67 protein-coding genes, 1 tRNA gene, 1 other RNA gene, 2 pseudogenes and 1 other annotated feature (2 of these 72 running past the window's edge) are annotated in these 57671 nt (G+C 30.3%); of the genes and pseudogenes, 12 read left to right on the top strand and 59 right to left on the bottom strand.

Annotated elements, in window-relative coordinates:
* The 3 genes from QPK35_RS00920 to groES all read right to left on the bottom strand — a co-directional run.
* On the bottom strand, positions 1 to 960 hold the 5' portion of the coding sequence (locus QPK35_RS00920) for a glycosyltransferase family 4 protein (protein ID WP_290033601.1). 135 nt of this gene lie to the left of the window's left edge; the window shows 960 of its 1095 coding nt (coding positions 1–960); it begins with the start codon at positions 958 to 960; the stop codon falls past the left edge of the window.
* Between the two features lie 229 nt (positions 961 to 1189).
* The gene (groL, locus tag QPK35_RS00915) at positions 1190 to 2806 is read right to left on the bottom strand and encodes a chaperonin GroEL (protein ID WP_290033600.1); all 1617 of its coding nucleotides are present in this window, start codon (positions 2804 to 2806) and stop codon (positions 1190 to 1192) included.
* 26 nt (positions 2807 to 2832) lie between these two features.
* Positions 2833 to 3117 carry a co-chaperone GroES gene (gene groES / locus QPK35_RS00910; RefSeq protein ID WP_290033599.1) on the bottom strand — a complete coding sequence of 95 codons (285 nt, stop codon included), beginning with the start codon at positions 3115 to 3117 and terminating at the stop codon, positions 2833 to 2835.
* A gap of 192 nt (positions 3118 to 3309) precedes the next feature.
* Here groES and QPK35_RS00905 point away from each other — a divergent pair, with 192 nt between their 5' ends.
* The gene (locus tag QPK35_RS00905; RefSeq protein WP_290033598.1) at positions 3310 to 3954 is read left to right on the top strand and encodes a CPBP family intramembrane glutamic endopeptidase; all 645 of its coding nucleotides are present in this window, start codon (positions 3310 to 3312) and stop codon (positions 3952 to 3954) included.
* A 19-nt stretch (positions 3955 to 3973) separates the two neighbouring features.
* The gene (locus QPK35_RS00900; RefSeq protein WP_290033597.1) at positions 3974 to 5923 is read left to right on the top strand and encodes an ABC-F family ATP-binding cassette domain-containing protein; all 1950 of its coding nucleotides are present in this window, start codon (positions 3974 to 3976) and stop codon (positions 5921 to 5923) included.
* Positions 5924 to 5954: 31 nt separating this feature from the next.
* Here the strand turns inward: QPK35_RS00900 and tsaD are convergent, their stop codons facing one another.
* The 15 genes from tsaD to QPK35_RS00825 form a co-directional block, all read right to left on the bottom strand.
* A complete protein-coding gene (tsaD, locus tag QPK35_RS00895) occupies positions 5955 to 6983 on the bottom strand; it encodes a tRNA (adenosine(37)-N6)-threonylcarbamoyltransferase complex transferase subunit TsaD (RefSeq protein ID WP_290033596.1) in 1029 nt (342 codons plus the stop codon).
* 5 nt (positions 6984 to 6988) lie between these two features.
* Positions 6989 to 7543: a ribosomal protein S18-alanine N-acetyltransferase gene (rimI, locus tag QPK35_RS00890; RefSeq protein ID WP_290033595.1), complete on the bottom strand. Its 555-nt coding sequence runs from the start codon at positions 7541 to 7543 to the stop codon at positions 6989 to 6991.
* On the bottom strand, positions 7530 to 8261 hold the full coding sequence (tsaB, locus tag QPK35_RS00885; protein WP_290033594.1) for a tRNA (adenosine(37)-N6)-threonylcarbamoyltransferase complex dimerization subunit type 1 TsaB: 732 nt from the start codon (positions 8259 to 8261) through the stop codon (positions 7530 to 7532). Before tsaB ends, rimI begins: the two co-directional genes overlap by 14 nt.
* Before the next feature lie 30 nt (positions 8262 to 8291).
* On the bottom strand, positions 8292 to 9029 hold the full coding sequence (locus QPK35_RS00880) for an acyl-[acyl-carrier-protein] thioesterase (protein ID WP_290033593.1): 738 nt from the start codon (positions 9027 to 9029) through the stop codon (positions 8292 to 8294).
* Positions 9030 to 9041: 12 nt separating this feature from the next.
* A complete protein-coding gene (gene rsmI, locus QPK35_RS00875; RefSeq protein WP_290033592.1) occupies positions 9042 to 9926 on the bottom strand; it encodes a 16S rRNA (cytidine(1402)-2'-O)-methyltransferase in 885 nt (294 codons plus the stop codon).
* Positions 9907 to 10257, bottom strand: a complete 351-nt coding sequence (locus QPK35_RS00870; RefSeq protein ID WP_290033591.1) for an initiation-control protein YabA — start codon at positions 10255 to 10257, stop codon at positions 9907 to 9909. The genes rsmI and QPK35_RS00870 overlap by 20 nt, the downstream gene beginning before the upstream one ends.
* A gap of 7 nt (positions 10258 to 10264) precedes the next feature.
* Entirely contained in the window at positions 10265 to 11263 is a 999-nt protein-coding gene (holB, locus tag QPK35_RS00865) for a DNA polymerase III subunit delta' (RefSeq protein ID WP_290033590.1), read from the bottom strand.
* Between the two features lie 10 nt (positions 11264 to 11273).
* The gene (gene darA, locus QPK35_RS00860; protein WP_290033589.1) at positions 11274 to 11606 is read right to left on the bottom strand and encodes a cyclic di-AMP receptor DarA; all 333 of its coding nucleotides are present in this window, start codon (positions 11604 to 11606) and stop codon (positions 11274 to 11276) included.
* 10 nt (positions 11607 to 11616) lie between these two features.
* Positions 11617 to 12249, bottom strand: coding sequence for a dTMP kinase (tmk, locus tag QPK35_RS00855; RefSeq protein WP_290033588.1), 633 nt, complete (start codon positions 12247 to 12249; stop codon positions 11617 to 11619).
* A 115-nt stretch (positions 12250 to 12364) separates the two neighbouring features.
* Positions 12365 to 12619: a YaaL family protein gene (locus QPK35_RS00850; RefSeq protein ID WP_290033587.1), complete on the bottom strand. Its 255-nt coding sequence runs from the start codon at positions 12617 to 12619 to the stop codon at positions 12365 to 12367.
* Positions 12619 to 13218 carry a recombination mediator RecR gene (gene recR, locus QPK35_RS00845; RefSeq protein ID WP_290033586.1) on the bottom strand — a complete coding sequence of 200 codons (600 nt, stop codon included), beginning with the start codon at positions 13216 to 13218 and terminating at the stop codon, positions 12619 to 12621. Before recR ends, QPK35_RS00850 begins: the two co-directional genes overlap by 1 nt.
* Before the next feature lie 14 nt (positions 13219 to 13232).
* Positions 13233 to 14945, bottom strand: a complete 1713-nt coding sequence (dnaX, locus tag QPK35_RS00840; RefSeq protein ID WP_290033585.1) for a DNA polymerase III subunit gamma/tau — start codon at positions 14943 to 14945, stop codon at positions 13233 to 13235.
* Positions 14946 to 15010: 65 nt separating this feature from the next.
* Positions 15011 to 15110: signal recognition particle sRNA small type (ffs, locus tag QPK35_RS00835), an RNA gene on the bottom strand.
* Between the two features lie 48 nt (positions 15111 to 15158).
* A complete protein-coding gene (gene tadA / locus QPK35_RS00830) occupies positions 15159 to 15626 on the bottom strand; it encodes a tRNA adenosine(34) deaminase TadA (RefSeq protein WP_290033584.1) in 468 nt (155 codons plus the stop codon).
* Complete coding sequence (locus tag QPK35_RS00825) at positions 15616 to 16236, bottom strand: class I SAM-dependent methyltransferase (protein ID WP_290033583.1); 621 nt, start codon at positions 16234 to 16236, stop codon at positions 15616 to 15618. The genes tadA and QPK35_RS00825 overlap by 11 nt, the downstream gene beginning before the upstream one ends.
* 193 nt (positions 16237 to 16429) lie before the next feature.
* Between QPK35_RS00825 and nrdH the strand changes: the two genes are divergently transcribed.
* Genes nrdH through QPK35_RS00800 form a run of 5 tightly spaced genes read left to right on the top strand, consistent with a single transcriptional unit; the run spans position 16430 to position 20734 of the window.
* The gene (gene nrdH / locus QPK35_RS00820; protein WP_290033582.1) at positions 16430 to 16663 is read left to right on the top strand and encodes a glutaredoxin-like protein NrdH; all 234 of its coding nucleotides are present in this window, start codon (positions 16430 to 16432) and stop codon (positions 16661 to 16663) included.
* Positions 16664 to 16688: 25 nt separating this feature from the next.
* Positions 16689 to 18863 carry a class 1b ribonucleoside-diphosphate reductase subunit alpha gene (gene nrdE / locus QPK35_RS00815; RefSeq protein WP_290033581.1) on the top strand — a complete coding sequence of 725 codons (2175 nt, stop codon included), beginning with the start codon at positions 16689 to 16691 and terminating at the stop codon, positions 18861 to 18863.
* Positions 18864 to 18880: 17 nt separating this feature from the next.
* Positions 18881 to 19330 carry a class Ib ribonucleoside-diphosphate reductase assembly flavoprotein NrdI gene (nrdI, locus tag QPK35_RS00810; protein ID WP_290033580.1) on the top strand — a complete coding sequence of 150 codons (450 nt, stop codon included), beginning with the start codon at positions 18881 to 18883 and terminating at the stop codon, positions 19328 to 19330.
* A gap of 19 nt (positions 19331 to 19349) precedes the next feature.
* Positions 19350 to 20333, top strand: a complete 984-nt coding sequence (gene nrdF, locus QPK35_RS00805; RefSeq protein WP_290033579.1) for a class 1b ribonucleoside-diphosphate reductase subunit beta — start codon at positions 19350 to 19352, stop codon at positions 20331 to 20333.
* A 14-nt stretch (positions 20334 to 20347) separates the two neighbouring features.
* Positions 20348 to 20734 (top strand): hypothetical protein, encoded by a 387-nt coding sequence (locus QPK35_RS00800; RefSeq protein WP_290033578.1) that lies wholly within the window; start codon positions 20348 to 20350, stop codon positions 20732 to 20734.
* 30 nt (positions 20735 to 20764) lie between these two features.
* Here the strand turns inward: QPK35_RS00800 and mprF are convergent, their stop codons facing one another.
* The 18 genes and pseudogenes from mprF to QPK35_RS00710 form a co-directional block, all read right to left on the bottom strand.
* A complete protein-coding gene (mprF, locus tag QPK35_RS00795; RefSeq protein ID WP_290033577.1) occupies positions 20765 to 23350 on the bottom strand; it encodes a bifunctional lysylphosphatidylglycerol flippase/synthetase MprF in 2586 nt (861 codons plus the stop codon).
* A gap of 164 nt (positions 23351 to 23514) precedes the next feature.
* Complete coding sequence (rplL, locus tag QPK35_RS00790; protein WP_290033576.1) at positions 23515 to 23883, bottom strand: 50S ribosomal protein L7/L12; 369 nt, start codon at positions 23881 to 23883, stop codon at positions 23515 to 23517.
* A 50-nt stretch (positions 23884 to 23933) separates the two neighbouring features.
* The gene (rplJ, locus tag QPK35_RS00785) at positions 23934 to 24437 is read right to left on the bottom strand and encodes a 50S ribosomal protein L10 (protein WP_290033575.1); all 504 of its coding nucleotides are present in this window, start codon (positions 24435 to 24437) and stop codon (positions 23934 to 23936) included.
* 21 nt (positions 24438 to 24458) lie between these two features.
* Positions 24459 to 24575, bottom strand: a sequence feature (ribosomal protein L10 leader region).
* Positions 24576 to 24611: 36 nt separating this feature from the next.
* Positions 24612 to 25304, bottom strand: coding sequence for a 50S ribosomal protein L1 (rplA, locus tag QPK35_RS00780; protein ID WP_290033574.1), 693 nt, complete (start codon positions 25302 to 25304; stop codon positions 24612 to 24614).
* A 97-nt stretch (positions 25305 to 25401) separates the two neighbouring features.
* Entirely contained in the window at positions 25402 to 25827 is a 426-nt protein-coding gene (rplK, locus tag QPK35_RS00775) for a 50S ribosomal protein L11 (RefSeq protein ID WP_290033573.1), read from the bottom strand.
* Between the two features lie 144 nt (positions 25828 to 25971).
* Positions 25972 to 26859, bottom strand: a pseudogene (rbsU, locus tag QPK35_RS00770) (ribose/proton symporter RbsU).
* Between the two features lie 71 nt (positions 26860 to 26930).
* Positions 26931 to 27743: an alpha/beta hydrolase gene (locus tag QPK35_RS00765; RefSeq protein ID WP_290033572.1), complete on the bottom strand. Its 813-nt coding sequence runs from the start codon at positions 27741 to 27743 to the stop codon at positions 26931 to 26933.
* A 1-nt stretch (position 27744) separates the two neighbouring features.
* The gene (gene nusG / locus QPK35_RS00760) at positions 27745 to 28296 is read right to left on the bottom strand and encodes a transcription termination/antitermination protein NusG (RefSeq protein ID WP_290033571.1); all 552 of its coding nucleotides are present in this window, start codon (positions 28294 to 28296) and stop codon (positions 27745 to 27747) included.
* Between the two features lie 90 nt (positions 28297 to 28386).
* On the bottom strand, positions 28387 to 28551 hold the full coding sequence (gene secE, locus QPK35_RS00755) for a preprotein translocase subunit SecE (RefSeq protein ID WP_290033570.1): 165 nt from the start codon (positions 28549 to 28551) through the stop codon (positions 28387 to 28389).
* 15 nt (positions 28552 to 28566) lie between these two features.
* A complete protein-coding gene (gene rpmG, locus QPK35_RS00750) occupies positions 28567 to 28719 on the bottom strand; it encodes a 50S ribosomal protein L33 (RefSeq protein WP_290033569.1) in 153 nt (50 codons plus the stop codon).
* A 55-nt stretch (positions 28720 to 28774) separates the two neighbouring features.
* Positions 28775 to 29305, bottom strand: a pseudogene (locus QPK35_RS00745) (NYN domain-containing protein).
* Between the two features lie 6 nt (positions 29306 to 29311).
* Complete coding sequence (gene rlmB / locus QPK35_RS00740) at positions 29312 to 30058, bottom strand: 23S rRNA (guanosine(2251)-2'-O)-methyltransferase RlmB (protein ID WP_290033568.1); 747 nt, start codon at positions 30056 to 30058, stop codon at positions 29312 to 29314.
* Positions 30039 to 30455: a Mini-ribonuclease 3 gene (locus tag QPK35_RS00735; protein WP_290033567.1), complete on the bottom strand. Its 417-nt coding sequence runs from the start codon at positions 30453 to 30455 to the stop codon at positions 30039 to 30041. The genes rlmB and QPK35_RS00735 overlap by 20 nt, the downstream gene beginning before the upstream one ends.
* On the bottom strand, positions 30455 to 31858 hold the full coding sequence (cysS, locus tag QPK35_RS00730; protein ID WP_290033566.1) for a cysteine--tRNA ligase: 1404 nt from the start codon (positions 31856 to 31858) through the stop codon (positions 30455 to 30457). Before cysS ends, QPK35_RS00735 begins: the two co-directional genes overlap by 1 nt.
* A gap of 93 nt (positions 31859 to 31951) precedes the next feature.
* Positions 31952 to 33442 (bottom strand): glutamate--tRNA ligase, encoded by a 1491-nt coding sequence (gene gltX / locus QPK35_RS00725; protein WP_290033565.1) that lies wholly within the window; start codon positions 33440 to 33442, stop codon positions 31952 to 31954.
* A 102-nt stretch (positions 33443 to 33544) separates the two neighbouring features.
* On the bottom strand, positions 33545 to 34645 hold the full coding sequence (locus tag QPK35_RS00720; protein WP_290033564.1) for a PIN/TRAM domain-containing protein: 1101 nt from the start codon (positions 34643 to 34645) through the stop codon (positions 33545 to 33547).
* A 15-nt stretch (positions 34646 to 34660) separates the two neighbouring features.
* Complete coding sequence (radA, locus tag QPK35_RS00715) at positions 34661 to 36031, bottom strand: DNA repair protein RadA (RefSeq protein WP_290033563.1); 1371 nt, start codon at positions 36029 to 36031, stop codon at positions 34661 to 34663.
* 9 nt (positions 36032 to 36040) lie between these two features.
* The gene (locus QPK35_RS00710; protein ID WP_290033562.1) at positions 36041 to 36577 is read right to left on the bottom strand and encodes a dCTP deaminase/dUTPase family protein; all 537 of its coding nucleotides are present in this window, start codon (positions 36575 to 36577) and stop codon (positions 36041 to 36043) included.
* Positions 36578 to 36739: 162 nt separating this feature from the next.
* On the opposite strand from QPK35_RS00710, the gene rpiA reads away from it, so the two are divergent.
* Positions 36740 to 37429 carry a ribose-5-phosphate isomerase RpiA gene (gene rpiA, locus QPK35_RS00705; protein WP_290033561.1) on the top strand — a complete coding sequence of 230 codons (690 nt, stop codon included), beginning with the start codon at positions 36740 to 36742 and terminating at the stop codon, positions 37427 to 37429.
* A 16-nt stretch (positions 37430 to 37445) separates the two neighbouring features.
* Positions 37446 to 38780, top strand: a complete 1335-nt coding sequence (locus tag QPK35_RS00700; protein WP_290033560.1) for a C1 family peptidase — start codon at positions 37446 to 37448, stop codon at positions 38778 to 38780.
* Between the two features lie 234 nt (positions 38781 to 39014).
* Here the strand turns inward: QPK35_RS00700 and QPK35_RS00695 are convergent, their stop codons facing one another.
* The 18 genes from QPK35_RS00695 to QPK35_RS00610 all read right to left on the bottom strand — a co-directional run bounded on the left by QPK35_RS00695 (position 39015) and on the right by QPK35_RS00610 (position 50900).
* The gene (locus QPK35_RS00695) at positions 39015 to 39422 is read right to left on the bottom strand and encodes a hypothetical protein (protein WP_290033559.1); all 408 of its coding nucleotides are present in this window, start codon (positions 39420 to 39422) and stop codon (positions 39015 to 39017) included.
* Positions 39415 to 40068, bottom strand: a complete 654-nt coding sequence (locus tag QPK35_RS00690; RefSeq protein WP_290033558.1) for a hypothetical protein — start codon at positions 40066 to 40068, stop codon at positions 39415 to 39417. Before QPK35_RS00690 ends, QPK35_RS00695 begins: the two co-directional genes overlap by 8 nt.
* Before the next feature lie 55 nt (positions 40069 to 40123).
* A complete protein-coding gene (locus QPK35_RS00685; protein ID WP_290033557.1) occupies positions 40124 to 40513 on the bottom strand; it encodes an ArpU family phage packaging/lysis transcriptional regulator in 390 nt (129 codons plus the stop codon).
* 5 nt (positions 40514 to 40518) lie between these two features.
* Positions 40519 to 40881 carry a hypothetical protein gene (locus QPK35_RS00680; protein WP_290033556.1) on the bottom strand — a complete coding sequence of 121 codons (363 nt, stop codon included), beginning with the start codon at positions 40879 to 40881 and terminating at the stop codon, positions 40519 to 40521.
* A 155-nt stretch (positions 40882 to 41036) separates the two neighbouring features.
* Entirely contained in the window at positions 41037 to 41312 is a 276-nt protein-coding gene (locus tag QPK35_RS00675; RefSeq protein ID WP_290033555.1) for a head-tail connector protein, read from the bottom strand.
* 55 nt (positions 41313 to 41367) lie between these two features.
* Positions 41368 to 42876 carry a phage major capsid protein gene (locus tag QPK35_RS00670; RefSeq protein ID WP_290033554.1) on the bottom strand — a complete coding sequence of 503 codons (1509 nt, stop codon included), beginning with the start codon at positions 42874 to 42876 and terminating at the stop codon, positions 41368 to 41370.
* On the bottom strand, positions 42827 to 43954 hold the full coding sequence (locus QPK35_RS00665) for a phage portal protein (RefSeq protein ID WP_290033553.1): 1128 nt from the start codon (positions 43952 to 43954) through the stop codon (positions 42827 to 42829). Before QPK35_RS00665 ends, QPK35_RS00670 begins: the two co-directional genes overlap by 50 nt.
* 158 nt (positions 43955 to 44112) lie before the next feature.
* Entirely contained in the window at positions 44113 to 45834 is a 1722-nt protein-coding gene (locus QPK35_RS00660; protein ID WP_290033552.1) for a terminase large subunit, read from the bottom strand.
* Positions 45809 to 46261: a phage terminase small subunit P27 family gene (locus QPK35_RS00655; RefSeq protein WP_290033551.1), complete on the bottom strand. Its 453-nt coding sequence runs from the start codon at positions 46259 to 46261 to the stop codon at positions 45809 to 45811. Before QPK35_RS00655 ends, QPK35_RS00660 begins: the two co-directional genes overlap by 26 nt.
* A 225-nt stretch (positions 46262 to 46486) precedes the next feature.
* A complete protein-coding gene (locus tag QPK35_RS00650) occupies positions 46487 to 46840 on the bottom strand; it encodes an HNH endonuclease signature motif containing protein (protein WP_290033550.1) in 354 nt (117 codons plus the stop codon).
* A complete protein-coding gene (locus QPK35_RS00645) occupies positions 46837 to 47172 on the bottom strand; it encodes a head-tail adaptor protein (protein ID WP_290033549.1) in 336 nt (111 codons plus the stop codon). Before QPK35_RS00645 ends, QPK35_RS00650 begins: the two co-directional genes overlap by 4 nt.
* A gap of 168 nt (positions 47173 to 47340) precedes the next feature.
* Entirely contained in the window at positions 47341 to 47586 is a 246-nt protein-coding gene (locus tag QPK35_RS00640) for a hypothetical protein (RefSeq protein ID WP_290033548.1), read from the bottom strand.
* Positions 47573 to 47761 carry a sporulation protein Cse60 gene (locus QPK35_RS00635; protein ID WP_290033547.1) on the bottom strand — a complete coding sequence of 63 codons (189 nt, stop codon included), beginning with the start codon at positions 47759 to 47761 and terminating at the stop codon, positions 47573 to 47575. Before QPK35_RS00635 ends, QPK35_RS00640 begins: the two co-directional genes overlap by 14 nt.
* A 289-nt stretch (positions 47762 to 48050) precedes the next feature.
* On the bottom strand, positions 48051 to 49340 hold the full coding sequence (locus QPK35_RS00630) for a VapE domain-containing protein (RefSeq protein WP_290033546.1): 1290 nt from the start codon (positions 49338 to 49340) through the stop codon (positions 48051 to 48053).
* A complete protein-coding gene (locus tag QPK35_RS00625; RefSeq protein ID WP_290033545.1) occupies positions 49337 to 50134 on the bottom strand; it encodes a bifunctional DNA primase/polymerase in 798 nt (265 codons plus the stop codon). The genes QPK35_RS00630 and QPK35_RS00625 overlap by 4 nt, the downstream gene beginning before the upstream one ends.
* A 101-nt stretch (positions 50135 to 50235) precedes the next feature.
* On the bottom strand, positions 50236 to 50442 hold the full coding sequence (locus QPK35_RS00620) for a hypothetical protein (protein ID WP_290033544.1): 207 nt from the start codon (positions 50440 to 50442) through the stop codon (positions 50236 to 50238).
* Positions 50443 to 50462: 20 nt separating this feature from the next.
* On the bottom strand, positions 50463 to 50669 hold the full coding sequence (locus tag QPK35_RS00615) for a hypothetical protein (protein ID WP_290033543.1): 207 nt from the start codon (positions 50667 to 50669) through the stop codon (positions 50463 to 50465).
* 54 nt (positions 50670 to 50723) lie between these two features.
* A complete protein-coding gene (locus QPK35_RS00610) occupies positions 50724 to 50900 on the bottom strand; it encodes a helix-turn-helix domain-containing protein (protein WP_290033542.1) in 177 nt (58 codons plus the stop codon).
* 147 nt (positions 50901 to 51047) lie between these two features.
* On the opposite strand from QPK35_RS00610, the gene QPK35_RS00605 reads away from it, so the two are divergent.
* A complete protein-coding gene (locus QPK35_RS00605; protein ID WP_290033541.1) occupies positions 51048 to 51704 on the top strand; it encodes a helix-turn-helix domain-containing protein in 657 nt (218 codons plus the stop codon).
* Between the two features lie 122 nt (positions 51705 to 51826).
* Complete coding sequence (locus QPK35_RS00600) at positions 51827 to 52987, top strand: site-specific integrase (protein WP_290033540.1); 1161 nt, start codon at positions 51827 to 51829, stop codon at positions 52985 to 52987.
* Positions 52988 to 53131: 144 nt separating this feature from the next.
* On the opposite strand, the gene QPK35_RS00595 is transcribed toward QPK35_RS00600, so the two are convergent.
* Both QPK35_RS00595 and QPK35_RS00590 read right to left on the bottom strand, forming a co-directional pair.
* Positions 53132 to 53818: a 2,3-bisphosphoglycerate-dependent phosphoglycerate mutase gene (locus tag QPK35_RS00595; protein WP_290033539.1), complete on the bottom strand. Its 687-nt coding sequence runs from the start codon at positions 53816 to 53818 to the stop codon at positions 53132 to 53134.
* 175 nt (positions 53819 to 53993) lie between these two features.
* Complete coding sequence (locus QPK35_RS00590) at positions 53994 to 54536, bottom strand: C40 family peptidase (protein ID WP_290033538.1); 543 nt, start codon at positions 54534 to 54536, stop codon at positions 53994 to 53996.
* 152 nt (positions 54537 to 54688) lie between these two features.
* Here QPK35_RS00590 and QPK35_RS00585 point away from each other — a divergent pair, with 152 nt between their 5' ends.
* On the top strand, positions 54689 to 55918 hold the full coding sequence (locus QPK35_RS00585; RefSeq protein ID WP_290033537.1) for an LCP family glycopolymer transferase: 1230 nt from the start codon (positions 54689 to 54691) through the stop codon (positions 55916 to 55918).
* 43 nt (positions 55919 to 55961) lie between these two features.
* Here QPK35_RS00585 and QPK35_RS00580 read toward each other — a convergent pair whose 3' ends face one another.
* The 3 genes from QPK35_RS00580 to QPK35_RS00570 all read right to left on the bottom strand — a co-directional run.
* Positions 55962 to 56936, bottom strand: coding sequence for a beta-ketoacyl-ACP synthase III (locus QPK35_RS00580; protein WP_290033536.1), 975 nt, complete (start codon positions 56934 to 56936; stop codon positions 55962 to 55964).
* A gap of 200 nt (positions 56937 to 57136) precedes the next feature.
* A tRNA-Leu gene (locus QPK35_RS00575) sits at positions 57137 to 57221 on the bottom strand.
* Positions 57222 to 57265: 44 nt separating this feature from the next.
* On the bottom strand, positions 57266 to 57671 hold the 3' portion of the coding sequence (locus QPK35_RS00570; protein ID WP_290034223.1) for a SprT family protein. 47 nt of this gene lie beyond the right edge of the window; 406 of the gene's 453 nt are visible here — the last part of the coding sequence; its start codon lies off the right edge, out of view; it ends in the stop codon at positions 57266 to 57268.

Below are 57671 nucleotides of genomic sequence, written 5' to 3'. Positions count from 1 at the left end.
CAATATTGATCCTAAAATGTTTGATAATGGATAAAGCAATGAGATAAAAGAAAAAATCAATGCAATTCCATAAATCACTAAAACAGTTTGTCTATGAGATAATCCCATTTGCATTAACCTGTGATGTAAATGGTGTTTATCTGGCTTCATAATTGGTTTTTTATTTAACGCTCTTCGAATAATTGCATAGACAGTATCAGTAATTGGCACTCCTAGAATAATCAATGGGATAATAATTGAAATGAAAGTTGCATTTTTCAATCCAAATAATGCAAATACCGAAATCATAAATCCAATAAATAACGATCCTGTATCACCTAGATAAATAGATGCAGGATGAAAATTATATGGCAAAAAGCCAATCAATGCTGCTACTAATGTAAACATCATAATTGAAATAAATGTATTTGTAACATTCAAGAAAAAATATCCTGTTAGAGCACTCGTAGTTAAAGCTATAATGGCTATTCCTGTTGCTAAACCATCTAACCCATCAATTAAGTTTACTGCATTAGTAATTGCCAAAATCCAAATTAATGTAATAGGTAAACTAAAAATTCCTAACTCAATCGAACCTATAAATGGCAATGTTATTGTAGTCATTCTAATACGAGCTGCATAATATACAATTAATGATGCAGCAACAATTCCAATTATTTTTTGATATGGTTTCAGTTCATAAATATCATCAATAATTCCAGTAATTATTATCACACATTGAGCAATAAACAAAGCAACAGTTTGTTTAAAAGGATAGTTTCTACCTAATAAAACAAAATTAGTAAAATTAAATGCAATAAAAATTGCAAGGCCTCCCATTGTAGGCATGATTTTCTTATTCACTCTTCGTGCATTTGGTTTATCAACTGCTCCCACTTTAAACGCTAGATGACGTACAAATGGAACAAGTAATGCAGAAATTAAAATTGTTGCGAACAATGACGCAAAAATTTTATACATAAAATGTCCTCTTTCTGTATTTCATGAGAGATTATATGCATATAATCTCTTTTAGATCCGCTATGTAAGAGAATGGTTATTCCTCTCATTGCGTTATCATACTAATTGATATCATACCATATTTAACAATTAAATAAACCAAATGAAATTAAAATCGCATTGAATTTTCAAAAAAAGTTCATCTTAATAAAAAAAAAGGCTGTGTAAACACACAGCCCTTTTTTATAAATTACATCATGCCACCCATATCTTGTTGTGGAGCAGCATCTTTCTTTTCTTCTGGTTTATCTGCAACTACAGCTTCTGTTGTTAATAATAAAGCTGAAACTGAAGCAGCATTTTGTAATGCAGAACGAGTAACTTTAGTTGGATCAACAATTCCTGCATCAACCATGTCTTCCCATTTATCTGCAGCAGCATTGTATCCAATACCATCTTTTTGTTCTTTAAGTTTTTCTACAATAACTGAGCCTTCTAATCCTGCATTTTCAGCAATTTGACGTACAGGTTCTTCCAAAGCACGTTTTACAATGTTTACACCTGTTTGAATATCGCCTGCTTCGTCTAATTCTTCAACATCTTTAATAGCATTTACCAATGCTGTACCACCACCTGGAACAAATCCTTCTTCCACAGCAGCACGTGTAGCATTTAATGCATCTTCAATACGATATTTTTGTTCTTTTAATTCTGTTTCTGTAGCTGCACCAACTTTAATAACTGCAACACCGCCAGCTAACTTAGCTAAACGTTCTTGTAATTTTTCTTTATCAAAGTCTGATGTTGTTTCAGCAATTTGACCTTTAATTTGAGCAACACGTTCTTCAATCTTGCTCTTATCTCCAGCACCTTCCACAATTGTTGTGTTTTCCTTTGTTACTGTAACTTTAGCTGCTGAACCTAATTGATCAACTGTTGTATCTTTCAATTGTAAGCCAAGGTCATCAGTAATAACTGTAGCACCAGTTAAAATTGCAATATCTTGTAACATTTCTTTACGACGATCACCAAATCCTGGTGCTTTAACTGCAACTACATTGAATGTTCCACGAATCTTGTTTAATACTAATGTTGGTAATGCTTCACCATCAACATCATCTGCAATGATTAACAATGGACGACCTTGTTGAACAATTGATTGTAACAATGGTAATAATTCTTGAATGTTTGAAACCTTTTTATCTGTAACTAAAATGTATGGATTATCTAGATCTGCTTCCATTTTATCTTCATCAGTTACCATGTATTGTGATAAGTATCCACGATCAAATTGCATACCTTCAACAACATCTAATGAAGTGTCAATTCCCTTTGATTCTTCAACTGTAATAACACCATCGTTACCAACTTTTTCCATCGCATCAGCAATAAATTTACCTACTTCTTCATTTGCTGCTGAAATAGAAGCAATTTGTTGAATATCACTCTTTGATTCAACTTTATGTGACATTTCATGTAATGATTTAACAGCTGCTTTTGTTGCTTTTTCAATTCCTTTACGGATTCCAACTGGGTTTGCACCTGCAGTAACGTTCTTCATACCTTCATTAACAATTGCTTGAGTAAGTACGGTAGCAGTTGTTGTACCATCACCAGCAATATCATTTGTTTTAGAAGCAACTTCTGCAACTAATTTTGCTCCCATATTTTCAAAATGATCTTCCAATTCAATAGCTTTAGCAATTGTAACACCATCATTTGTGATTGTTGGTGCACCATATGATTGTTCTAATACAACATTACGTCCTTTAGGACCAATTGTTGATTTTACAGTATTTGCTAATTTATCAACACCTGCAAGCATCTTTGCACGTGCATCTTCTGAAAATTTAATTTCTTTTGCCATAAATAATCACCTCAAAAAAATAAATTCTAGTCTACAATTGCCATGATGTCACTATCACGAACAATTAAATAATCTTCTCCATCATATTTAACTTCAGTACCAGCATATTTATCAAATAAGACTTTATCGCCATCTTTAACGCTAGGAACTGCTTTTTGTCCATTTTCTAATAACTTACCGTCACCTACTGCAACGACTTTTCCTGTTTGAGGCTTTTCCTTTGCATTACTTGCTAATACAATTCCTCCAACAGTTTCTTCTTTTTCTTTTTCAACTTTTAAGACTACGCGGTCTCCTAATGGTTTAAGCACAATAAATCCCTCCATTTTTTAGCACTCGTTAGTATTAAGTGCTAACTGATTACAATTATTACTATAATCTCTTTGCCATTAAAAAGCAAGCATTTTTTATCACTTAACATCTTAGAGTGCTAATTCGATTTCGAAATTAATCATAAACATGCTACAATATTAATAAATTACATATAAAGGAAGTTTATCATTGTGGCAATTGAAAAGAATTCTCTTTCCATTTTGTTGGGATATCTATTTATATTGATTTCTCAACTTATTATTCAAAAAATTTTTTGGTCTTCTTCAATTCTATATATTTTGTTAACTATTATTGGAATTATAGGTGCACTATTACTTTTATTTTTGAATCATAAATTTAGTTATCAAAATTTAGTAGAATATCAAAAAAAGCCAAAAAAATCTCATTTTATTATCTGGGGATTTATTGGAATTGGAATAGTTTTAATCAGTCAATTAATAATCGGAGCAATTTGGCATTTTACAACACACTCTACTGCAATTTCTCAAAATACTAATCAACTATTAACTATTTTTCAAAGCTTTCCAATATATGGATTAGATATTATTATTGCATCCCCAATAATTGAAGAATTAATTTTTCGCAAAGTATTTTTTGGCAATTTAACTTATTACTTTAATCCTATTATTAGTGGAATTATTTCTAGTACTTTATTTGCGATAGCACATCATGATGGCCACTTTATTGCCTATTTTGTAATGGGATGCATTTTTGAATTAATATACTACAAAGCAAAAGACTTAAGAGCTTCTATGATAAGTCATATGGGACTAAACTTATTTATCCTACTCTTTTTTGAATTGAAATTTATATAATGTAGAAAGAAGGAATTATATGTTACTACTTCAAGCTCAACATGTTGCACAACATTTTGGCGCTGATATTTTATTTGAAGATATAAATATGGATATCCAAGATCATTCGCGCATTGGACTAGTTGGACGTAATGGTGCCGGTAAATCTACTCTAATCAAAATGATAATGGGACTTAAAGAACCAAGCGAAGGTAAAATTACAAAAAAGAAAAATTTATCAATTGGGTATCTTGCCCAAAGTAACGGTCTTGAATCTAACCAATCAATTTATCTTGAAATGAAATCAGTTTTCAAATCTTTGATTGAAATGGAAGAAAAAATTCATAAACTAGAAACGCAAATTGCTTCTCCAAATGTAGATTCAGATTCTCCACAATATCAACAATTACTGAATCAATATGATCAATTGAGTCATGATTTCAAAGAACTTAATGGATATGGATATGAGAACGAAATTAAGGGAGTTTTAAAAGGATTAGGTTTTAATGATTCAGATTTTGATCGTCCTGTTAATTCATTATCTGGTGGTCAAAAGACAAGACTTGCACTAGCAAAATTATTGCTTGAAAAACGTGATTTATTAATTTTAGACGAACCTACTAACCATCTAGATATTCAGACATTAACATGGCTTGAAAACTATATTCAAAATTATTCAGGTGCCCTATTAATTGTGTCACATGATCGTTATTTTTTAGATAAAGTCGTTAACGAAATTTATGAAATTACACATAAACATTCAAACCACTACACTGGAAACTATTCTGACTATATTAAAGAAAAGCAAGCACGTCTTAAAGCACAATGGAAAGCATATGAAAAACAGCAAAACGAAATTAACCATTTAGAAGAATTTGTAAATAAAAATATTGTTAGAGCCTCAACGACAAAGAGAGCACAAAGCAAACGCAAACAACTAGAAAAAATAGACCGATTAGATCGCCCAGAAGGTTATGAAAAAGGCCCTCATTTTGAATTTACTAGTGATAAAGATAGTGGAAATGTAGTACTTCAAGTTAATGACGCAGCAATAGGATATGATCAAAAAATATTATCTGAACCAATTAATCTTGAAATTAAAAAACATCAAATTATTGCTATTGTTGGTCCAAATGGGATTGGTAAATCAACTTTACTAAAAAGTATTTTAAATAAAATTCCTTTAATTAAAGGAAAAATCCGTTTAGGTTCAAATGTACAACCTGGTTATTATGATCAAGAACAACAAACTCTACATAGTAATAAAACGGTACTAAATGAAATTTGGGATGACCATCCAACGACTCCTGAAAAAGATATTCGATCAATTTTAGGAAGTTTTTTATTTCAAGGAGATGAAGTTAAAAAAATTGTCCATAATCTATCTGGTGGCGAAAAAGCCCGTTTAATGTTAACTAAATTGGCAATGCAACATGATAATTTTTTGATTTTGGATGAACCTACTAACCACTTAGATATTGAAAGTAAAGAAGTATTAGAACAAGCTATTCAAAATTTTAATGGTACAGTATTGTTTGTCTCACATGATCGTTACTTTATTAATAAAGTTGCAAGTGAGGTATTAGAAATTACTCCTGATGGAAGTACTCTCTATCTTGGAAATTATGACTATTATGTTACAAAAAAAGAAGAACAAGAATTTTTAAAATCATCAAAAAATGAAAATAAAATTCAAGAAAGTCAAATTTCAAATGCAAAATTAAATTATCAGCAAAGTAAAGAACAACAAAAAAAATTACGCAAACTAAATCGCGAATTACAAAAAATTGAAGAAATGATTTCAAATTCTGAAATTCAAAAAGAAAAAGTTGAACATGAAATGACTCAACCTGATGCATTCAATGACATAAATAAAATGAATGATTTACAAATGAAACTTGATAAGATTTCAAAGGAATTAGATAATTTAGAACAAGAATGGGAAGAAAAATCAATAGAATTAGAAGAATTCCAAGATAACTTAGGATGAATAAAAAAAGACACTTTTTAAGTGTCTTTTTTTATTCATCAATCCATTCAAATTCTAAACTTGGATTAGCATTTAAATCTAAATTAGCACGTTCTCCATGTTTATAGGCCACAAAACCAGCAGCCCCAATCATCGCTGCATTATCTCCACATAATTTTAATGGTGCTTTAATAAATTCAACATTTTCAAATTTGCTTAACTCGCAATCTAAACGATCCCGTAAAGCCTTATTTGCTGCAACTCCACCAGCTAAAATAAATTGTTTTACAGGATATTTTTCCAAAGCTTTAAGTGTTTTTTCAGCTAAAACATCTACAACACTAGCTTCAAAACTTGCTGCTAAGTCCTTTTTATCTAATACTTCTCCAACTTGATCAGCATGGTGAACTACATTAATAAATGCACTTTTTAATCCACTAAAACTAAAATCAAAGTTATCCTCATTTTCCATTGCACGTGGAAAATGGAAAGTATCTTGTCCTTGGTGAGCTAATTCATCAATTTCTTTCCCTGCTGGATATTTAATTCCTAAAACACGGCCAACTTTATCAAAAGCTTCACCAGCTGCATCATCTCGTGTCTCACCAATAATTTTAAATTCATTTTCTTTTGGCATATAAACTAATTCAGTATGTCCACCTGAAACCAATAAGGCTAATGCTGGAAATTTTATTTCACTTACGTAACGTGCTGCATAAATATGTCCTGCCATGTGATTAACTGGAACCAAAGGTAAATTATGTGCAAATGCCACCGCTTTTGCTGCAGTAACTCCAATTAGCAATGAACCAACTAAACCCGGTCCATATGTCACAGCAACAGCATCTAAATCATCGTACGTTACATTTGCTTCAGCTAAAGCATCTTTAATGCATACTGTAATTACCTCAATATGGTGCCGACTAGCTACTTCTGGTACTACTCCACCAAATCGTTGATGACTTTTAATTTGAGTAGCAACGATATTAGATAAAATTTTACATCCATTTTCAATGACTGCTACGCTAGTTTCATCACAACTAGATTCAAATGATAAAATTAAATTTCTTTTCTCTTCCATGTTTGCTACTCACCTTTTATCTGATATTCGTATTCATAAGCATTCTCATCATTATCTGCAAAATAATGGTGTTTGATTCGAGTTTCTTTAAAACCTAAATCATGATAAAACTTTTGTCCTTGCAAATTACTTTGCCGTACATCAAGTAATACTTTCTCACTTCCATATTTTTTAGCCTCATTAATAATGATTTGAATCATTTTAGTTGCAATGCCCTTGCCTTGAAAACGTGGAACAATGGCAATATCTTTTATTTTAGCTTCGTTAAATGAATAACTACAAATAACATAAGCCACTACTTGATCTTCAAATCTAACAAGTAACACCAAATTTTGAGTTTGATTTTGTACTTGTTTTTCAAAAAATCCATAATCTATCGGTGTTTTACCATTATAAACAGCTCGTTCAACTGATAGCATTTCTGGAATTGCCGATACAACTCCTCGACAAAAAAGATATTCTTTATTATCCAAAATAATATTTTGGTTTTCAAAATCAATATCTTGTAAATCCGTTTGCTTTCCTAGAATATGTTGGATTTTATTTTTAAACTTTTTCAACATAACTCCCATGACTATTTTTCTCCTCCGGATGCTTTTCCATCCATTGTAATTCTGCTTGTGTTAATCGTTTATATTGTGGTACAAAAGAATCAATATCAGAAGTATTTTCCTTTGCTCCTAGTCTACCTAAAATTGCAGCTTGTGGAATTTGATAATCAGCAGAAGCAAATGTAAATGCCAATTTTAAATTTTTTTGAGCCATTTTTACAAATTCATCATTTTCTTTTCCCACAAAAATAACTCTTTGATCTAATTCAGATAATTTATTAAGCAAATTATCAAAACTTATATGCATATCTGCTATTTTAGTTTCTAAAATTCCATTTTTCCACTGATATGCAGCCGCAAATACATTTTGGTTGCGTGCATCAAAATATGGGATAATTAAGCAATCTTCTTGTGGAAAAATGTTTGCAGCAACCACCTTTAAACTAGAAACTCCTACTAATTCTTTATTTAATGTAGAAGCTAATACTTTGGCAGCTGTTACACCTATTCTTAATCCTGTATAAGAGCCTGGTCCTTGTGCAACTACAAATCGGTCTATATCTTGAACTGTTATTTTACAACCTTTCAAAATTTCTTGAATAGTTGGCATTAGTGTAACACTATGGTTTCTTGAAACATTCGTTGTTTTAGTAGCTAATAAATTTTCATCATCTAAAACAGCAACAGATAATGGTTGATTCGATGTATCAATTGCTAATATTTTCATTTTTATTCCTCATTACTAAAATCATAAATATTATAAATTGCGCCAATGAACTTCGGCAATACAACTTATTTTGTTTTTTACTTTTATTTCATGTAAAGAAATATTTTGACTAGTAATATATTCTGTATTACTTTCAACTACTTCTCCATATCTTACTTCATTTTTATAAACAATATTAATTTTTTTCACTTCATGTGTACGTAAAAATTCTTCAGGTAATGTATCTAACATCCAATCAAAGTAATGAACATTATTTACATGTTGATTACTATCTATATCCATAAATCTTACTCGATATTCTTTTTGATAGTCTATATGATTAATTTTTTCAGGATTAGGCAAACGTTCTAACTTAGTAGTATAGTCCCCTTCATATGGATCAATAACCTCATTTTTTATACATACTATCTTTCGCTTAGTTTTATCCATTAAAGCAAAAATTGTATGCATATGAACAATTTCTTGATCATTTTCATCATACATATAAAAGTCTCGATAACAAAAATATCGGTTGTATGCTTGGGCTATTGTTGTAATTTTCACTGTTTCATGTTCTTGTGGTAGTCGTTTTACATCAATGATATTTTGCGTAACAACCCAACCTAAGCCCATTTCATCTAATTTTTCATTTGAAACCCCCAACTTTTCACTTTGATTCGTTGATACAAGCATACATAAATCGACTAAATTTCCAATATTTAATTTTCCTGTTACATTTGTTTCATAATAAATAACTTTATGATTTTCTGTATATTGTTTGCCTGACATTATGCCACATCCTTATCTTAATCCATGAAATTCATTATACACTTCTTGTTTTTTTAAATTATTATTTTTAGCAACTATCTTAATTGCAGCATTTGGTTTAATACCTTGTTGATCAATTAATCTTTGAACCTGTTCTTTAATTGTCAACTTGCACTGCACATCTTGTATCTCATTTTCACATTTTTCATTTCCCTGAACAACTATTACAAATTCTCCTCGAACATCTTCATTAGTACTCCATTCGAGTGCCTCTTGTAAATTTCCCCGTATGTATTCCTCATAACGTTTTGTTAATTCACGACATAAAACCACTTTTCTTTTTTCTCCAAAAACTGTCACCATATTTTCTAATGTCTTCTTCAAACGATGAGGAGCTTCATAATATACTTGAGTATATTCCTGACCATTTAATTTTTCTAATTCATTTATTTGTTCAGATTTTTTCCGTGGCAAAAAACCATAAAAAATAAATGGTTGTGGTAGAATACCTGATGCTATTAAAGCAGTAATAGATGCACTTGGTCCTGGAATAGCAATTACTCTAATTTCATTTTTTATGCAACTTTCAACTAGTTCATGTCCAGGATCACTTATTGATGGTGTTCCTGCATCGCTAACTTGAGCAATGTCTTGTCCATTATTAAGTTTTTGTATTAATTCTGGAATACGTTCTTTTGTATTAAATTTATGAAAACTAATTTGTTTTGTTTTAATATCAAAATAATTTAATAACTTTTGAGTATTACGTGTGTCTTCAGCAGCGATAAGATTAACTTGCTTTAAAGTCTCAACTGCTCGAGGACTCATATCTTTTAAATTACCAATTGGAGTAGGTACTAAATATAATGCACCTTTTGAGTCTAAATTACGAAAACTACTATTCTTTTGAATTGCCATCAATTTCTCTCCATTTATCCCCATAAATTATTTGTTGACAAAAGATGCACTCGTCATCCTCTCTGCGTGAACCAAAAAACTGTGTACAAACATGAAAACCTTCATGATATAATTTCTCTAAGTTTGACAGTCCATGACTAGTCTTTTTAGACTTCTTATTACTTTCTAATTCACTTAAACGTTCACGTAAGTGACTATTTTCAACTTCCAATTGTGCATTCTTCTCAATTATCTGTGTCATTTCCTTTCGCATTGATGATAATAATTGAGACATTGTTAATGCTTGTTGTTCCATCGTTTCAAAACTGTCGTATAATTCTCCCTTATCCATTTTAATCCTACCCTTTATGATAAATTTGACATAATTTCAATGTTAATGATTCTAATATATTCTGAAATGATACATTTAATGCTTTTTGATTCCATGTATCTAATATACATTCTATTCCAGTCGTTAAACTTGAAGATGAAATTCTTTCAGTAAAAACAACCAGTTCTTTTTTATATTTTTGAAAGGCTATTTCATCAGGCTGATTATATTTGATTAACAATAAATCTCGATTAACTAATAACATTAATTCCAATAAATACTGTTGCATTTCCTGATCTTCTGTCAATGACATTAACCTTGTTTGAATAAAAACAAAACTTCGTAAATCATTTTCCAAAACCAACTTAATCCAATTAAAAACTTCTGTTACTAATTTTTGAAAATGTTCATTTGTACCTAACTCAGTTAATTTTTCTATATTTCCATTCAAATGAACTAATAACCGTGCCATAGACGGGTCTATCTGATTATTTATTAATTTTTCAATTTGAACCTCTTGATTTAAATTATCAAGTTCTACTACCTGACAACGCGATACAATTGTTGGTAACATTTGATTTAAATGACTTGTCAACAAAAATGCAGTAATATCCCCTGAAGGTTCCTCTATAAATTTTAATAAACTATTTGCTGCACTTATTGTCATTTTCTCTGCATCTTTAATAATAAAAACTTTTCGGTTACCTTCCAAACCACTTTTTGAAAATTCGTCTTTTAAATATCTTATTGTATCTACTTTAATAGATTGACCATCAGGAATAATTTGAATTACATCAGGATGCTCATTATTTTTAATTCTTATACATTCATTACATTTTAAGCATGGAAAAGCATTTACTGTCGGATTATTACAAAAAATTGCCTGTGCAATCCAAATAGCTAGTTCTAATTTTCCTAATCCAGTTGCACCACTTAATAAATACGCATGGACAAGTTTTTTATTTTGAATTAAATGTGCAAAATGTTTTGTTAATTTACTTTGAAGTACAGTAATTTCTTGTTCCATGCCTATCCTCCTAAAATTGTTCAAAATCTTCAATATCTAATACAAATATCGTTCCTCCGCCAACTCTTACTTTTCTTGGATAATTATTATAAATTCCTTCTACATGGGTGTCTAATGCTACAGGCGGAGTAATATATTTGTTTCGTTGTTTAGACGTATGCTTAATCAAATCAATTACTTCTGCAACTCTTTCATCATCAATTCCAATTAAAAATGTAGAATTCCCAGATCTTAAAAAACTTCCACTTGAAGCTAATTTTGTAGCACGAATATTATGTTCAATAAATCGATTACTAAGTTTATCGCTGTCTTTATCTTGAATAATTGCAATTATCAGTTTCATAATTAGTCCTTTAGTCTATAAATGGAAGCAAAACATTTAATACATCTTCAGTTACTTTATCAATACTCTGAGTTGCATCAATCGTTTTAATTCGTTGTGGATTTTCTTTTGCTAGTTTTAAGTATCCTTGATGAACTCGTTTATAAAAGTCTAATTTTTCTTGGTCTAATCTGTTTACTTCATTCTGACGATTTTTTTGAATGCGCTCTAGTCCAATTTGTGGTTCAATATCAAAATATATTGTCAAATCAGGTTCAAGACCATTTGTTGCAAATTGGTTAATTTCATCAATTTTATCCATCCCAATTTCACGTCCTGCACCTTGATAAACTAATGAACTATCCACATAGCGATCGCTCATTACATATTTACCACTTTCCAATGCAGGAAAAACTGTTTCAATTAAATGTTGACGTCGAGCAGCTGCATATAATAATGCTTCTGTTCTTTTATCCATTTCAGTGAATTCCTGATTTAAAATAATTTCGCGAATTGCTTCTGAAATTCTATTTCCACCTGGTTCTCGCGTTATAACAAAGTTATCAAATTTGTTTTTTTCCTTTAAATATTCAATTACGTTATTTATAACTGTTGTTTTTCCAGACCCATCTAAGCCTTCAAAAGTAATAAATTTTCCGTCCACAAGGTACAACTCCTATTACTATTTAATCAGTATTATTGTACTTTAAAAATTAAAAAATCTCCAGATTAATATAATATAAGGAGACTATGGAAATTACATAGCCTCCCTCTTATTTTTAACGTACAATAACCGATTCTTGTATTTTTGCCTTTACTTTTCTTGCCTTTGCTTCTCTAAATAAAAATTCAAATTTTGCACGTGCAAGTTCTTCACTTACTAAATAATCTTCAGTTGACATCGTTGCCAATAAATCATCATTAGTTCTAATGCCATCCCATTCATTTTTAGCAGTCTCTATATCAGCAAGTAATTTGCGATCATATTGTTTTTTTAAAGGTTCTTTATTTTTTCTTTTTTTAAATCCAAACATTATAATTCTGTCCGTCCTTCAATTGCTTTAAATAAGGTCATTTCATCAGCATATTCAATATCACTACCAACTGCTAATCCATGTGCTAAGCGAGTAACTTTTACACCTGCTGGTTTAATTAACCGTGCAATATATGATGCAGTTGCTTCCCCTTCGGGAGTTGCATTAGTTGCAAGAATAACTTCTTTGATTTTTTCATTTTTTTGTAATCGTTGTATTAAACTTCTTACATTTATGTCTTCTGGCCCCTTGCCTTCTATTGGTGATAAAACCCCATGTAAAACATGATATAACCCATGATATTCTCTCATTTTCTCTAATGACATTACATCTTTAGGTTGTTCTACAACAATTACTTGACTTTGGTCACGAGTCTTATCTGCACAAATGATACAAGGATCATTTTCAGTTATATTGCCACAAATACTACAATAATGTAAATCTTTTTTTGCAGATTTTAACGCTTTTGCAAAATCAGAAACATCTTTTTCATCCATGTCTAAAGTATAAAAAGCAAGTCTCGTAGCAGTCTTGCTTCCTATACCTGGCAACTTCATATAACTATCAATTAATTTTGCAATTGGTTCTGGATATTGCATTTATAGTCACCTTCTTAGTCTTTTGAAACTTCAATATTCTCTTTTCCAAAAATCTCCTGTGCTTTTTTTACAACTTCAGGAACATCGTCTACTGATGAATCATTATCTGTAGAATTATTTTCTGAAGTTTTTCTATTATTTAAATAATCTTCTCTAATTTTTAACCATTGTTCCTTTGGTAAAAAAATCAAACTTAATTTGCCACTTACAAGTCTACTTAATCCATTTTCTAATGCATCTTGTAACGCTTGGTCTTCAATTGCTTTTTGGCATAAATATGGATATTGAAATCCAATAACAACACCATTTTCACTAGCAGCCACAGGTTGGCTAACATTCATAATTGCTCGTTGTGGCACAGTTAGCATACTAATCAAATCGTTCCAAATTTGCTGAAATTTATTTAAATCTTTGCGAGTTGCATGATTTAGAACTTCATTTACTTTATCAAAGTTAACCTTAACTTCTTTTACCTTTATATTTTTACTTGTTGGAACTTTCTTATGCACTGTCTTATTTTGTGGTGTTTGATGCATACTATTTAATTGATTTTGTAACTGCTCAATTCTTTTGTTTAATTGATCAATCTTAGCTTCAGTTACTGACTTACTTGGGACATCATCAAATGTTGGTTTCTGTCCTGAACTTTTTAACGTAGATAATTTCACAGTTAATACTTCTAAATAAATAGTTGGATGAGCTGTAAAACGCATATTTTGTTGCTGTTCATTCAATATATTAATCATTTCATATAATGTTTCTGCTTTCAAAGTAGAAGCAAATTCTTTAAAATCATCATCTAATAATCCTAATTCATTTTCTTCTACCATAGCAGGTGATTGTTGATATAATAGCAAATCACGACAATAATCTATTAAGTCTTCAACTATTCGGCTTGCATCTTTTCCATCTTGTAAAAGTTTGTGCATTGTTTCTAAGCCAATAGACGTTTCATTATTGCATACAGCTCTTAAATAATTAAGTAAATCCGATTTTGTAACACTCCCAGTAACCATTAGTGCATTTTCTAGAGTAACTTCATTTTCACCAAATGAAATTACTTGATCTAAAATACTTAACGCATCACGCATTCCACCTTCAGCAGCTTTTGCAATTACTTTTAATGCTTCATCATCATATGAGATATTTTTTTCATCTAAAATATAACGCATCCGTTCTAAAATCACTTTGCTAGTAATTCTTTTAAAGTCGAATCGTTGAGTCCGCGAAATAATTGTTGCTGGGATTTTATGTGGTTCTGTTGTAGCTAATATAAATACGACATTTGCAGGAGGTTCTTCTAATGTTTTTAACAATGCATTAAATGCTCCGGTTGATAACATGTGCACTTCATCAATTATATATACCTTATAATCTGCTTGAGTCGGTGCATATTTTACCTTATCACGGATATCACGAATTTCTTCAACACCATTATTTGAAGCAGCATCAATTTCCAAAACATCATTTAAACTTCCATTTGTAATAGCTTTACAAATTTCACATTGGTTGCATGGTTCACCATCAACTTGATGATGACAATTTATTGCTTTTGCAAAAATTTTTGCTGTTGAAGTTTTTCCTGTTCCACGAGGTCCAGTAAACAAATAAGCATGCGATATTTGTTTCGTAGCAACCGCATTACGTAAAGTTTTTGTAATCATTTCCTGACCTACAACATCTTCAAAACGTTGTGGTCGCCATATTCGATACAATGCTTGATACATGCAAAGAATCTCCTCTTCTATAATAATTCAAAAAAAATCTCTCGATCCAAAAGACCGAGAGTTTAACATTCATATCAACTTAAGACACATACCAAACAAAACTTAGTGCTGCTTCCTTCCGGACCTGACACGATTCGTTAAGATGATATTGTCTTAAGGCCTTACGGCAATATTATAATACCGTAAATCAAATAAAAAATCCAGTCTTTTTTACTATTTTTTTCTATTAAGTTCAAAAAAATCTTGTAAAAGTTTCAAACATTGCTTTTCTAAAATTCCCTTTTGAACATTTACAGAATGATTTAACCGTGGATCATTTAGCAAGTCATATAAAGTCCCAGCTACTCCAGACTTAGAATCAGGAGCACCATAATAAACCTCATCAAAACGACCATTTAATATAGCACCACTGCACATAATACATGGTTCTAAGGTCACAAATAATGAACATCCATTTAAGCGCCAACTTTTCAAAAAATCATTAGCTTGATTTATTGCAATTACTTCTGCATGACCTAAAGTTTTATGTGAATGTTCTCTCAAATTATGTCCCTTCGCAATTACTTTATCATCCTTAACTATTACACAACCAATTGGAATTTCTCCTAATTTAAATGCTTTTTTTGCTTCTACTAGTGCAAGTTGCATAAAATTTTCCGCTTGTCTTTTATTATATTTCATTTTTCTTTTTACTCTGTAAAATTTGATATCCCTTATCTCTAGCAATTAACTGACAATTTCCATAAACAGTTTCCATCTTCTTTTTAGCAGATGCTGCTCCTTGTTTCTTTTGAATAACAATTGTTAATAACCCATCTTCTGCAAGATGATCAAACGCATCATTTAAAATTGCATGTACTACCTTTTTCCCTGCACGAATTGGTGGATTAGAAATAATCATTTGATAGTCATTTGAAGTAATATTATCAAAAACATCAGAACTGTATATTGAAACATTATTAATTTCATTTATATTTGCATTTTTTTTAGCAAGTTCCAATGCAAGCTCATTTACATCTACCATATCCACATGTGCTTGTGGATATTTTTTTGCAATTGCTAGACCAATTGGACCATATCCACAACCTACATCTAAAATTTTGCTTTTATTAATTAGTTCATTATTTTTTTCTAGTGCATTTAATAACACTCTTGTACCAAAATCAACTGTATTTTTAGAAAAGACACCATTATCAGTAATAAATTTCAGTTGATTTCCTAATAACTCAAAATTCCAATCTCGTTCTTGATGTTTAACGTCTGGGTTCTTTGAATAATAATAATTTGCCACAATTTCTCCTACTTTCTATCACATTCATAATACGAATTTTTTTAAACAAAATCAAACTTCTTTTAATCTTTTTTTATGTAAAAATACAATATATACACTTGACAAAAAAATTTATTACTATATATTGTATCGGACGCCAAAAATGTGTATACTTTGATGATGTACAATAAATTAATTGGAAAGAAGTATTAATATGAATTTAGTCTTATATACAAAAAATAACTGCATTCAATGTAAAATGACAAAACGCTTTTTAGAACAAAACAACATTGAATTTGAAGAACGTAATATAACTGATGAACCAGAATATATTGAATATTTAAAAAATAAGGGATTTCAAAGTGTGCCCGTTTTAGAAAATAATTCTGAACCTATTATTAATGGATTTCGTCCAGACCAATTAAAAGAACTTATTGCAACACTTTAATTTCAAATAAACATGGGGGTTCACTATGGGTATCAAAGATATCGATATTAGCAATGTAAGTTATTTTGATCTTAACAATCAAATCAACATACCAGTAGATAATAAAATTCCATTAAATAAAGATAAAGAAGCATTAGAAGCTTTTCTAAATGAAAATGTAATTCCAAATACAAAACATTTTTCTTCTTTAGAAGAACGTTTCTCATATTTATTAGAAAACAATTACTTAGAAGAAGATTTTATTAAAAAATATAGTTTTGAATTCATAAAAAAATTATATCATTATTTAAATGAACAACATTTTGAATTTCAATCTTTTATGGCAGCATATAAGTTTTATAATCAATATGCGTTAAAAACAAATGACGGTCAATTTTATCTTGAAAACTATGAAGATAAAATTGCAATTAATGCATTATATATGGCTGATGGAGATGAAGAATTAGCGATGAATTTAGCTGATGAACTTATTCATCAAAGATATCAACCAGCTACCCCAACCTTTTTAAATGTTGGTCGTAAACGTCGTGGAGAGTTTGTTTCTTGCTTTTTACTTCAACCAACTGATGATATGAATTCAATTGGTCGATGCATAAATTCTGCACTCCAACTTTCTAAAATTGGTGGTGGGGTTGGAATTACACTTAATAATTTACGTAGTGCTGGTGCACCAATCAAAGGAATTGAAAATGCTGCTAGTGGTGTTGTACCAGTAATGAAATTGTTAGAAGACAGTTTCTCATACTCAAACCAATTAGGCCAAAGACAAGGTGCAGGAGTTGTCTATTTAAGTGTCTTCCATCCAGATATCATTGATTTCTTAGCTACTAAAAAAGAAAATGCCGATGAAAAAATTCGTTTAAAAACATTATCTCTTGGATTAATTGTTCCTGATAAGTTTTATGAACTTGTAGAAAAAAACCAAGATATGTATTTATTTGAACCATATGATGTTGAAAAAGAATATGGTAAACCATTTTCTTATGTTGATATTACCAAAGAATATGACAATTTAGTTAATAATAAAAATATTCATAAAACTAAAATTCATGCAAGAGATCTTGAAGAAGAAATTAGTAAACTTCAACAAGAATCTGGTTATCCATATATTGTTAACATCGATACAATGAATAAAACTAACCCCGTGGCTGGTAAAATCATTATGAGTAATTTGTGTTCTGAAATAGCACAAATTCAACGTCCATCTAAAATCAATGATATGCAAGAATACGAAGTCTTAGGTAGTGATGTTAGTTGTAATTTAGGATCTACAAATATTGTTAATTTAATGAAATCACCAGATTTTGGTAAATCAATTGAGACAATGATGCGTGCTTTAACTTTTGTATCAGACCAAGGAAACGCCAAAGTTGTTCCATCAATTTATGAAGGAAACAGATTATCACATTCAGTTGGTTTAGGTGCAATGGGCTTACATGCATATCTTGCAAAGAATCATATACAATACGGTTCAAAAGAATCAATCGAATTTACTAATATTTACTTTATGTTATTAAATTATTGGACATTAGTTGCCTCCAACAAAATTGCAAAAGAACGTCAAGAAACATTCTATGAATTTGAAAAAAGTGCATATGCTGATGGTTCATACTTTGATAAATACATCAATAATGAATTTAAACCTGAAAATCCTAAAGTTAAAGAATTATTTGAAGGAATTCATATTCCAACAATTAAAGATTGGAAAGAATTAAAACAAAATGTAATGAAAGATGGTCTATATAATGCATATCGAATGGCTATTGCTCCAACTGGATCTATTTCATACGTTGGTAATACGACTGCATCATTACAACCAATTATCCAAAGAATCGAAGAACGTCAAGAAGGTAAAATTGGGAAAATTTATTATCCTGCTGCATATTTATCAAGTGATACCCTTCCATACTATCAATCTGCATATGATTTGGACATGCGTAAAATGATTGATGTTTATGCTGCAGCACAAGAACATGTTGATCAATCAATTTCAATTACACTTTACTTTAAGTCAACAATTGATCAAGGTCTTTATCCATGGAAACAAAATCATACTGATAAAATGACCACACGTGATTTATCAATCATTCGTAATTATGCATGGCATAAAGGAATCAAGAGTTTATATTATGTTCGGACATATACTGATGATGGTTCAGAAGCTTTTAGCGTAAATGAATGTGAAAGTTGTTCAATTTAAATTTAAGGGAGAAAAAAATGATTAATATTTTATACATATCCATTGAGGGAAATACTAAAGCTTTTATTGAAAAATTAGAAGATTACGCTGTTGATCTTAATAAAAAAGATCCTGCTAATCCATTGATTAACGCAAAAGAAATTGATGATACTACTCCTTTTGAAAATGAAACACAACAATATTTTGTGTTTGTTCCAACATACTTGGATGGAGGGAATGGAATTGATAATGGCGTCAAAGAATTAATGACAAATGCATTAGGCGAATATATTAGTTATGATAATAACGCCAATTTATGTTTAGGGATTATTGGTTCTGGCAATCGGAACTTTAATCAACAATATTGTCTAACCGCTCGTCGATATGCACAAGAATTTAATGTTCCCTTTTTAGATAATTATGAATTGCGCGGAACTAAAAATGATGTTGAACGTATTTATCAAACTTTAACAGAATGTATAAAATAAAGTAAGGAGAATTTATTTTATGAGTAATTATAAAGCAATTAACTGGAATCGAATTAATGATCAAATTGATAAAGCAACTTGGGAAAAACTAACTGAACAATTTTGGTTAGATACAAGAATTCCTGTTTCAAATGACTTAAAAGACTGGCATCAATTAGATGATGACCATAAATATTTGGTTGGCCATGTATTTGGTGGTTTAACATTATTAGATACTGTTCAATCACAAGATGGTATGGCTTCATTAAGACGCCATACACGTACACAACATGAAATTGCTGTTTTAAATAATATCCAATTTATGGAATCTGTTCATGCTAAAAGTTACTCAACAATTTTTTCAACTTTAAATACGCCTGATGAAATCGATGAAATTTTTGAATGGAGCGATTCTGAAGAATTTTTGCAAAATAAAGCTAAATGGATTAGTGATATTTATAAAGATACAGCTGAAGATCCTTTAAAACAAAAAGTTGCAAATGTATTTTTAGAAACTTGTTTATTCTATTCCGGCTTTTATACACCACTTTACTACTTAGGTCACAATCAATTGCCTAATACAGCCGAAATTATTAAATTAATTTTGCGTGATGAATCTGTTCATGGAACATATATTGGATACAAATTCCAATTAGGATTAAAAGAACGTACAGATAATGAACAACAAAGAATAAAAGATTGGCTTTATGACTTCCTATTAAAACTCTATGAAAACGAAGAAAAGTATACTCACCTACTTTATAATCCAGTTGGTTGGACTGATAAGGTACTTACCTTTGTTCGTTATAATGCTAATAAAGCCTTGATGAATCTTGGTCAAGACCCAATGTTCCCAGATACAGCTGAAGATGTAGAACCAACTGTAATCAATGGTATTTCTACTACAACATCTAATCATGATTTCTTCTCACAAGTAGGTAATGGTTATCGTTTAGGAGAAGTTGAGGCAATGAGTGATGAAGATTATACTAAATGGGCTAATGAAGATCCAGAGAACAAATAAGGGGAGTTTTATCGATGGAACCTGTAGAAGAAAAAAATAAATTCCGTAATATTATTCAATTTAAAAAAAATAATCCAATTTCAGGATTAATAGACGTAGATAATTTATATCTTGATTTTTCTGAAGAAAATCAAAATATTTGTTTTATTCAAAACTACGCAAAACAAATTCTACACAATAATATCTGGTATACTGCAATTCGTTTGCAGTCTCATGACACTAATATTCGAGATTTAGTATATGATAATTATCCTGAAATTGCTCATCATTTTCAAAAATTTGATCCATTGTCGATCAATGATCAACCAAATACAACTGATGAAAATGGCACAATTACTTCGTCATGGTTAAAAATAAATGAACACGTAATTGCTCAACTTTTAGTTATTCCAGTTCATTAAAAAAGAGATCTCTTTTATGAGATCTCTTTTTTATTTATTTTGTAAAAATTTAGGCGTAATTATCATTCTAGAAAATTCTTTTTGCCCATGTTTTTGATTAACTACCATTACTAATTGGAACATTGTTATTGCAATCGAACTTCGTTTTCGGTAAGTTGTATATTTAGAATTCCATATATTAGCATATTTATTCTTAAAAGCTCTTAATCCTTGAAACCCATATAAACGATATCCATATTCATATATATAATGAGCAACACGTTCTTCTATAAAACTATATTTAGAACTTCCAACATTAGATAATGGTGCCATTCCTAAATCAAAATACTTATATCCTTTGCTTTGACCATAGCTGAACAATTCAATAAAAATTTTATCCATTATGCCTGACGGTGCATCTTTTCTATGACGCATTAGGTCAATTGATAAGGTGTTTTTTTCCATTGGCATTAATGTTGCAAATGAAACTAATTTTCCATTTTTATCTCGAACAATCGCAACAGGAGTTCTTTGAATATAATTTTTATCGAAAAATCCTAATGAGAATCCCTTTTCCATCCTTCCATTTAACCAACTATCAGAAACTTCTTTCATTTCTGCAATAAATTCATTTGAAAAAGGTGGTTCAACTATTGAGAATATAAAACCTTCACGATCAAACTTATTCATGAGAGCCCTTTGTGCACGATGTTTTTTACCTTTAATAGTAAATTCATCTAACTTAACAAATCCTTCTTCACCTGTTTTTATAAAATCAAATCCATATTCGTGTAATAGCATAGTAAGTTCAGAATTTATTTCATAGAAAACTAGTTGATAGCCATATCGATCTGATAAAATTACTAATTCATGAACAGCTTCTTGAATATAATCTTGATTTCCAACTGGTTCCCCCATAATAATAATTTTATCCGCCTTAATTTGATACATTAAGAATAATTGATCTTCATTATCTTTCCGATAAATATAAATCATTTTATCTTTTAAATATGCTAGATGACTTACCTCGTTGCCTCCATAACTTTCAATTATTTGAGTAACACGTTTTTCCGGAAATTTTTGATTTATAAATGGATCTTTTCCCTTTGTAAAATAATGCATCATTACTACTAGAATAATTCCTGCGATAATCATTCCAATCAACCCATATAACCAAACTTGTTGATCAGGAAATAGAAGTCCACTAGGTATATGATGATGATTTGTTGGACGATTTAATAATCCTACAAGCATATATAACAAAAATGCTCCACCAAACATCAACATATTTAATAAAATACTTTCAAACGAAAATTGCATTTTTTCGCGATACAGTTCTTTTCGCGAAAATACAATACAAATCATTACAAATACAAGAAAGACTGCTAAAGTAGGCGTATATTCTTTCCAAAGAGTGTTAATTACTCCAACTCCTAAAATTATAATTGTTGGAATAAAAGCTTTTTTTTGCTTTAATTGAATTGCACGTGCCATTCCTAATAATAAAAAGGCAAAAATTATATTTGTCATTTGATTTAGGAAGAAAAATGTATATGAAACAAGCCGTGCAAGTATAGAATTAGAAAATGTAAAATTAGGAATTGCAGATTCTAATAACATAAAAATTCCTGAAAAATACATAAAAAGCGTTACTAAACCATGGGCTACTTTTTGTACAATTGTTTGTGGAATACCATCTAAACTTTCATTAATTTGATGTCCCATATCATGAACAAAAAACACACTTCCAATTAAAAATGGAACAACGTAATAGAATAAGCGGAAAAATAAAATCCAAACAACCGCAATTTCACTTGAAACTCCCAGTTTTGTTAATTCCAAAATCATAAAAACATCAAATGATCCTAATCCACCTGGAACCATTGATATTATTCCTAAAATTTCGGCAATAATATATAAGGGAATTACATCAATTAGATGGATATGAACTTGCATTAACCAACCAATAATCATAAAAAATAATGCTGCACAAGCCCATTCAATTGTTGAGCCTAGAATTAATGCAAACTCTCGCTTCCATGTTAAGTCTTTAAAAAAGCTGTTATTTTTAAATTTTGTTACTAAAAACAAAATTGGAAAATATGCTCCCCCACCGAGCAACCAAATCGAATATTTATGAAAACCATTTTCTGATGGTAAAATAAACATCATTATTAGTGAAACCCAACAAAGAATTGACAATCCTGCTAATAGAAATAAAGCAATTTTAGAAATTGCATATAAAATTTGTTTTCTATTTGCACCCTTCTTATAAAAACTAGCACGAAGAGTAGCACCTAATAATCCTCCAAATCCCGCAATATTTGTAAATGTATTTGTCACCCATCCACTTCTAGCAATATATTTTTTAGAAAAATTTCCAGGTAAAAATTTTACAATTACAAAATCATAAATCAACATTGGACAAACAGCAATAATACCACATATTAGCATCACTAAAATTACTATAGGAGATTGATCAGAGAGAGCCACCCCAACTTGGTGCCAATTTAATTGATGAAAAATTTTCCCTAATTCTGTAAATACAAAAAGTAGTACAGAAAAAATAAAAATCATTTTTAATAAAACTGCATGTTTATTATAAAATTCTTTTATTCGTGTTAGCCCCTTATACATTAATATCCTCCTAATATAATTCTAAATTATTTAAATACATATTTTATAATAATATAATATTCAATATCATAAAAGGTATAATAATTTAAATTTGATAATTGCGTAATAAAAAAAGACTATGACAATTGTCATAGTCTTTTTTTAGATATAGCTAAATCAACTAATTATTTAAGAGTGATCTTAGCGCCAACTTCTTCAAGTTTAGCCTTCATATCTTCAGCTTCGTCCTTAGCAACGCCTTCTTTAATTACTGAAGGAGCGTTGTCAACTAAGCCCTTAGCATCTTTCAAGCCAAGACCTGTGATGTCCTTAACAGCTTTAATAACTTTAACCTTAGCTGAACCTGCGTCTGTTAATTCAACGTCAAATTCTGATTTTTCAGCAGCGCCATCTGCACCTGCTGCACCTGCTGCAGCAACTGGAGCTGCAGCTGAAACGCCAAATTCATCTTCGATAGCTTTTACTAAATCGTTTAATTCAAGAATGCTAGCTTCTTTTAAGTCAGCAATAATCTTTTCTGTATCTAATGCCATTTTATTTTCCTCCGAAATATTTAAATTCTATTTAATAGTTAATGATGCTTTTATTCAGCATCTTCTTCCTTACTTTCAGCAACAGCCTTAACTGCGTATGCAACATTGCGAACTGGTGCTTGTAATACAGATAGCAACATTGAAAGTAATCCGTCGCGATCTGGAAGTTTTGATAATGCATTAATTTCATCAAGTGATGCTACTTTACCTTCAATCATACCACCCTTAACTTCAAGAGCTTCATGATCTTCAGCAAATTTAACTAAGATACGAGCAGGTGCTGTAACATCTTCTTCTGAAAATGCAACAGCTGTAGGTCCTACAAATACATCATCCATACCTTCGATACCAGCTTTAGCAGCTGCACGTTTTAAATAAGTATTTTTGATAACTCGCATTTCTACGCCTGCTTCACGCAATTGTTTACGTAAATCTGTTACTTCTTCAACAGTTAGACCACGATAGTCAACTACTACGTTAGCAACTGAACTGTCTAATTTTTCAGCAACTTCATCAACAATTGCAGCTTTCTTAGCGATAATTTCCTTACTCATAATTTCACCTCCTAATGTAAAATTAGAGTTAAAAAAACTCTATGTCTACACTAAGACATAGAGAAAGAACCGTATTCTCCTCGGCAGGTTAATTAAGGCGTACGCCACCTGAGTCTTAGGTAGAACTATTTATAACTTTAATAGTTTAACATATTGCTCACAAGTGAGTCAATATTAAAGTGAATTAATATCGATTGTTACACTTGGGCCAAATGTTGATGCAACTGATAAGTGCTTGATGTAAGTACCCTTAACAGCAGCTGGACGTGCTTTAGCAATAACTTCATAAATTGCTTCAAAGTTACCAACTAATGCATCTACATCAAATGATACCTTACCAACTGGTACATGAACGTTACCATCGCGATCAGTACGGTATGTAACTTGACCTGACTTAGCATCAGTAACAGCTTTCTTAACATCCATTGTTACTGTACCAGTCTTAGGGTTTGGCATTAAACCTTTAGGTCCAAGTACACGACCTAAGCGACCAACTTGAGCCATCATATCTGGTGTTGCGATTGCAACATCAAAGTCTAACCAACCGTCTTGAATGCGTTGTACTAAGTCATCATCACCAACAACATCTGCACCGGCATCTTTAGCTTCTTGAGCTTTAGGACCCTTTGCAAATACGATAACACGTTGGTCTTTACCTGTACCATTAGGTAAAACCATAGCGCCACGTAATTGTTGGTCTGCTTGTTTTGTATCTACATTTAAGTTAAATGCAGCTTCAACTGTTGCGTCAAAATTTGCAAAGTCAATGTCTTTTACTAACTTAAGAGCTTCTTCAGCTGTGTAACTCTTATTCTTATCAACTTGCTTTGCAGCTTCTAAATATTTTTTGCTTTTCTTTTTAGCCATTAGTGATTTTCCTCCTTGCAAAATGTGGTCATCGGATAAACCTCCCACTTGACATCTTTACTTTCATAAAGTGTCCGCCTGGGAAACAAGTGCTTAATTAGTCTTCAACAACAAAGCCCATGCTTCGTGCAGTACCTTCAATCATGCGCATAGCAGCTTCAACATCTGCAGCGTTTAGATCTTGCATTTTTGTCTCAGCGATTTCCTTAACTTGTGCTTTTGTCACTGTTGCGACTTTGTTTGTGTTAGGTTCGCCTGAGCCTTTTTCTACACCAGCAGCCTTCTTAAGTAAAACTGAAGCAGGTGGTGTCTTTGTAATGAAATCGAATGAACGATCTTCATATACATTAATTACAACAGGAATAATCATACCAGCTTGATCAGCTGTACGAGCATTAAATTCCTTTGTAAATCCCATAATATTGATACCTGCTTGTCCTAAAGCTGGACCTACAGGAGGAGCTGGAGTTGCTTTTCCAGCAGGAATTTGTAATTTAACAACGTTTACTACGTTCTTTGCCACGGTAAAAACCTCCTCTTTCCGTGTTTGTGGTTCGGCTGGTCATCTAAATTTGACCTCCCACTAAATATGTCTAAAACATACTTACATAATATAGCATAAAAAAATGTATTATACAAGGGGAACATTATCCTATATATAATTATTTTATACAATTACTGTAACTGCTGCTGCTCCAATTATTAAAATTAATCCTAATACTGTGATCCACATTTCTTTAATTGTTTTTTTCTGTCCTAAGAACCAAATTCCCGTTAATGTGGCTAATACAACAGATGTCTGTGATAAAATGAATCCTGTTGCTAGTCCATTCATATTAGGTTGTGCGGAAATCAAATACGTTAATGCAGCAAAAGCAAAAAAGAAACCAGATATAATTTGTTTATATGTTACAGTTTGCGAAAATGGTGATTTTTCATTTGATCTAACAGATTTAATTACACCATATAATATTCCTACAATTACCATTCCTATTGCCTGTGGTAAAAAGGCTTGTTTTCCAGTAATTGATGTTGCTTGCGGCGCAGCTGAATAAGCCCAATATCCAATTTCTCCAATTAATAAAATTAAAATTGCTTTTTTTTAATTTCCGCGTGACTCTTTAGTTTTCTTCTCACTCCAAACTGTCATCCATGCTCCAATAATAATTATAACTAAAGCAATAAATCCAACAACTTTGTCCATAAGTGTAGGCCAATCTCCTAAAGCTATTACGCCCCATAAAGAAGCCCCTAAAAGTTGAAATGCAGTTGTAATCGGCATTGCTCTTGAAGATCCAATCAAAGTGAAGGAATAAAATGTAATAATCTGAGCAATAGCCCATCCAATGCCTGAAATAATTGAAAATACTAAATTTCTTCCACTAGGAAAACCTAGGTTTAAAACCTGGTTAAAAACAATTGCAAAAATCAATGTTCCAATCGTAGATCCTAAAATTTGATTTACAGGTTTCCCACCAAATTTTGATGCTATAGTAGGATAAATTCCCCATCCTATTAATGGTCCTAACCCAATAATAATTGCAATAGTATTCAAATCATCACCTCATACTTTAATCTTTTATTAATAAATAATTTATATCTGCACAGCTATTAAAGCATCAACTATCAACGTAAGAATTCTTCAATTTTATTATCTATATCTTCATTTTCATGTAACAAACTATGTGCTGCATGTTTTCCATAAACGATAAATTCATGATACTGTCTAGTTGCATCTCTTAAAAGATAACGTAATGATAGTACCGAATTGACAGATACTTGACCATCAGATTTAGTTCCATTTTGCAAATTACCAGCAATATTTAGAAATTCGGTTTCTAATGGAATCCCTATATTATTTTTTCTCATCCATTTATATAATGGAGACATTTTAACTGGCCCATCATTTGTTAAACGATGATTTTCAATATAAGGTGTTCTCTTACCAACCTCAACATCATTAAACGGTGCCCCCATTGTTACAACTTTTGAAATGTGTGCATTAATTGAATTATATGCAAATTGGTTTAGATACTTCAATATAGAAATGCATCCCATCGAATGAGCAACTATATTAACTGAGGAAATTCCATATTTATTTTTCAAAATATTCAAAATCTTCCAAATCCAATTAACTTGATGATCAACAATATCACGATTTTCTAAAAATAAAACCTGAATTAATGACTTAGGTTCCCCTTTTATTAAAAGTTTTCCTTTAGGAGATACTATAATTGTACAATTCTTTTTCCCCCATTTTTTTCTTTCGAATCTTTTAATCATACGTACAAATGAAAAATAGTTTCCTGCATATCCATGTATAAATAATGTTGGTTCTTTGATTTCAAAATTTTGCTTTCCTTTATTTGCTGATGAATAATGGCTTCGATATGCGAATAGCAGCGCTGTAAACAGAGCTGCTATTGAATACTTATTCATATTAAACTAAACTATCTACTTGATCAAAGTCCACTTCAACATTTGTTTCGTGGCCCATCATCAAGATGTTTCCCTTAATTTTTTGATGCTCGCCATCAACATCAGTAACTTTAACTACTTGACCTTTAAATGGTCCGTCAATAATTGAAACTGAATCACCAACATTAACTTTAAAATTATTTTCATGTGTACTAATTCCTAATTGACGTAAAATATTATTAATTTCTGAGTCTAATAAAGGAGCTGGTTTACTTCCTGAACCGTGAGAACCGACAAATCCAGTAACTCCAGGGGTATTACGAACAACATACCATGATTGATCTGTCATAACCATTTCAACTAAAACATATCCAGGAAAAGTTTTTAATTTTTCAATTTTTTCTTTTCCTGTTTTAGTTGTTTCATGCTTTTCTTCTTCAGGTACAACTACACGAAAAATATAATCTTCCATTCCCATTGATTGAGCTCGTGATAAAAGATTTTCTTTAACTTTATTTTCATATCCAGAGTATGTATGTAATACATACCATTTCTTTTCCATTGTTTCTGACATAAAAAATCCCTTCATTGATGTAAAATAAAAAAACTCCGCACTGCGAAGCTTTTCAGTTATCTGTAGTATAACAGAATTTTCATTTTTTGACTAGATTAAGGCGATTAAACCTTGAATACATGCGTCTACAATCGCAAAGAAAGCTACTAATGCTAGTGACATTACAACAACTGTTGAGGTATCCTTACGCGTTTCTTTTGCTGTTTCCCAAGTTGTGTCTTTCATTGTTTGAATTACTTCTTTAATAAATCTCACTATCTCCACTCCCTTTTACTTTGTTTCTCGATGAATAGTATGCTTATTACAATATTTACAGAATTTTTTTACTTCAAGTCTTTCTGTTCGATTAGGATTCTCTGTGATTGTATAATTTCGAGAACCACATTCAGAACATGCTAATGCAATTTTTCGTTTTGCAGACATATCTTTTCTCCTTCTAAAACCTAAAGGTAAATATACAATTAATCTAATATAAATGTCAAGATTCCTGTGACAAATTATCTCGCAATTCCGCAAGTTTACTCAACTGTGTATTGTCCCAAGGAGATCTCCTTTTTATAGTCCCTTGTAATTGATACTTTTTAGTTGCTTGAGTAACTTGTATTCTAGCATTTTTAATATCTTGATAAAGTTCCCATGCAGGTTTACGTAAAGCACCTTGTGAAAAAATGGTCCATTGTTCTGCTTGATCACTTGTTGCAACTGTTACTATAGTTAATGGATTAAGCAATTCTCCTGCAAGTGATTCTATATAACTATCTGCCGTTTGACCTTCATCTGTCCAAACAATTTTCAAATTATACTATTCATATTTTTGTGATTGTCCTGAAACGTACATCGCATCAAAAACAACGATAATTTCCATTTGTATTTGCTTGTAATAGTTTGAAAGTACTCTTAATAGTTGATTTCGTGCATCCTCAAGTCTATTTGCCTTTTTTAATCGTTTTAGTTCTGGCCAATTACCAATCATATTGTATGCATCAACGATTAAAATTCGTTTTTTCATAGTCGTTTATACTCCTCGAGAGGTAAAGGCTTGATACATTAATAGACTAGCAGCAACACTTGCGTTTAAACTTTGTACATGACCTACCATTGGAATAGTAAGCATTTCATCACATTCTTTCTTTAGTAATGGTGAAATTCCCTTACCTTCATTACCAATAACCATTGCTGTAGGCCCTTTAGCATTCCATTTACGAAAATCTGTACCTTTCATATCAGTACCAAAAACCCATAAGCCTTTTTCTTTTAATTGTTTTACAGTCTGTACCAAATTAGTTACACGAACCACTGGTACGTATTCAATTGCCCCTGTTGAAGTTTTAGCTACTGTTGCTGTTAGCTGTACTGCCCTTCTTTTAGGAATAATAATTCCATGAATTCCAACTGCATCCGCAGTTCTTAAGATAGATCCTAAATTATGCGGATCTTCTATCCCATCTAAAATTAAAAATAGCGGATCCTCATTCTTAGATTTTGCTCTCAAAAATAAGTCATCTAATGTTGCATATTCAAATGCAGCAACTTTTAAAACAACTCCTTGATGATTTTGATTATCACACATTTGATCCAATTTACTTTTAGGAACTTGGGAAACAATTATCCCCCTTTTTCTAGCTTTTGTTACAATCTCAGCAATTGCATCAGAATTAGAATTGGCTTGGACAAAAACTTTATTAATCGTTTGATTAGACTTTAAAGCCGCAATTGCAGGATGTCTTCCAATTATCGTTTCATTATTTAATTGCTTTTCCATGCAAATTTCCCTCCTCAATCTTTGCAATACACCAATTAGCTAATTCTGTTAACCGTTCATTTTGCTCACTAAGATATAAATAGCCAAACAATGCTTCAAATCCAGTAGAAATTCGATAAGTCATTACTGAAGTATTTTTAGCAGATGTATGACTTTTAGCATTTCTACCACGTCGGAAATATTCTAATTCATCTTGACTTAAAAAATCAGCTTTTTCCATCTCATTTACTAAAAATGCCTGTGCTTTAGCTGAAACGTATCTAGTTGCTAAATGATGTAATTTGGTTGGTTTAGTAAAACCCTTTTGTAATAAATGTTGTCGTACATATACTTCATAAATTGCATCACCAATATATGCTAAAGCAATTCCGTTCATTTGATTATAATCTGCAATCATTAGTCTCTTCTCCATCTAGTACCTTGAGCAGTATCCTCTAAAATAATACCTTGTTGTTTTAGAGAATCACGAATCTCATCACTCAATTCATAATTTTTATCAGCACGCGCTTGATTGCGCTTTTCTATCATTGCTTCAATTTCAGAATCTAATAATTCTTTTTTAGGTATTTTAATTCCTATAACACCAATTAATTTTTCAAATTCATTAACCATGAATTGACCAACTTCATGATCAATTTGATCTTTTTGCGCATATATATTCATTAATTTAGCCATTTCATATAACGAACTCATCGCATTTTGAACATTAAAATCATCATCCATTGCTTCAACATATTGGTTAATTAATTTTTCAAATGCCTTTTTTTCTTCTGATGATTCTACTTTTCCTGCATCATTTAAACGATAATCCAAATTACGATAAGCAGTAATTAATTTTTCTAAATTAGTTTTTGCATCTGCTAAATTTTCTTCTGTATATTGGATTGGACGTCGATAATGTGTTGTTGACATAAAGAAACGAATTACTTGTGGGTCAACTTTTTTTAATAAGTCATGAACGGTAATAAAATTCCCTAATGACTTACTCATCTTTTCGTTTTCTTTTCCAATAGTTACAAAGCCATTATGCATCCAATAATTTGCAAATTTTTGATCCGTTTTAGTCTCACTTTGAGCAATTTCGTTTTCATGGTGTGGGAATTCAAGATCAATTCCCCCCGCATGAATATCAATTGTATCCGCTAAATATTTAGTAGCCATCACAGAACATTCAATATGCCATCCTGGTCGACCCTTTCCCCAAGGTGAATCCCAAGAAATTTCATTTGGTTTAGCTTTTTTCCATAATACAAAATCAAGAGGATCAGCTTTTTTTGCCTGTTCTTCACTTGTAATTCTTTCACTAGCACCTTGTTCTAAATCATTGATCGATTGTCCAGATAATTCGCCATAATTTTTAAATTTTCGTGTTTTGTAAAAAACATTTCCATCTACAACATATGCATAGCCTTTATTAATTAAATCAGTAACAAAATTAATAATATCTTCCATATTTTCCGTAACTTTAGGATTATATGTCGCTCTTTTTATATTTAATGCATCTGTATCTTCATAAAAAGCGTTAATAAAGTTATCAGTTAATTCATGAACTTCAACATTTGTTTCATTGCTTGCTTTAATAATCTTATCATCAACATCAGTAAAGTTAGAAACGTAAGTCACTTCATACCCACGATATTCTAAATAACGTCTAACAGTATCAAAAGCAACTGCACTTCTTGCATTTCCTATATGAATGTAATTATATACAGTAGGACCACATACATACATCATTACTTTACCTTTATGAATTGGTTTAAAATCCTCTTTGCGATTAGTTAATGTATTATAAATTTGCATATTGCTCTCCTATTACACAAAGAGGCTGTAACTATTAAGTAGCAGCCTCTTCCTCATTTTATTTAGTTCACATTAAAATTATGATTGTAAAAATTACTTACCAATTTCTTTCAATGTTTGTTTTAAATGTTCTAATGCTTTTTCGCGACCTAACAATTCAATTGATGGTGCTAAATCTGGTCCATGCATTGCACGTGTTGTAGCAATTCTAATTGGCATATATAAAGCGCGGCCCTTAATTTTTGTATCTTTTTGAATAGCTTTAATTGTTGCTTGAATTTCAGTAGCATCAAAAATAGGTAATTCTGCTACTCGATTAGCAAATTCATTTAATACAACAGGAGCTGTTTCATTAGCTAATTCTTCTTTAGCTGCATCAGATAATTTTTCTGGTTCACTAAAGAATACATCTGCCATTTCAACAATTTGATGTGTGTATGACATTTGTTGTTTGTATAAACGAATTAATTGTCTTGCCCATTCAATTGTTTTTGCATCTGGATTTTGTTGAACTTTTTCAGCATTAATTAATTGTTTCAATGCTGAATCAGTAATCATATCATCATCTGCATTTTTGATATATTGATTGTTGATCCATTCTAGTTTCTTTTCATCAAAAGCAGCTGGGGATTTACTTAATCTGTTAGGATCAAACATCTTAATAAATTCTCGTTTATTAAAGATTTCTGATTCTCCAACTGGGGACCAACCTAATAATGTAATAAAGTTAAACATTGCATCAGGTAAGTATCCTAATGAACGATATTGTTCAATAAATTGTAAAATTGTTTCATCACGTTTACTTAATTTCTTACCAGTTTCTGAATTAATAATTAATGACATATGTCCAAATTCTGGTGGTTGCCATCCAAATGCTTCATAAACTACAAGTTGCTTTGGAGTATTTGCAACATGGTCATCTCCACGTAATACATGTGAAATTTCCATCATATGATCATCTACTACCACAGCAAAATTATATGTTGGCATTCCATCACGTTTTTGAATAACAAAGTCTCCACCAATAGTGTCAGAATTAAAACTGATATGTCCCTTTACAATGTCATCCCATTCGTATGTTTTATTGTGTGGTACTCGAATACGAATAACAGGTTTAATACCATTAGCACGAGCTTCTTCCTGCTTTTCTTTAATCTGTTCTTCTGTCATACCTTCATATTCATATACGTAACGAGGAGCTTCACCGCGTGCTTTTTGGTCTTCACGTTGCTTTTCAAGTTCTTCTTCTGTCATATATGATTCATATGCTAATCCTTTTTCTAATAATTCCTTAATTAAAGGAGTATATATTTCTTTACGTTCAGATTGACGATATGGGCCATATTTACCTGGTTTATCTGGGCCTTCATCCCAGTCAATTCCTAGCCAAGCCAAATTATCCATTTGACTCTTTTCACCATCAGCAACATTCCGTTTAGTATCTGTATCTTCAATTCTTAAAATAAATTTACCCTTATTATGACGAGCAAATAAGTAATTAAATAATGCAGTCCGGGCATTACCAATATGCAAGTGCCCTGTTGGACTTGGTGCATAACGCACTCTGACTTTTTGTTTAGCCATTTTAACGCCTCTTCCTTTTAGATTATAAATTCAAATCTTTATATACTATTAATTAATTTTACACTGATTCTATTAAAAAATAAATGTTTCTATTAACAAATATTAATTTTTTTCTTTAATCTCTCGACTAGAATGAGCTAATTTTGCAAAAATCATTCTTCCAGCGTCCGTTTGAAGAGCGCTAGTAACTTCCACATCAACTGTCTTATTCATAAAGTATTTTCCATCCTCAACAACAATCATAGTCCCATCATCAAGATATGCTACCCCTTGTTGTCGTTCTGTTCCATTTTTTATGATAGTAACACGCAATTTTTCACCAGGAATTACACGTGGCTTAAGTGATTTTGCAAGCTGATTAATATTTAAAACACGGACATTTTGAAACTCACTTACTTTATTTAAATTGTAATCATTCGTTACAATTTCAGCATCTATTAATTTAGCTAATTTAATTAATTTACTATCTACCTCTTGAATATCATCAAAATCCCCATCATACATTTCAATAGGCACTATTTTTTCTTCACGTAATTTATTTAATATATCTAAGCCTCGTCTTCCACGTACTCGTTTAATACTATCTCCGGAATCAGCAATATATTGTAATTCGTACAAAACAAAATTAGGCACAACTAAGGTTCCTTCCAAAAAACCAGTTTTTGCCAAATCATAAATTCGACCATCAATTAAAATATTTGTATCTAATAATTTATAATGATAGAAATTTTGGCCAGCTTTTCTTTCTAAAATTGTTCCCTTGGAGTTTTCTTTTTTACGCTTAAATAATCCTCTAAATTCACGAGTACGTGATCTTCCTACTACAAATCCTAAATAACCAAAAATCAGTAATAATACAATTGGTAAAAAGGTATTTACAAAAATTGAATGTGCTCTCGTTAAAGGTGTAGTCACTAAAAATCCCAGTATTAAAGCCAAGATAATTGCAACTACCTCAGATAATAAATTTTCAGTTTTTTGTCTAAGTAATAACTTTTCAATTTTTTGAATAAACTGATCAAGTATATCTGCAATTAAAAATGAAATAATTGTAAAAATAACCATTCCAATAATCATATTCGTTAGTGGGTTTGTTATCCAAGGATTAGAAAAATGTATTAATGACCAAAAAATAGGTAAGAAAGAATAACCCGCTCCTATTCCAAGTACAATCAGCACAATATGAATTAATTTTTTCCGCATTCTATCACTTCTTTTCTAATTAAAAACATATTTTAAAGTTTCTGATAATGTTTGTACTCCAATTACTTGAATGTTTTGTGGAATCTTCCACACATCAAGATTATTCTTAGGAATAAATACACGTTTGAATCCAAGTTTAGCTGCTTCTGCAACTCTTTGCTCAATTCGATTAACTCGACGTACTTCGCCAGTAAGTCCTAATTCACCTATAAAACAATCTGTTGGTGCAGTTTCTGCATCACGATAACTTGAAACAATGCTTATAGCAATGGATAAATCAATTGCTGGTTCATCTAACTTTACTCCACCAGCTGCTTTTAAATATGCATCTTGGTTTTGTAATAATAATCCAGCCCTTTTTTCTAAAACAGCCATTATTAATGCTACACGGTTATGATCTAAACCAGTTGTAGTACGTTTAGCATTACCGAATGCTGTAGGTGTTACTAAAGCTTGTATTTCAACTAAAATCGGACGTGTACCTTCCAATGATACAACAACAGAGGATCCTGTCGCACCCTTTAACCGTTCTTCTAAGAAAACCTCAGATGGATTATCGACCTCTGCTAATCCGCCCTGTTTCATCTCGAAGATACCAATTTCATTTGTTGAACCGAAACGATTTTTTACTGCTCGTAAAATTCTATATGCACGATGCTGATCGCCTTCAAAATATAAAACAGTATCTACCATATGTTCTAAAATTTTTGGTCCAGCAATTGCGCCACCCTTGGTTACATGTCCAACAACAAAAACAGTAATTCCATTAGTTTTAGCAATTTTCATCAAATCAGAAGTAACTTCACGAATTTGAGCAACACTACCTACTGCTGATGTCATTTCTGGTTCCTGCATTGTTTGTACTGAATCAATAATGACGTAGTCTGGTTTTAATTCTTCAATATTTTGTCTAATACGATCCATATTAGTTTCAGGATATAAATAAAAATTATTATTTCCTACACCTAGACGATTAGCACGCAACTTAATTTGCATTGCACTTTCTTCTCCAGAAATATAAAGAACCGTCTGTTTTTGCGCTAATTGGCCAGATACTTGTAATAGCAAAGTCGATTTTCCAATCCCAGGATCTCCTCCAATTAATACTAACGATCCTGGAACAATTCCTCCTCCTAAAACACGATTAAACTCTTCATAATTTGTTTTTACTCTTGGTGTTTCATTAGTTGAAACCTCACCAATAAGTTTAGGTTTAATCTCATTACCTGAAAAAGATACCCGTGCCTTTTGTTTCAATGTACTTGCCTGTTCTTTAATTTCTTCCACTAATGTATTCCATGCACCACAATTAGGACATCTTCCTAAATATCTTGGTGAAACATAACCACATTCCTGACAGACATACTGTGTTTTTGTTTTTGCCATTTTAAATCCTTACTTTCCTGATGAACCAAAACCGCCTACTCTTTCAGTAATAGGTGCATCCTCATTATCTGCAGTTAGAAATGGAAGGAAAATTCCCTGACCAATTCTTTCTCCTTTTTTAATTGTATAATCTTTAACACCAAAATTAACTAATTGAAAGAAAATTTCGCCTTCATTTGATGGATTATTATAATAATCTGCATCCACAATTCCAACACCATTTGGTAAAATCAAACCACGTTTTAATGGTGCACTTGAGCGATTTGCAAGCATTAAAAATTCATTATCTTTCATATATGCTTTAATTCCAGTTGGAACTAAATAAGGTTTTAGTACTTGAGTTGCATCTTCATAGTCTTGATTAGTTAATTCTTTCTGGTTACGCAGTGCTTTAAAAATTTTCACAAAGTTAAGTTTCCAAATACTTGGAAGAACAAAGTCTTGTGAAGCACAAAAATCATATCCTGCCGCATTTTTTGTTTGTCTCTTAGGGAGAATTAAATTTTCATTTTTATATTTCGATACAATTTCAAATCCACGATTCATATTTTATTATCCTCTTTCTTTTTGCCATTTAATATATCATAACATTAAAGGTTTTTTTTTAATAACTTTATTTCTTTCAGTATGATAAAATTTAATTAGATGTACAGCAAAATATAAGAGATTACTCTCCTATGATTTTTATACACTAAAGGAGGAAATATAATGGATCAAAATCAATTAAAAAAATTAGTTGGTGAAAAATCAGTTGAATTCGTTGAAGATCACATGATTTTAGGTTTAGGAACAGGTACAACCGTTCGTTATATGGTAGATGCTTTAGGTAAACGTGTTAAAGAGGAAGGATTAGATATTGTCGGTGTGACTACTTCAGATAGAACTGCTGAACAGGCACGTAAGTTAGGGATTCCATTAAAATCTGTTGATGAAGTGGATCATATTGATTTAACAATTGATGGTGCTGATGAAATTAGTTCTGACTTCCAAGGAATTAAAGGTGGCGGCGCTGCATTGCTCTTTGAAAAAATTGTTGCTACAAATTCTGATAAGGTAATGTGGATTGTAGATGAAACTAAACTTTCACCTAAATTAGGTTCATTTCCATTGCCGGTTGAAGTAATTCCATATGGAAGTCAAAAAGTTTTTGAGCGTTTTGAAAAAAAGGGATTAAATCCCAAATTTAGAAGAGATGCACAAACAAATGAATTAGTACGTACTGATTCAAATAATTATGTCATCGATTTATATTTACATGAAATTGATGAGCCACATTCACTTGCAGAATATCTAATTAATCAAGTAGGAGTTGTAGAACAAGGTCTCTTCCTAGATATGGTAAATACTGTCATCGTTGGTCGTGAAAACGGGCCAGAAATTATTCCTGTAAAACGTTAATTGAAGGTGCTTTATTATGAAAAAGGAAATTAGTTTAGAACAATTAAAAAATTTTCAATCAAACTTAGATGATCTTAAAGGACATGAAATTTCTGAACGCGCCGTAACTAAAAATGGTATTTTAAATGTATGCAAAGATTATCGTTCAGAAGTTAATATGGATCCGGTTTTTTCTATTAATTTAGAAACTGGAAAAGTAGCAGATCAAAAAAGATCTGGCCGTTGCTGGATGTTTGCCGCTTTAAATACTATGCGTCATTCTATGCGTGAAAAATTAAATATGCGCGATGATTTTGAATTATCGCAAAACTATACATTTTTCTGGGATAAGTTAGAAAAATCAAATTATTTTTACGAAAATATCATTGCAACTGCAGATTTAGAAACATCTGATCGTAAAGTAAGTTGGTTATTGCAAACCCCTCAACAAGATGGTGGTCAATGGGATATGATCGTTGCTCTAATCCAAAAATATGGTGTAGTTCCTAAATCTGTTATGCCAGAAACATTTAACTCTTCAAATTCAACTGAGATAAATAAACAATTAAATTTAAAGTTACGTAAAGATGCAGTTAAGCTTAGAGAGTTAATTCATGCTAATACTGATATGACTGAAGTTAGAAGAGTCAAACAAGAAATGTTAACAGAAGTATATCGTATGCTTGCATATTCATTTGGAGAACCAGTCAATGAATTTAATTTTGAATACTATGATAAGGATAATCAATATCATAGTATTCAAAATATTACACCACAAGAATTTTTCAACAAATATGTTGGTTGGAATTTAGATGATTATGTTTCAATTATCAACGCTCCTACTAAAGACAAGCCATTCAATCACATGTATACCGTTGAAATGCTTGGAAACGTTCTAGGTGGTCGAGAAGTAAGACATTTGAATGTTGATATGAATACTTTTCGAAAAGTTGCAATCGAACAATTAAAGAATGGTCAAAGTGTCTGGTTTGGATCAGATGTTGGACAAGAATCAGATCGCAAGGAAGGTATTATGGATCCAGAATTGTACCATCAAGATGAACTTTTTGATATTGACTTTTCAATGTCAAAAGCTGAACGTTTAGATTATTGTGAAAGTTTAATGACACACGCAATGGTTCTTACTGGTGTAGATTTAGTTAATGACCAACCTACAAAATGGAAAGTCGAAAATTCTTGGGGCGAAAAAGTTGGTGAAAAAGGCTTTTTCGTAATGAGTGACAGTTGGATGGAAGAATTTTGTTATCAAATTGTTGTAAACAAAAAGTACCTTCCAAAAGAACTACAAAAAATCTTAAATGAAAAACCTACAATTTTAAAGCCTTGGGACCCCATGGGAAGCTTAGCTTAACATTTTATTTCTTTTCATATTGTTTAATAAACCGCGTAATATCAACGTTTATTAAGAATTTAGTTTTTAATTACGTTTCATGCTATTTCATTAAATTTAACATAAAACCTAGCCAAAACTTAGCCAAAAAATCTAGGTCAAGGGCGTAACTGTTAGCTTGATTGCTAGCAGTTTTTTTGTATAAAAAAACTTTCTTTTTTTGTAAAAGAAAGTTTAAAAATGTGAAATTTTATTTTACAATACATCATTTATACATTTCATGTCTTCTGCCGGTAATGAAATTGTATCAAATCCATCTTCATTTAACTCATTAATAATATCATCATATAAATCAGAGCAAACATCTCTTCTTTTAGAAGTTAAAAAAACATCTGATATATTAATATTCTGACATAAAAATAACTTGTCGCAATCTATCAATGACCTATGATTAAATGGATTTCTTCTAATATCGGCATCTTCAATTATTCTGTGATTTAAATAAGGCAAATCTTTAGTTTTATAAGATTGACACTTTATTAACTCGTACTCCGACTCAATGTCATGTTTTTTACATATGTACATATGAGCTTTTTTAGCTAACCTGCTGTGTATATTTGGATAAGGCATCCGAATGGTTATAACATCTTTTTGTCTAATCAATTAAAAGAACCCCTTCATCTATATCAACATATACAGGGTTTTCTAACGTACTATCATTAGACAACTCCATTAAAGTATCCATTTGTTCAGGATTAATCTTAGTATAATCTTCGTTAGATAGAATAAATATTTTATCTCCACATCTAATTACTTTATTTTTATCTATCATTTCAGGCGGGTATAATTGTTCTATGTTTTTAATTAATATAGTATCTTCAGAAGAAAAATCATTTTCATCTAAATCAACTTGATATTCATTGCTATTAATGCGCTCTTTTTTATTTTTCCAAATATTCATAGTATGCGAAATTTCTGATAACTCATGTTCAGTACATGTTTGTATAAAAAAATCTACAGTTTTTGCCCTATTAACGCAAACTATATCTTTTTTACTTGTATAAACTTCATCACACTTTTGATCGAAACTTGGTCTTTCTTTAGTGTAATCTCCCCATACGTTACTAAATACAGGACCATTCTTATAACCTCTCAATTTACGGAAATCATAATCGTCACCATCAACTTTTGACATGCTTTCATAAAAAAATAAAAACTTTTGCAATTTTAATGATATATTAAAACTACTCTGATCATTTTCTTTAAGCCAACCAGATATGGCTAACTGCCTTTCACTTGAATAAATCATCGTAATCACCTTTCTTTATAAAGAAGTTTATCATTTTTATATGGTTACTTCAATCTTATATGGTTACTTCAATAATTTTATTAAACAACTCTGCAAACAGCAAAAGTGCCTCATTTTGTAATTTATAAAATGTACTATGACTATACATCAATTCATTTTCAACTTGCCATTTAGGCACATTCTGTAAATAACATTTCTTTAAAATCGTTTTATACCGACTATCACAAATATTATCAATAATTGTATTAACCATTTCTACAATGTTTTTAGCCTCAATCGCCTTTACCATTCTTTGCTCTTGGTGATTAATATTACTAGAACTTTTTACACCATCAAAATTTACTGAACTCAAATCCGCAAAAACTGATAACTGTTTATATTTAGGATAATCCTTATAAAAAAATCGTTTTACCTGTTTTATTATTTCTTTTTCTTTGTCATTCATGGAAATCACCCAGCGTATAATGTATAAAACTCTTTTAATGCTTTATTCTTTAAATAATTGAAATTACTTTTTGATGTTGATAATTTTTCACACATCTCTGAAACACTGTACTGTTTATTAATTATGTAGTTATTCAAAATGAATTTTAAACGATCATCAGAGACGCTTTGTATCGCCTTTTCAATTTTTGAGATGGTTAATTCATAATCTGCATGTTGTAAAATTTTACTCTCAACATTATTCTTTTTACTTTTGCTACCCATTGAACCAATTAGTGGGCTTGATAATACTGTGAATTCTTGCAAATCTTTTTTTAATTTTATGTACTTATTTAGAATTGATTTAATCATTTTTACATCACTTCTCAAATTAACCACCTTCTTTATAAAATAAAAAAAGCTCTATCAAAATGATAGAGCTTTCGAAGAGTTATAATGGTACTATTTAAAATGCAACAAACTTATAATATCTAACCATAAATACATTATAACAAATATTTATCAATAAGTAAATAGAAATAAATTTAATTTATAGATATTACTTTAGATTTTAATTGTTGAATTAATGATACAACTTGAAACGGTTGCTTTTTCATATCTATATCACGATTTAAGTACCAGAATTGGGTTAATAAAGTAACAGCATAATCAAATTGTTTATACTTGGTTAAATCTGCTGTTTCTGATACCGCTGTTTTTATATATTCAGTAGCATTATCAATGTACGTTTGAATAATTTCGTCATCATCATCTATATCAATACATAATGCTTTTTTCACATCACTTACTTGTACAGTCATATCTTCACCTCCTATAAAAAAAGAGCTTAGGTAAAACCTAAGCCCTACTTTTTAATTATTTTGCAGTTTCAGCAGTGGTTGTTGTTAATGCAATATTTACAACTGCGCTTTTATCAATAACTTCATAATCTGAACGTAAGATAACTGATAACCCTTCACTAAAGCTATCAAATTTATCCCATTGGGCTGTAACTTGATTTCTTTCAAATACAACTAAAGCTTGAGCAAAATCACCAACTAAAACAGGTGATGTACCATCTGAATTATCAGATAAAATTGTATTTGAAATTACCATCACTGGCGCACCTAATAAACTAAAACCACTTGGTGCTGTTACATCAGGTTGTAATAAGTAACGTCCTTCATTATCTTTTAATGTATCTAGGAAATTAAATCCGTTTTGATTTACTACCCATGTTTTACTCAAAGCAGGATCAAGAGTAACATTAAATACTTTCTTTAAATCATCAATGTTTTTAGCTGTTGTTTTAGCAAATTGACTTGATGAACCAGTTAATAAATCAATGATATTTTTATTATTAGTATTTTGAACTAATTTTTGTAATTGATTTTTCACTTCTGAAACAATATCAACTGCACTATCTTCAATAACTTCATTTGATAGAGCAATCTTACCAGCTCGTGTTTTTACATCAAATTTCACATCTTGGAACATGTTAGCATTAACATCACCAATTTCTGCTAATTCTTCTTTAGTGGCTAGAATTGCACTTTGAGGATTAGTTGCAATTGGATAATGTCCTTGACCGTTTGAAACTTGTTTTACTGTACAAATTTTTGCTAAATCATATGTTGAATTCTTTAATTCAAAAACTGGTGTAATAATTTCATCAGGAATAACTGCACTTGCACCTTGCGTTGTAACACCATCACGAAATTCACCGCGACTACGAATATATTCTTCAAATGAGCGTGTTTCTGTTTTTTCTTCATTATCTAAGATTTTCTTTTTCATATTATTTTCCTCTTTTCCTTGATTTATAAATTTTTCATAACTACGTGTGTCAACTTGGACATTTGTATCATCATAAGATGGTATAGCAACCACAGACACATCAAATAAATTCTTTACTTGATTAATTGTCCGTGTAATATTGCCTTCATCATCTTTAGTCCATGTATCGCCACCATCATTTACTTCAAAACCAAATGAACAAGCATCAACATTACCACTTTTAACTTCTTCATAAACATCATTAGCAAATGATGTATTTGGCAAAGTAGCTTTAAAATGTAATCCTTTATCATCTGGTTCTAATTCTAATGTTCCAGCTTTTACACTTGCTAAAACCTGTGTAAAATCATGATTGTTCAACATTAAAACATCAGATAAATCTACATCATCTAAAGCATTAGGTGCTACGACTTCTTTAAATCCGCCTAAATCTTTGCTTGGTGTATTCCAAATAATAGCATAACCAGATAATACTTTTGATGTTTCTTTATTTTCGTCTTGCTCTTCTTTTTCATCATTAGAGCTATCTGTTGGAACATCATTCGCTTTCATTTGTGCTTGTTGTGTCAATCTGCGATCTTGTTTCATTTATATCATTCCTTTCTATAAAACTATCTCCATTATCAACTTCTGGCATTCCAATTTTTGCGCGTGCTTCATTCAATGTAAGTACACCATTTGTATATCCCTCAATCGCATTATTTTGCTGTGTTGTAGGATCTAAGGATAATAACTTGCTAGTATCAAATTTCCAATTACTACCAAGTTTGAAAGTTAATTCTGATGTAAAACAATCAAAATACTTTTGTAATGATCCTTGTAAATATTGCAAGTTACTCATTTGTTGGTTGCTATGTTCATTTTCAACACCTAATTTTTCAGGTGGTAACCCAAAAGCTTTTGCAATCTGCTTTGTTGTCCAATCGTTTGAATTTACTAATTTTAAAATATCTGAATTGATTTCTAGATTTTGTAAATCCATATTGTCATCAAGAGCAACAATCCCTGCTTTTCCTGATTTTAAATTTTGAAATCTTTCAGCTATATTATCTAAAGCTTCTTGATTTAAATCAGTATTTTTTACTTTTAATACTTTTGCACCAATCACACCATTATTAAAAAATCCAATAAGTAACTTATTAGCTAAGCCTTGAATTTCTCTTTCATTTGCTAATGAATATAATGGACTAATTCCGGTTACTCCGTTGATAGTTGAATATTTAAAATGTAAAACATCTTTAGCTTTTAATTCTCTTTTCCTGCCATTCTCTGGAGTATACTGATATGAAATTTCATTAGTTACGTCATCTTGTAATACTGCCATTTGAGAATTAGGAACAAAACGTAAATTATGGTTATTCTCAATCAATGCAAAAGCATTTCCATTTAAAAGCATATTCGCACACAACGCATACTTGAAATGCCAACCGTCCATATAACTACATGGTTTAAAATTAACCATTTTTGTTAATATCTCAGTATCACAATACACTTCATTACTGGCAACATCAGAAGCAATAATATTTATTGCACTAAAAATATCACTATTTTTTAATACAACAGGAGAAACGTACTCGCCTCCTGTATCTGTATATGAAATTAAAGCATTAAAAACAGGATCATCTGTTAATGTAGTTTGTTTTGTATTAGATTTAAAAAAAGCCACCTTATTCGCCTCCTTTCATGTTGTAATTGATAATGAAAGCAAGCATAATTATTAATGTGCCTGTAACTATCATTCCCGTACCCACACCAAAATTAATAAAACATCCAAACATAACAAAAACCATTCCCAAAATTAAGAGAATGGTTTGAATATAATTCTTAAAAAATGAAAGCACCTTGATTAATAATTTCTTCACGTTGCTTATTCGCCTCCTCATTATCAAAATAATTCATACATGCCACATAAGCATTTAATAATGCGTCAACTGGGTCAATTCGATTGCTATTCCTAGCCTTATCAATAATCACACCGTTATTATCAACTTTTAAAATTGCATTACTTATTGAATAAGATAGAATTTTATTATTATAATGTTTAATTTTTCCATTATATAATTTTTCTCTAAAGTCTCGTGTTGGTATATTCATTGTTTTTGTACCTTGTCGAACTTCAAATAAAGGGTAACCCTCTTTTTCAAATTTAGTAAGTAATGGTGCAAAATTCCATGGATCATAGCAAATATATTTAACATTTAATTCATTTTCTAAAATTAAACGTTGAACATAACTAAACACATCATCATAATCAATTACTCCACTATCCAGTTTTGTAATTGTACATTCACCCTTGTGTTCTAATGAAATATAATCAATTCCATCACGCTTTATTTTACTTTCAAGACCATAATGAGTACCAACCCATGAATGAGAATCACAATAGAACTTCCCATTTATTGGAATAATCCAACTTACAGCGGTCAAATCATTACTTTTAGATAAATCAATTCCAATATAAATATCTTTGCCTTTTATATTAGGTCTCTTTGTTTTGCCCTTTTCCCAATCAGAAGCACTAATAAAACTATCTTCTTGAGCTTGCATAAACACATTCATATTTTTAACCATTACGTTTACCATGTTCTCTTGTTTCATCTCAACTTCAACATCTGATTTAATTTGTTCAAACATAGTATCACGTACTTTATTATTTGATAACAAAGGATTAGCTTTAATCCAACAATCAGGATTATTAACCTCTTCTTTATCATCTAGAGTATAAATAACACCAAAATAACGGTCTGATTGTTCTTCACCTGATAATATATCAGAAACATAATCGCATTCTTCTTTAAAAGGCGAATTGGTATTAAATCCAGCTGTTGAAATAATTGCTAATAAACTATTAGGCTGCTGAACCATACCAGATTTTAAAACGTTTATAATATCACGGTTTTTACTTGAGTGAAATTCGTCAACAACGCCTAGAGTGGGATTATAACCATCTAGTGAACTTTTATCAGTTGCAAGCGGAACAGCAAATGAATTTGTTTTACGATCTTCAATTATTTGTTTATTAATCTTTACTCTTTGTCTTACAATTTTTGATTGCCCACTAAGCAAATGTAATTGGTCTGCCATCATATCAAATGCTAAATGTGCTTGTTTACTACTGTTAGCAGTAAATAATACTTGTCTACCTCTAGGTGGGTCTTTTTCAAGCAATAGTTCAATTATGCCCATAATTGCGATTAAGAACGTTTTACCATTCTTACGGGCAAAAGATAATAAGCAACGATTAAATCGACGTGAGTCATCTTTTACAGAACGCCAACCATACAAATTACCTAGAATAAAACATTGAAATAATTCAAGCTTTAATGGTTTACCATCTGTCCTTGGTAAAAGCTCGACAAAATGAAATATTTTATTTACTAGCTCTTCATTAAAATAATAAGGAAAATCTTTTGTCCGTTGTTTTGCTAAATCTTTAATAAAACGATCACACGCTTGTTTAACTTTTGTACATGTAATGATTTCATTATTTAAAACTTTATCAGCATATTCTTGCACACGATTATTCAAGTAAATCACCAATCTCATCTTTTTCAATTTCCTGTGCTTTATTTAAAGCTAACTTTGCTCTTGATGAAATTGACAATCCTAAATCATTACTTAAAGATCTTAAATCCTTAACTGCTTTTTCTCGTAAACGTAAATTTCTATTTTCCTTACCACCAACCACTGTACCCTCTTTTTTTATTGCTAAGGTACATGTTTTAATTAAAGAGTATGTTTCACAATATGCAACTAATAATCCTTTATCTAATTCACTAACAGGCGTCTCTTTTAATAAAATTGGTGTTACTCTATTCCATTCTTCAAGAGCATAATCAGTTAACCAATCAGGTGGCATAATATCCAATTTAGAATATTGGTTTAATGTTTCTTCCATTTCTTTGCGTTGCGCCTTTTCTTCATTGGTTAAATGTTTTGTCATATCTCCTAATGCTTTTACATTTCTACTCATCTTCTCACCTCACTTATTAACAAAAAAACGCTGTTACAATGTAACAACGTTTTCCCACATTCTCTCTATCATATAATTATTATAACATTTTTTTATAAAAAGTACAATTTAAATAAGAAATACTTATTTTAATCTAGGATTATAAAAAATTTTTTATTTTAAAGGGATTTTTATTCACAGAAAAGTCCGTGTCCGCTCCTGCGTAAAAAATTTATAGCCCCCTGTTTATTTTTTATGATGTCTTTTCCAGTGGCAAGAATTGCAAAGACTTCGTAAGTTATTTCTGTCTAATCGCTTGCTCCAATTTTCTCTGATTGGTTCAATGTGGTCTACAATGTCAGCTTTTCGCATAATACCATCTTCCAAACACCATTCGCATAATGGATTAGCAATCATGTAACTGTGTGATAATTTTCTCCATGCTGTTGTTTTATAGAAACGTTGATATTTGCCTTCACGCTTCATACGATAACTGTATCGTTCTTTCTCTGCTTGTTTCTTATGTGCTTCACAATACTTAACATCATAAGGAACTAATACTGTACAACCTGCATGTTCGCATTGTTTAACTGGTTTCATCCTATCCCTGTTTTCTTTTTCAATGTCAATGTATCATAACCATTCAAACTATCATCAATGTTCAAGGTAGCAATCTTATATTCTTCTTCATCAATCTTAACTATTAAAGTATCTTTCAATCTTTTATCATGCTTTACAAAGATAGCAATTTGATAAGTCTGACTTAATCCTGTATTTGATAATTGACTATTAATACTTTGAGTTACATAGCCAAAACGCTTAGTAAATAATGTTTTAAAAACTTCTACTGTTATACCATTTGCTCCTTCTTGATAGTCATATATTCCAAATTCTGCTGTATGCTTTAATCTTGATAGTTGATACTGTTTCATTTAATCACCCCATAATACAACGCAAGCATTACTATAATCGATAACACAGAATCAATTACTGTCCATTTTAAACATTGTTTAATATTATTTCTTTGTTTTTTGTCAAAGAAATAATTCATTATAAAAGAATTTACTATCATAAAAATAATAATTAAAACAACCACATCTTTACATCTCCTTCAGCTCATTAGTTAATTCCATAGCCATATCAGCTAATACTTTTTGTCGTTCTTCCAAAACTTTAAGGCGATTTAATTCTTTGCGTGTTTTGTGTTTCTTATTGAAAATTATTGAATGTTCATGATTATACCATTCAAGTAATTTTATTAATATACTGATCTGTTCTTCTTTATCCTTAATATTCTTCTTAATGTTTTCTATTATGTTTTTATCTACGTATCTAATTACTTTCATTGCCGCTTACCTCATAAATAACCAATGCTTGAGATGATGAACTAATATCTTCTAACGTTCCATAAAATCCTTGATTATATTTAATATCAATCAATTTATAACGTGGATTAGCACTTAAAAACAAATTAATATTTTCTACTAAATCTCTACCCCTAAATTCTTTTACTTGTATCATTTTTATCTTTCCTTTCTGTAATTAGACAGTGAACTGATACATAGACACTTAAAACATTTCTTTGTCTAGTCGTTTATCGTTGATTTAACAACACTTTCAACACTTTTCTAGACAGTAGACAGTAATTTTTCTGTAATATATACAAATAACGCATTTATACGTTAATAGTATTATTTATACTTTTTATATTGAATATACTGTCTTACTGTCTAATAATCGTTATAAAGTATTGATATGACAACGATTATCCACTAGACAATAAGCAAAATTTTATTGTCTTATACTGTCTTTACTGTCTAGTAAATCCACGAACTTGTTTACCATTTATAGTTTTTCTTGATTTTCTCCAATCATAAACATTTACCATAACATCACTAATTTTATTAGTTACTTTTTTATCTCTAGAATCATAAAAAGCTTTTCCTGTTGTCTTCTTATATAGCTCTTCATTCGAAATAAAATTTTTATCTGCTAAATAATTTTCAACAACATCAGATACTGCGTCATCAAAAAAATCAGTATACTTAAACTGTCTCCTTTGTTTATTAAGTAACTCATTTTCTTCTTTACTATGTGCTGATATATCAACCGTCTTAGATTTATATAAATTAACGGCTTCGCCCCAAAGCTGTTTAACATATTCGTCAGTAAATTCAGTAAATATATTTTTATGGTTGTGATGGCAACGAACTGGTAAAAATCTACGATCTCCTGTTTTATCTTTTAAATAATAAAGATTATTGGTTGTACGTGCCATAATAAAACCTTTACTTCTATAAACGTTACTATGTCCATAAGGTGGTCTAAAACTAAGTTCAGTTGATGAAACAAATTTCTTTAATTCATCAAAACTACACTTATTTGTAGCAACCATTTCATCATCATTCACAATAAAATTTCTTGCCATTGTGGCAATATCATCTTTATCACTAAAACTTGTAAATTGATCTGTATAATATTCTAAAGGCGTTAATCTTTTTAAAAATTCAGTTTTTCCTGTTCCTTGACTACCTACCAAATCTAAAACAAAATCAAATTTAGTTTTCGGATCATATGCTTTTGCCACTCCACCAACAAAAAATAATCTTGTTATTAAATCTGTTACTTCATTTTCTTCAACTCCTAAAAAATCATGAAATACATGTTGTAATCTTGATTTCTTGTCCCATTCTTTATATGCCTCATTCATATAATCCAAAATTGGACTGTATGAATGATCTCTTGCAACTTTTTGTATTCCATCATCTGTGGCGTCCTTTGTAAAAGTAATATTCATTACTCTTTCAGCATACATTCTAATTTCAGCATTAACTTCATCATATAGTGATCCTTCGTTTTCGTTTCTATCAATATTTAATTTATCCTTATAGATTGATTTAGTTAATTCAACTGTTCCAGTAAATTTATTAAATTTAAATAATCCATCAAAGATAGGTTGATTTTCAATAAAAAGCGCTACATTTGTCGGTGAGGAAGCTTTAATATTACCTCTTTCTGTTTTAATCCAACTAATTACACTTCTTTTATTTTTTTCTTTTTGTTTTTTCTCCGCCTCCTTGAGCTCTTTTAATTTAATCACAATAACCCTTCTTTCTTTAAACAACTTCTAAATGTTGCGTCAAATTCTTTTTCATTTAATTTTTCATCTGTTGCATTATTCGCTAACTGAGCAAGTTTATATGCGTCAGTTGGTTTAACTTGTCCATATCCAACCATATAAGACACTAATTTATGCAAATTATCATTTCGCGTTCCTTTAACTCCTAAACCATGTAAAAACATTGGTGCGTATTTGCTAAATGCTGTCTTAGCATTTTTTCTATACTTAACATCAAAATTAAAATCATTCGTTTCACTTTCTTTATTCGTTTTTTCTTTAATGAAACTAACTAATTCAGAACAAGGTTTAATGATTGGATTATGATTTAGCCATTCATACGCTTTGCCTTTTATTTTGCTAGGAGCAACCACTACGTAATTATTAGGGTGTGCTTTAATATCTACTCCATCTAAAAAATTAATATGCTGTGAAATCTTAAAACAATCAGGTTTTAAGAAAAAATATTGATAACCGTTGTGTGGTGTTTTCTGAACTAATGTTCCTTTAAACCATTCATCATGGTGCAAAGATTTTATACTACTTACACCATTCTTTCCTCCTTCATGTCTATCAACATCTATCACAAAAAAGTTTTTAGTTTGTAAAGCAATATTAGCGTATGGATATTTAATCCAATAATCTTTAACTTTGCTTTCTGTATTTAATGGTTCAGTTGTAAATTTAATCATAGGTCGCTTATTTTGCGGATTAATAGGAATAACATTCATACCAGTTTTAAAGTATGCTACTGCAGAATTTATTAATGATTGCATTTTATCCTCCTTACCTAATTTTTATTTTTCTGGTATAATTAACTCAGTGAATTTTTTATTTATCTGCTGTAATCGTGGTTATTGCCACGATTTTTTGTTTTTTAATGGCTTTTTTCTATAACAATTGCTCCACATTCTTGAGCAACATTTAACATCTTTTCCTCTATATCATCAGCCATATCTAAAAATACTTTTAAATCTTCTTTTGAAATATCAGTTTCAATATCATCAAAATCTAAAGCTGTACCAAAATCTTCAATTAAATTAGCTGTACTTTTTAATACTTCTGATAAACGTTTGTAATTCATCATTTTCACCTCATTAATAATTATTTTTTAGATAATTCTTTTTCAATCAATTTATTAATTGCTTTTGTATTTTGACTTAGTTGTCCAGTAATATAAAAAATTGATTTTTCTAAACGGTTAAATTCATAATCTTTTAACTTATTCTCAGTTCGTGAAATACTTTCCATTGCATCATCTAATAAAGTGATTAAAGCTTCATTTTGTAAATTTAATTCTTCAATACTCATTTAATTTAGTTCCTTTCTAACCTAAACAATGCTCTTGACCCTGTGCATGTTTATTTAAATCGTATGTTCATTCATAAATTCATCAAGCGCTTCTGTTGAAATACGCTTTACTTTACCAATTTCAGATACTTTCAAGCCATCAGCAATAAATTTGTATAAGGTTGTATAACTTCTGATTTGTAAATAATCCATTGCTTGCTTATATGTAAGCCATTTATTATTGCTTGTCATTATGATTTACCCCTTTCAATTCATTCGGCATAATGTATAATAACGTAATAACAATGATAAGTCAATACATTTAAATACATTATTTTACATTTGATTACATTGTATTTATAATAAGTGTATTAAAATTTATTACATCTGGAGGAAATTATGAGTGAGACTTTAGGCAATAGAATTGCATTACAAAGAAAAAAGTTAGGATTATCTCAAAAAGAAATAACAAAAAAATTTAATGCTTATTTAGAAAATAAAACTGATTTATCACCTATAACACAGGCAACTTTTTCAAGGTGGGAAACTGATGCATCTAAACCAAGAGCTTCATATTTAAAAAATTTAGCAAATTTTTTTAATGTATCAGTGATTTATTTAGCAAATGGTGAAGCTCCCTTTACTGATATATTTGATTTTATTAATAACGTTCCAAATTCATCATTATCAAACTTACAAACTACAGAAAAACAACTACAACAAAAAATAAAAGAAATTGAATCTGCTAGAGATAATTTAATTAAACAATTAAATATAATTCGAGAACAACAAATGACTTCAATTTCTCAAGAACAGCAAAATTTAATAAAAATAATAAAAAATGATAAATTGAATTTAGTAGACTTGTTATTACTAAATTCCTTAGCTAATACTTTTATAAATTTATTCAAAGAAAATGATGAAATTTATACTACGTTACAAACATTTTTGAGAGTGCTTTTAGGTTATATAATGCATGAAGATAATAGAAATGAAAGTGATGTAAAAGAATCATTTCAAAAATTATTAGATTTATTAAATAAAGAAGAAAAATAATTAAGACGTGATTTTTCAAAAATGGACGACATCGTCCATTTTGAATGTAATAATATGACGACGTCGCCCCATTTCCAACCGTAATAATGCCCTTGACCCTGTGCAAAATTACGGAGGAAAAAATGGTACAATTTAAAAAATATAAAACTAAAAAAGGTGAAACACGTTATCAATTTCAAATGTATTTAGGAAAGGATCCACGTACTGGTAAAGATAAAGTTACTCGTAGGCGTGGATTTAAAACGAAAAGTGAAGCTCAAATCACTTATTCAAGATTGAAAGTTGAATTTCTTGATAAAGGTGAAATTAAATCAAAAGAAAAAATCACTTTTCAAGAACTATTTAATGAATGGTGGGAAATTTATATTACTACTGTTCGTAAGTCAACGACAATTAGAACTTACGGATATTTTAAAAATAAAATACTACCTAATCTTAAAGATTATTACATTGATAAAATAACTACCAAAGATTGCCAAGAGTTAATAATCAAATGGTATAAATCTGGCTATAAGTCATATAATAGTGCTTTTAAGTATTTAAAGAAAATCCTTGAATATGCACGGAAACAACGTTATATAGACCGTAATCCATGCGAAGATGTTATTAAACCTAAGCCACAAGAAAACTTACATCCAAGAAGAAAATATTGGACTAAAAAAGAACTAGAGCAATTCTTAAATGCTATTGATAAACAAAAAGAATTCCAACAATACACGTATTTTAGATTATTAGCATTTACTGGAATTCGTAAAAGTGAAAGTTTTGCTCTCTATTGGTCTGATGTTGATTTTAAGAATGGAATATTGAATATTTCAAAAACTCTTTCTCAAGGAGATCGTGGCAAGATGATTGAACAGTTACCAAAAACAAAAGCTGGTATTCGTAAGATACCATTAGACAAAAAGACACTTGAAACTTTATCTGAATGGAAAAAGAAACAAGTGTCCTACTTTCAATTTTTAAATAATAATTATTGTAAGATTAAGCCTGATAACCAGCAACTAATTTTTGCTAATACTCGTAATCATTACTTGATTAATTATACCCCTAAAGAATGGATGGACCAGATTTTAAAACGAATTGATATTCCTAGGATAACCATACACGGATTAAGACACACTCACGCTAGTTTATTATATGCAAGTGGTGTTGATATAAAAGAAGCACAGTTACGCCTAGGACATTCAGATTTAAATACTACAATGCAAATTTATACACATATTGATGAGCAACAAGAGAAGAAGGCTGTAAATAAATTAGTTAGGTATGCAGATTTTTAAACCTAGCCAATAACAAAGCCAAAAATAAATAACAGCAAGTAATCATTGATATATCAAGGTTTTAAAAATTAAATTATAACACCTTGGGACCCTATGGGGAGTTTAGCTTAATAAAAAAGACTAGCAACATGCTAGTCTTTTTTATTAATCGTTGAATGATAAAACTTCTTTTTCAACTACATCTAATGTCTTGTCATCTAAAGTATAGATAATGGGTTCACCGTTATATACTTCCACTCCATCAATACCTTCATCACTTATTTTTTCTAAATATTTTAATAAAGCACGTAGTGAGCTTCCATGAGCAACAACTAACTGATTTTTTCCTTGTTTTAGTCTTGGAGCAATCTCATCATTCCAGTAAGGCAAAATTCTATTTGAAGCCATCTCTAGACTCTCAGACAAAGGTAATAAATCATGTGGAATATTTTGATAACGACGGTCATCATCAAATTGTTCTAATTTAGGTGGAATAGAATAATATGAACGTCGCCATAAAGCAACTTGTTTTTTCCCATAAATTTTTCTTGTATAATCTTTATTTAATCCACGTAATGCGCCATAATGACGTTCATTTAGTCGCCATGTTTTATGTTCAGGAATCAATAATTGATTAATTTCTTCCAAAACAATATTAGCCGTTTTTATAACTCGAACTAAAATGGAAGTATGAACATCACTAAATTGAATATTTGTCGATTTCAGCAATCTTCCTGCAGCACGTGCTTGTTCTTCTCCTAATGGAGTTAATGGAACATCTGACCAACCTGTATACTCATTTTTTTTATTAGCAATACTTTGCCCATGACGTAATAATACTAACTTAACCATTAGTCCACCTTCTTTTACGTTTTAAACCAAAAATATAATACCAAATTTTTATCCTATTATAAAGCAATATCACAATGAAACGTAATAACTAAAAAGGACTATGTTTTATTAAATAATATAGTTATTACAATTAATTGCAAAATGCATATAGTTTTCAATAAAAATATTGTCCACATTATTCCAAACGTATTGCAAAATCGGGTTTAAAAATAAAAATATTACTGTAATTAATATTTTGTCCTGGAGCAGGAGCCTGAATAAATTTTCCATTACCACATGCAATTGCAACATGATAACTGTGACCTCTCTTTCCCCAAAAATACAAATCACCTGCACAAGCATCTTTAATATTAATTAAATGTCCGCACTTCTCTTGTTCAGTTGTAACTCTTGGTAATTTTTTACCTGTTTTATTGTATACATACTGTACAAAACCTGAGCAATCAAATCCATTAGGAGATACACCACCCCAAATATATGGTACTCCAATATAATTTTGTGCAATCTCAACCACCTTATTACCAGTTTCATTAATTGCATTTGAATTAAAATTAATAAAAGTATCATCAATTCCATCAGAATCTTCAAATATTATTTCAATTTTCGGATCTATATTTTCATCAAAGTCTTCAATCCAATTAAACCTTTGAGCATGAACCTTTGACGTACATAAAAATAATACTGATATTAATGTTGTAAAAAATATTCTTTTATACATAAATAACCTCCTATATATAATTTCGAAAATTATTCATGTTTTTTAAAATAATTTTTTGGTATAATTCATAGGAGTATCAAATTAATTATAAAAATTAGAAATTTACTAGTATAATTTAAGAGATTAGTTAAAAAATTAATAAGGAGCTTTTTATGAATAATAACCAAGAAGATTTTGATAAAATTCCTTCTCGTGTAGAAGAATATAACAGAAAGAAAAATGAGCACCATTTACGTAAACGCATATGTACAATTTTTTTAGTTTTACTTTTAATTGCTTTTTATGGACTTGGTATTTATGGGGCTAGTATTTTAAATACTGCTAAGAATACACTTTCAGAAGCTTATTCCCCTACTTCAAACTCAAAAAAAGTTTCAAAAATTTTAAAACAAAAAAAACCTTTCTCAATTTTATTATTGGGAACTGATACAGGAGACTTAGGACGAACTTTTAAAGGACGAACCGATACTATTATCGTAGCAACGGTCAATCCTAAGAAAGAAAAAATTACAATGACAAGTATTCCACGTGATACCTGCGTTCAAATTTCTGGAACTGGCAACTCATATGACAAAATTAACTCAGCATATACATATGGTGGAGTTAAATTAGCAGTTAAAACTGTCGAAAAGACACTTGATATCCCTATTAATTTTTACATGTTAATTAACATGGGCGGACTTACTAAAATCATTAATGAATTAGGTGGCGTAACTGTTACTTCACCGCTAACATTCTCATATGAAAATGTTTCAGTAAAAAAGGGTGAAAAAGTAACATTAAATGGTTCAGAAGCCCTTTCATACTCACGAATGCGTGATGATGACCCACAAGGCGATTATGGACGACAAAAAAGACAAAAACAAATAATTACTGCAATTATAAAAAAAGCAATGTCTGCATCTTCATTAACAAAATATAATGATACATTAAAGAGTATCAATGGAAATCTTAAAACAAATCTTTCATATGATGATATTATGTTAATCGAATCATATTATGCAGATGCTGGAAATCATATTAAATCATATGTTTTACAAGGTGAAGACGCTACTCTTGGTGGACTTTCTTATCAAGTAGTTTCTGCTTCTGAAAAAGAAAAAACATCAAATAGAATTCGCCATCAACTAGGGTTAAAAGATTCCACACATGATTTTGAAAGTGATTCACCTTTTGCTTCAAGTACAGATTCAACGTCTTATAATAATGGATATAACTCATATGATTCATATGGAACAAATTCAAATTATAATTCTAACCGTTATCAAGGAAATACAAATACATATAATAACCAATACAATCAAAATAGAAATACATATAATAATCAAAATACCAATGGTTATAATAATGGTAATACTACTACTGGTAATTTTGGATATTAAAAAAAAGCCTATCACGTATATGATAGGCTTTTTTTTACTTAACTTATGACAAATCTAATAATAAACTTCCATAAACTAATCCTGCACCAAATCCAGTTAATAATGCTTTTTTAGGCTTATTTCCCTTCTTTAATTCTTCATCCAAAGCTAGTGGGATTCCAACAGAAGATGTATTTCCTGCATAATCTACATTTACTGCAAATTTTTCAAATGGAATATTTAACCCTTCAGATATTTTTTCTAATAATCTTAAATTAGCTTGATGAGGGATTACTAAATCAATATCATCTGGTTTAACATTATTTTGTTTCATAAATTCTTTCATATGATCAATTACAGTTGAAGTAACAAAATTAAATACTGCTGGTCCATTTTGATAAAAAGCTTTCGCTTGAGGGTAATTTTCACTTGAAATTTTACTTAATGGCTTAATTCTACCACTGTTAACTGATCCCATATCTCCATCTGTACACATTTTTTCAGCAAGTAAAGTATCAGAAGAGTTAGGTTCTTTTTCTAATAATACTCCCGCAGCACCATCGCCAAAAAATACTGCAGATGTACGATCTTTAAAGTCCATCATTTTAGAATTATTTTCAACACTGATAACCATAGCTTTATTATACTGTGCACTATGTAAAAACTTATCAGCGGTACTATATCCAAAAATAAATCCTGCACATGCTGCGGATAAATCATATGCAAAAGCATTTGATGCACCAATATTTTTTTGTACTAACGCAGCAGTTGAAGGCGTTAAGGCATCTGGAGAAATTGTTGATAAAATAATCAAATCAATATCTTTAGCATCGACATTAGCTTCTTTTAATAATTTTAACGCAACCTTTGTTGCCATTTCTGAAGAATCTTCATCAATTGCATAATGTCTAGTTTTAATTCCTGTATGCGCCTGAATCCATTCATCCGTAGTATCCATAATTTCACTTAATTCATCATTAGTTACCACACGTTCTGGTAAATATGACGCACTTGCAGTTAATTTAATTCCTTCTGACATCTCTTTTCACCTCAAAACACAAAGTATTATACTATCCTTTTCGAATTCCATTTTAAAAGATATACCATAAATTTATTTTTTGCAATTAATATACTATAGTTTTATTAAAAATAAGAAAATTTTATCTAAGATGTTAAATTATAACTAAAAAAATAACAAGGCTCAATTGAGTCTTGTTATTCCTTATATTACTAACATTATGCGGGTAAATGGATTCGAACCATCACGAGCGCAATGCTCACCAGATCCTTAGTCTGACGCGTCTGCCAATTCCGCCATACCCGCGACAACATTAGTAATTATATCAAATTAAATTAGCATGTACAAGTCTAATTTGAATGTTCTTGAATTATTTTTAACTTTCCTCCACAATTTGAGCAACAATAATGATCAGTATTTATATGCCTTCTTCTCGGATATTGTTTTTTACATTTTATACATTCATAAACAACTTTAATTTTTGTATTTAAAGTTGCTGGAGCGTATCTTAAACCATTCACTTTTTTTAATAATAATTTAAAATCAGTATTTCTATGCTGATAACCCTTATGATTTATATGTAAATGATAGTGGCATAATTCATGTTTTATTACTCCTATTAGAACACCTTTATCATAATTTTCAATAATTTTGGGGTTTATTTCGATATTATGACTAGCCAGTAAATAGCGCCCACCTGTCGTTCTTAAACGCTGATTTAAAGTTACTGTATGATTAAATGGTGCATTAAAATAA

The organism is Ligilactobacillus cholophilus (assembly GCF_030389495.1).
GTDB classification, from domain to species: Bacteria; Bacillota; Bacilli; order Lactobacillales; family Lactobacillaceae; genus Ligilactobacillus; species Ligilactobacillus cholophilus.
Note: the sequence above shows the minus strand (reverse complement) of the source record. Positions and strands in the feature narration are given on the sequence as shown.

Excerpts from the sequence above, each read along its gene's own strand:
- groL (WP_290033600.1), bottom strand. The coding sequence starts at position 2,806 with ATGGCAAAAGAAATTAAATTTTCAGAAGATGCACGTGCAAAGATGCTT.
- QPK35_RS00900 (WP_290033597.1), top strand. The coding sequence starts at position 3,974 with ATGTTACTACTTCAAGCTCAACATGTTGCACAACATTTTGGCGCTGAT.
- tsaD (WP_290033596.1), bottom strand. The coding sequence starts at position 6,983 with ATGGAAGAGAAAAGAAATTTAATTTTATCATTTGAATCTAGTTGTGAT.
- tsaB (WP_290033594.1), bottom strand. The coding sequence starts at position 8,261 with ATGAAAATATTAGCAATTGATACATCGAATCAACCATTATCTGTTGCT.
- QPK35_RS00880 (WP_290033593.1), bottom strand. The coding sequence starts at position 9,029 with ATGTCAGGCAAACAATATACAGAAAATCATAAAGTTATTTATTATGAA.
- rsmI (WP_290033592.1), bottom strand. The coding sequence starts at position 9,926 with ATGGCAATTCAAAAGAATAGTAGTTTTCGTAATTTAGACTCAAAAGGT.
- QPK35_RS00870 (WP_290033591.1), bottom strand. The coding sequence starts at position 10,257 with ATGGATAAGGGAGAATTATACGACAGTTTTGAAACGATGGAACAACAA.
- holB (WP_290033590.1), bottom strand. The coding sequence starts at position 11,263 with ATGGAACAAGAAATTACTGTACTTCAAAGTAAATTAACAAAACATTTT.
- darA (WP_290033589.1), bottom strand. The coding sequence starts at position 11,606 with ATGAAACTGATAATTGCAATTATTCAAGATAAAGACAGCGATAAACTT.
- QPK35_RS00850 (WP_290033587.1), bottom strand. The coding sequence starts at position 12,619 with ATGTTTGGATTTAAAAAAAGAAAAAATAAAGAACCTTTAAAAAAACAA.
- recR (WP_290033586.1), bottom strand. The coding sequence starts at position 13,218 with ATGCAATATCCAGAACCAATTGCAAAATTAATTGATAGTTATATGAAG.
- dnaX (WP_290033585.1), bottom strand. The coding sequence starts at position 14,945 with ATGTATCAAGCATTGTATCGAATATGGCGACCACAACGTTTTGAAGAT.
- tadA (WP_290033584.1), bottom strand. The coding sequence starts at position 15,626 with ATGAAATATAATAAAAGACAAGCGGAAAATTTTATGCAACTTGCACTA.
- nrdH (WP_290033582.1), top strand. The coding sequence starts at position 16,430 with ATGAATTTAGTCTTATATACAAAAAATAACTGCATTCAATGTAAAATG.
- nrdE (WP_290033581.1), top strand. The coding sequence starts at position 16,689 with ATGGGTATCAAAGATATCGATATTAGCAATGTAAGTTATTTTGATCTT.
- nrdI (WP_290033580.1), top strand. The coding sequence starts at position 18,881 with ATGATTAATATTTTATACATATCCATTGAGGGAAATACTAAAGCTTTT.
- nrdF (WP_290033579.1), top strand. The coding sequence starts at position 19,350 with ATGAGTAATTATAAAGCAATTAACTGGAATCGAATTAATGATCAAATT.
- QPK35_RS00800 (WP_290033578.1), top strand. The coding sequence starts at position 20,348 with ATGGAACCTGTAGAAGAAAAAAATAAATTCCGTAATATTATTCAATTT.
- mprF (WP_290033577.1), bottom strand. The coding sequence starts at position 23,350 with ATGTATAAGGGGCTAACACGAATAAAAGAATTTTATAATAAACATGCA.
- rplL (WP_290033576.1), bottom strand. The coding sequence starts at position 23,883 with ATGGCATTAGATACAGAAAAGATTATTGCTGACTTAAAAGAAGCTAGC.
- rplJ (WP_290033575.1), bottom strand. The coding sequence starts at position 24,437 with ATGAGTAAGGAAATTATCGCTAAGAAAGCTGCAATTGTTGATGAAGTT.
- rplA (WP_290033574.1), bottom strand. The coding sequence starts at position 25,304 with ATGGCTAAAAAGAAAAGCAAAAAATATTTAGAAGCTGCAAAGCAAGTT.
- QPK35_RS00765 (WP_290033572.1), bottom strand. The coding sequence starts at position 27,743 with ATGAATAAGTATTCAATAGCAGCTCTGTTTACAGCGCTGCTATTCGCA.
- nusG (WP_290033571.1), bottom strand. The coding sequence starts at position 28,296 with ATGTCAGAAACAATGGAAAAGAAATGGTATGTATTACATACATACTCT.
- rpmG (WP_290033569.1), bottom strand. The coding sequence starts at position 28,719 with ATGTCTGCAAAACGAAAAATTGCATTAGCATGTTCTGAATGTGGTTCT.
- rlmB (WP_290033568.1), bottom strand. The coding sequence starts at position 30,058 with ATGGAAAAGCAATTAAATAATGAAACGATAATTGGAAGACATCCTGCA.
- QPK35_RS00735 (WP_290033567.1), bottom strand. The coding sequence starts at position 30,455 with ATGATTGCAGATTATAATCAAATGAACGGAATTGCTTTAGCATATATT.
- cysS (WP_290033566.1), bottom strand. The coding sequence starts at position 31,858 with ATGCAAATTTATAATACATTAACTAATCGCAAAGAGGATTTTAAACCA.
- gltX (WP_290033565.1), bottom strand. The coding sequence starts at position 33,442 with ATGGCTAAACAAAAAGTCAGAGTGCGTTATGCACCAAGTCCAACAGGG.
- QPK35_RS00720 (WP_290033564.1), bottom strand. The coding sequence starts at position 34,645 with ATGCGGAAAAAATTAATTCATATTGTGCTGATTGTACTTGGAATAGGA.
- radA (WP_290033563.1), bottom strand. The coding sequence starts at position 36,031 with ATGGCAAAAACAAAAACACAGTATGTCTGTCAGGAATGTGGTTATGTT.
- QPK35_RS00710 (WP_290033562.1), bottom strand. The coding sequence starts at position 36,577 with ATGAATCGTGGATTTGAAATTGTATCGAAATATAAAAATGAAAATTTA.
- rpiA (WP_290033561.1), top strand. The coding sequence starts at position 36,740 with ATGGATCAAAATCAATTAAAAAAATTAGTTGGTGAAAAATCAGTTGAA.
- QPK35_RS00700 (WP_290033560.1), top strand. The coding sequence starts at position 37,446 with ATGAAAAAGGAAATTAGTTTAGAACAATTAAAAAATTTTCAATCAAAC.
- QPK35_RS00690 (WP_290033558.1), bottom strand. The coding sequence starts at position 40,068 with ATGATTTATTCAAGTGAAAGGCAGTTAGCCATATCTGGTTGGCTTAAA.
- QPK35_RS00685 (WP_290033557.1), bottom strand. The coding sequence starts at position 40,513 with ATGAATGACAAAGAAAAAGAAATAATAAAACAGGTAAAACGATTTTTT.
- QPK35_RS00675 (WP_290033555.1), bottom strand. The coding sequence starts at position 41,312 with ATGACTGTACAAGTAAGTGATGTGAAAAAAGCATTATGTATTGATATA.
- QPK35_RS00670 (WP_290033554.1), bottom strand. The coding sequence starts at position 42,876 with ATGAAACAAGATCGCAGATTGACACAACAAGCACAAATGAAAGCGAAT.
- QPK35_RS00660 (WP_290033552.1), bottom strand. The coding sequence starts at position 45,834 with ATGAGATTGGTGATTTACTTGAATAATCGTGTGCAAGAATATGCTGAT.
- QPK35_RS00655 (WP_290033551.1), bottom strand. The coding sequence starts at position 46,261 with ATGAGTAGAAATGTAAAAGCATTAGGAGATATGACAAAACATTTAACC.
- QPK35_RS00650 (WP_290033550.1), bottom strand. The coding sequence starts at position 46,840 with ATGAAACCAGTTAAACAATGCGAACATGCAGGTTGTACAGTATTAGTT.
- QPK35_RS00645 (WP_290033549.1), bottom strand. The coding sequence starts at position 47,172 with ATGAAACAGTATCAACTATCAAGATTAAAGCATACAGCAGAATTTGGA.
- QPK35_RS00640 (WP_290033548.1), bottom strand. The coding sequence starts at position 47,586 with ATGAAAGTAATTAGATACGTAGATAAAAACATAATAGAAAACATTAAG.
- QPK35_RS00635 (WP_290033547.1), bottom strand. The coding sequence starts at position 47,761 with ATGATACAAGTAAAAGAATTTAGGGGTAGAGATTTAGTAGAAAATATT.
- QPK35_RS00625 (WP_290033545.1), bottom strand. The coding sequence starts at position 50,134 with ATGCAATCATTAATAAATTCTGCAGTAGCATACTTTAAAACTGGTATG.
- QPK35_RS00620 (WP_290033544.1), bottom strand. The coding sequence starts at position 50,442 with ATGAATTACAAACGTTTATCAGAAGTATTAAAAAGTACAGCTAATTTA.
- QPK35_RS00615 (WP_290033543.1), bottom strand. The coding sequence starts at position 50,669 with ATGAGTATTGAAGAATTAAATTTACAAAATGAAGCTTTAATCACTTTA.
- QPK35_RS00610 (WP_290033542.1), bottom strand. The coding sequence starts at position 50,900 with ATGACAAGCAATAATAAATGGCTTACATATAAGCAAGCAATGGATTAT.
- QPK35_RS00605 (WP_290033541.1), top strand. The coding sequence starts at position 51,048 with ATGAGTGAGACTTTAGGCAATAGAATTGCATTACAAAGAAAAAAGTTA.
- QPK35_RS00600 (WP_290033540.1), top strand. The coding sequence starts at position 51,827 with ATGGTACAATTTAAAAAATATAAAACTAAAAAAGGTGAAACACGTTAT.
- QPK35_RS00595 (WP_290033539.1), bottom strand. The coding sequence starts at position 53,818 with ATGGTTAAGTTAGTATTATTACGTCATGGGCAAAGTATTGCTAATAAA.
- QPK35_RS00590 (WP_290033538.1), bottom strand. The coding sequence starts at position 54,536 with ATGTATAAAAGAATATTTTTTACAACATTAATATCAGTATTATTTTTA.
- QPK35_RS00585 (WP_290033537.1), top strand. The coding sequence starts at position 54,689 with ATGAATAATAACCAAGAAGATTTTGATAAAATTCCTTCTCGTGTAGAA.
- QPK35_RS00580 (WP_290033536.1), bottom strand. The coding sequence starts at position 56,936 with ATGTCAGAAGGAATTAAATTAACTGCAAGTGCGTCATATTTACCAGAA.